Source organism: Cupriavidus sp. Agwp_2 (assembly GCF_040784895.1).
Classification (GTDB): domain Bacteria; phylum Pseudomonadota; class Gammaproteobacteria; order Burkholderiales; family Burkholderiaceae; genus Cupriavidus.
The window spans coordinates 401,988-458,486 of record NZ_CP088084.1 but is presented as its reverse complement, the minus strand read 5'-3'; the positions used below and the strand labels follow the sequence as shown (position 1 = coordinate 458,486).

General features: G+C 64.8%; 53 protein-coding genes and 2 pseudogenes (2 of these 55 running past the window's edge). 16 read left to right on the top strand and 39 right to left on the bottom strand.

Annotated elements, in window-relative coordinates:
* The 3 genes from LPA45_RS19860 to LPA45_RS19850 form a co-directional block, all read left to right on the top strand.
* On the top strand, nucleotides 1-692 hold the 3' portion of the coding sequence (locus tag LPA45_RS19860) for a substrate binding domain-containing protein (RefSeq protein WP_367395099.1). Its footprint begins 7 nt before the window's first position; only the last 692 of its 699 coding nucleotides appear in the window; the start codon falls outside the window, past its left edge; it ends in the stop codon at nucleotides 690-692.
* Between the two features lie 229 nt (nucleotides 693-921).
* Nucleotides 922-1,314, top strand: a complete 393-nt coding sequence (locus tag LPA45_RS19855; RefSeq protein WP_116324086.1) for a hypothetical protein — start codon at nucleotides 922-924, stop codon at nucleotides 1,312-1,314.
* A gap of 270 nt (nucleotides 1,315-1,584) precedes the next feature.
* Nucleotides 1,585-2,637: an IS630 family transposase gene (locus tag LPA45_RS19850; RefSeq protein WP_116324014.1), complete on the top strand. Its 1,053-nt coding sequence runs from the start codon at nucleotides 1,585-1,587 to the stop codon at nucleotides 2,635-2,637.
* Between the two features lie 188 nt (nucleotides 2,638-2,825).
* Here the strand turns inward: LPA45_RS19850 and LPA45_RS19845 are convergent, their stop codons facing one another.
* From LPA45_RS19845 to LPA45_RS19795, 11 genes and pseudogenes are all read right to left on the bottom strand, one after another.
* A complete protein-coding gene (locus LPA45_RS19845) occupies nucleotides 2,826-3,032 on the bottom strand; it encodes a hypothetical protein (RefSeq protein WP_062797544.1) in 207 nt (68 codons plus the stop codon).
* A complete protein-coding gene (gene istB / locus LPA45_RS19840) occupies nucleotides 3,029-3,796 on the bottom strand; it encodes an IS21-like element helper ATPase IstB (RefSeq protein WP_062797542.1) in 768 nt (255 codons plus the stop codon). The genes LPA45_RS19845 and istB overlap by 4 nt, the downstream gene beginning before the upstream one ends.
* Nucleotides 3,783-4,298 carry a hypothetical protein gene (locus LPA45_RS19835; protein WP_367395098.1) on the bottom strand — a complete coding sequence of 172 codons (516 nt, stop codon included), beginning with the start codon at nucleotides 4,296-4,298 and terminating at the stop codon, nucleotides 3,783-3,785. The genes istB and LPA45_RS19835 overlap by 14 nt, the downstream gene beginning before the upstream one ends.
* Before the next feature lie 409 nt (nucleotides 4,299-4,707).
* A complete protein-coding gene (locus LPA45_RS19830; protein ID WP_367395097.1) occupies nucleotides 4,708-5,070 on the bottom strand; it encodes a hypothetical protein in 363 nt (120 codons plus the stop codon).
* Nucleotides 5,067-6,950 (bottom strand): integrase, encoded by a 1,884-nt coding sequence (locus tag LPA45_RS19825; RefSeq protein WP_367395096.1) that lies wholly within the window; start codon nucleotides 6,948-6,950, stop codon nucleotides 5,067-5,069. Before LPA45_RS19825 ends, LPA45_RS19830 begins: the two co-directional genes overlap by 4 nt.
* The gene (locus LPA45_RS19820; RefSeq protein WP_367395095.1) at nucleotides 6,947-8,827 is read right to left on the bottom strand and encodes an integrase; all 1,881 of its coding nucleotides are present in this window, start codon (nucleotides 8,825-8,827) and stop codon (nucleotides 6,947-6,949) included. The genes LPA45_RS19825 and LPA45_RS19820 overlap by 4 nt, the downstream gene beginning before the upstream one ends.
* Nucleotides 8,824-10,272 carry a site-specific integrase gene (locus LPA45_RS19815; protein ID WP_367395094.1) on the bottom strand — a complete coding sequence of 483 codons (1,449 nt, stop codon included), beginning with the start codon at nucleotides 10,270-10,272 and terminating at the stop codon, nucleotides 8,824-8,826. Before LPA45_RS19815 ends, LPA45_RS19820 begins: the two co-directional genes overlap by 4 nt.
* A gap of 83 nt (nucleotides 10,273-10,355) precedes the next feature.
* A pseudogene (gene istA, locus LPA45_RS19810) lies at nucleotides 10,356-11,330 on the bottom strand (IS21 family transposase); the annotation flags it as partial.
* A 765-nt stretch (nucleotides 11,331-12,095) separates the two neighbouring features.
* Nucleotides 12,096-13,097 (bottom strand): hypothetical protein, encoded by a 1,002-nt coding sequence (locus LPA45_RS19805; RefSeq protein WP_147316357.1) that lies wholly within the window; start codon nucleotides 13,095-13,097, stop codon nucleotides 12,096-12,098.
* A gap of 100 nt (nucleotides 13,098-13,197) precedes the next feature.
* Nucleotides 13,198-13,485: an H-NS family nucleoid-associated regulatory protein gene (locus LPA45_RS19800; protein ID WP_082818915.1), complete on the bottom strand. Its 288-nt coding sequence runs from the start codon at nucleotides 13,483-13,485 to the stop codon at nucleotides 13,198-13,200.
* A gap of 417 nt (nucleotides 13,486-13,902) precedes the next feature.
* On the bottom strand, nucleotides 13,903-14,103 hold the full coding sequence (locus tag LPA45_RS19795; RefSeq protein WP_062799349.1) for a hypothetical protein: 201 nt from the start codon (nucleotides 14,101-14,103) through the stop codon (nucleotides 13,903-13,905).
* A 632-nt stretch (nucleotides 14,104-14,735) separates the two neighbouring features.
* Here LPA45_RS19795 and LPA45_RS19790 point away from each other — a divergent pair.
* Nucleotides 14,736-14,816, top strand: a pseudogene (locus LPA45_RS19790) (H-NS family nucleoid-associated regulatory protein); the annotation flags it as partial.
* A gap of 27 nt (nucleotides 14,817-14,843) precedes the next feature.
* On the opposite strand, the gene LPA45_RS19785 reads toward LPA45_RS19790, so the two are convergent.
* From LPA45_RS19785 to LPA45_RS19765, 5 genes are all read right to left on the bottom strand, one after another.
* A complete protein-coding gene (locus LPA45_RS19785) occupies nucleotides 14,844-15,902 on the bottom strand; it encodes a DMT family transporter (RefSeq protein WP_062799347.1) in 1,059 nt (352 codons plus the stop codon).
* Between the two features lie 188 nt (nucleotides 15,903-16,090).
* Nucleotides 16,091-16,408: a hypothetical protein gene (locus LPA45_RS19780; RefSeq protein ID WP_062799346.1), complete on the bottom strand. Its 318-nt coding sequence runs from the start codon at nucleotides 16,406-16,408 to the stop codon at nucleotides 16,091-16,093.
* Nucleotides 16,409-16,511: 103 nt separating this feature from the next.
* Nucleotides 16,512-16,808, bottom strand: coding sequence for a hypothetical protein (locus LPA45_RS19775; protein WP_062799344.1), 297 nt, complete (start codon nucleotides 16,806-16,808; stop codon nucleotides 16,512-16,514).
* A 525-nt stretch (nucleotides 16,809-17,333) separates the two neighbouring features.
* On the bottom strand, nucleotides 17,334-18,146 hold the full coding sequence (locus LPA45_RS19770) for a GntR family transcriptional regulator (protein WP_376790670.1): 813 nt from the start codon (nucleotides 18,144-18,146) through the stop codon (nucleotides 17,334-17,336).
* Between the two features lie 109 nt (nucleotides 18,147-18,255).
* Nucleotides 18,256-19,299, bottom strand: coding sequence for an AraC family transcriptional regulator (locus tag LPA45_RS19765; protein WP_116321692.1), 1,044 nt, complete (start codon nucleotides 19,297-19,299; stop codon nucleotides 18,256-18,258).
* Nucleotides 19,300-19,422: 123 nt separating this feature from the next.
* Here LPA45_RS19765 and LPA45_RS19760 point away from each other — a divergent pair, with 123 nt between their 5' ends.
* Nucleotides 19,423-20,334 (top strand): TauD/TfdA family dioxygenase, encoded by a 912-nt coding sequence (locus tag LPA45_RS19760; RefSeq protein ID WP_116321693.1) that lies wholly within the window; start codon nucleotides 19,423-19,425, stop codon nucleotides 20,332-20,334.
* 9 nt (nucleotides 20,335-20,343) lie between these two features.
* A complete protein-coding gene (locus LPA45_RS19755) occupies nucleotides 20,344-20,934 on the top strand; it encodes an alpha/beta hydrolase (RefSeq protein WP_317924765.1) in 591 nt (196 codons plus the stop codon).
* Nucleotides 20,935-20,941: 7 nt separating this feature from the next.
* Here the strand turns inward: LPA45_RS19755 and LPA45_RS19750 are convergent, their stop codons facing one another.
* The 6 genes from LPA45_RS19750 to LPA45_RS19725 form a co-directional block, all read right to left on the bottom strand.
* Nucleotides 20,942-21,076 (bottom strand): hypothetical protein, encoded by a 135-nt coding sequence (locus LPA45_RS19750; RefSeq protein ID WP_367395092.1) that lies wholly within the window; start codon nucleotides 21,074-21,076, stop codon nucleotides 20,942-20,944.
* Between the two features lie 97 nt (nucleotides 21,077-21,173).
* Complete coding sequence (locus LPA45_RS19745) at nucleotides 21,174-22,166, bottom strand: tripartite tricarboxylate transporter substrate binding protein (RefSeq protein ID WP_116321695.1); 993 nt, start codon at nucleotides 22,164-22,166, stop codon at nucleotides 21,174-21,176.
* A gap of 269 nt (nucleotides 22,167-22,435) precedes the next feature.
* A complete protein-coding gene (locus tag LPA45_RS19740) occupies nucleotides 22,436-23,023 on the bottom strand; it encodes a hypothetical protein (protein ID WP_317924768.1) in 588 nt (195 codons plus the stop codon).
* A gap of 60 nt (nucleotides 23,024-23,083) precedes the next feature.
* On the bottom strand, nucleotides 23,084-23,419 hold the full coding sequence (locus LPA45_RS19735; RefSeq protein WP_116321697.1) for a hypothetical protein: 336 nt from the start codon (nucleotides 23,417-23,419) through the stop codon (nucleotides 23,084-23,086).
* Nucleotides 23,420-23,548: 129 nt separating this feature from the next.
* Entirely contained in the window at nucleotides 23,549-23,692 is a 144-nt protein-coding gene (locus LPA45_RS19730) for a hypothetical protein (protein ID WP_233528257.1), read from the bottom strand.
* A gap of 153 nt (nucleotides 23,693-23,845) precedes the next feature.
* Nucleotides 23,846-25,888 (bottom strand): transcriptional regulator, encoded by a 2,043-nt coding sequence (locus tag LPA45_RS19725; protein WP_317924772.1) that lies wholly within the window; start codon nucleotides 25,886-25,888, stop codon nucleotides 23,846-23,848.
* Between the two features lie 96 nt (nucleotides 25,889-25,984).
* Here LPA45_RS19725 and LPA45_RS19720 point away from each other — a divergent pair, with 96 nt between their 5' ends.
* Both LPA45_RS19720 and LPA45_RS19715 read left to right on the top strand, forming a co-directional pair.
* A complete protein-coding gene (locus LPA45_RS19720) occupies nucleotides 25,985-27,256 on the top strand; it encodes an MFS transporter (protein WP_317924773.1) in 1,272 nt (423 codons plus the stop codon).
* Between the two features lie 10 nt (nucleotides 27,257-27,266).
* Nucleotides 27,267-28,097, top strand: coding sequence for an alpha/beta fold hydrolase (locus LPA45_RS19715; RefSeq protein WP_317924774.1), 831 nt, complete (start codon nucleotides 27,267-27,269; stop codon nucleotides 28,095-28,097).
* Here the strand turns inward: LPA45_RS19715 and LPA45_RS19710 are convergent, their stop codons facing one another.
* From LPA45_RS19710 to LPA45_RS19680, 7 genes are all read right to left on the bottom strand, one after another.
* Nucleotides 28,098-28,982: a GntR family transcriptional regulator gene (locus LPA45_RS19710; RefSeq protein WP_317924775.1), complete on the bottom strand. Its 885-nt coding sequence runs from the start codon at nucleotides 28,980-28,982 to the stop codon at nucleotides 28,098-28,100.
* A 152-nt stretch (nucleotides 28,983-29,134) separates the two neighbouring features.
* Complete coding sequence (locus tag LPA45_RS19705) at nucleotides 29,135-29,722, bottom strand: hypothetical protein (RefSeq protein WP_116321702.1); 588 nt, start codon at nucleotides 29,720-29,722, stop codon at nucleotides 29,135-29,137.
* 156 nt (nucleotides 29,723-29,878) lie between these two features.
* A complete protein-coding gene (locus LPA45_RS19700; protein WP_317924811.1) occupies nucleotides 29,879-30,877 on the bottom strand; it encodes a tripartite tricarboxylate transporter substrate binding protein in 999 nt (332 codons plus the stop codon).
* 275 nt (nucleotides 30,878-31,152) lie between these two features.
* A complete protein-coding gene (locus LPA45_RS19695) occupies nucleotides 31,153-32,130 on the bottom strand; it encodes a tripartite tricarboxylate transporter substrate binding protein (RefSeq protein WP_116321703.1) in 978 nt (325 codons plus the stop codon).
* 128 nt (nucleotides 32,131-32,258) lie between these two features.
* The gene (locus LPA45_RS19690; RefSeq protein ID WP_317924777.1) at nucleotides 32,259-33,506 is read right to left on the bottom strand and encodes a CaiB/BaiF CoA-transferase family protein; all 1,248 of its coding nucleotides are present in this window, start codon (nucleotides 33,504-33,506) and stop codon (nucleotides 32,259-32,261) included.
* Nucleotides 33,507-33,794: 288 nt separating this feature from the next.
* A complete protein-coding gene (locus LPA45_RS19685; RefSeq protein ID WP_116321705.1) occupies nucleotides 33,795-35,456 on the bottom strand; it encodes a cation acetate symporter in 1,662 nt (553 codons plus the stop codon).
* Nucleotides 35,453-35,758, bottom strand: a complete 306-nt coding sequence (locus LPA45_RS19680) for a DUF485 domain-containing protein (RefSeq protein WP_116321706.1) — start codon at nucleotides 35,756-35,758, stop codon at nucleotides 35,453-35,455. Before LPA45_RS19680 ends, LPA45_RS19685 begins: the two co-directional genes overlap by 4 nt.
* Before the next feature lie 404 nt (nucleotides 35,759-36,162).
* On the opposite strand from LPA45_RS19680, the gene LPA45_RS19675 reads away from it, so the two are divergent.
* Nucleotides 36,163-36,549 carry a hypothetical protein gene (locus LPA45_RS19675; protein WP_317924779.1) on the top strand — a complete coding sequence of 129 codons (387 nt, stop codon included), beginning with the start codon at nucleotides 36,163-36,165 and terminating at the stop codon, nucleotides 36,547-36,549.
* Nucleotides 36,550-36,667: 118 nt separating this feature from the next.
* Here the strand turns inward: LPA45_RS19675 and LPA45_RS19670 are convergent, their stop codons facing one another.
* The 8 genes from LPA45_RS19670 to LPA45_RS19635 form a co-directional block, all read right to left on the bottom strand.
* Nucleotides 36,668-38,614, bottom strand: coding sequence for a response regulator (locus LPA45_RS19670; RefSeq protein WP_367395091.1), 1,947 nt, complete (start codon nucleotides 38,612-38,614; stop codon nucleotides 36,668-36,670).
* A 50-nt stretch (nucleotides 38,615-38,664) separates the two neighbouring features.
* A complete protein-coding gene (locus tag LPA45_RS19665; protein WP_317924783.1) occupies nucleotides 38,665-39,576 on the bottom strand; it encodes a sensor histidine kinase KdpD in 912 nt (303 codons plus the stop codon).
* A 2-nt stretch (nucleotides 39,577-39,578) separates the two neighbouring features.
* Nucleotides 39,579-40,631, bottom strand: a complete 1,053-nt coding sequence (locus tag LPA45_RS19660; RefSeq protein ID WP_317924785.1) for a SpoIIE family protein phosphatase — start codon at nucleotides 40,629-40,631, stop codon at nucleotides 39,579-39,581.
* Nucleotides 40,606-41,019, bottom strand: a complete 414-nt coding sequence (locus LPA45_RS19655; protein WP_317924787.1) for an anti-sigma regulatory factor — start codon at nucleotides 41,017-41,019, stop codon at nucleotides 40,606-40,608. The genes LPA45_RS19660 and LPA45_RS19655 overlap by 26 nt, the downstream gene beginning before the upstream one ends.
* On the bottom strand, nucleotides 41,016-41,384 hold the full coding sequence (locus tag LPA45_RS19650; protein WP_317924788.1) for an STAS domain-containing protein: 369 nt from the start codon (nucleotides 41,382-41,384) through the stop codon (nucleotides 41,016-41,018). Before LPA45_RS19650 ends, LPA45_RS19655 begins: the two co-directional genes overlap by 4 nt.
* A gap of 15 nt (nucleotides 41,385-41,399) precedes the next feature.
* Entirely contained in the window at nucleotides 41,400-42,251 is an 852-nt protein-coding gene (locus LPA45_RS19645) for an STAS domain-containing protein (protein ID WP_317924790.1), read from the bottom strand.
* A gap of 182 nt (nucleotides 42,252-42,433) precedes the next feature.
* The gene (locus LPA45_RS19640) at nucleotides 42,434-44,515 is read right to left on the bottom strand and encodes a 3-hydroxyacyl-CoA dehydrogenase NAD-binding domain-containing protein (RefSeq protein WP_317924791.1); all 2,082 of its coding nucleotides are present in this window, start codon (nucleotides 44,513-44,515) and stop codon (nucleotides 42,434-42,436) included.
* Between the two features lie 73 nt (nucleotides 44,516-44,588).
* On the bottom strand, nucleotides 44,589-45,941 hold the full coding sequence (locus tag LPA45_RS19635; protein WP_317924793.1) for an MFS transporter: 1,353 nt from the start codon (nucleotides 45,939-45,941) through the stop codon (nucleotides 44,589-44,591).
* 533 nt (nucleotides 45,942-46,474) lie between these two features.
* Between LPA45_RS19635 and LPA45_RS19630 the strand changes: the two genes are divergently transcribed.
* The 7 genes from LPA45_RS19630 (at nucleotide 46,475) to LPA45_RS19600 (ending at nucleotide 54,910) form a co-directional block, all read left to right on the top strand.
* The gene (locus tag LPA45_RS19630; protein WP_317924794.1) at nucleotides 46,475-47,659 is read left to right on the top strand and encodes an acyl-CoA dehydrogenase family protein; all 1,185 of its coding nucleotides are present in this window, start codon (nucleotides 46,475-46,477) and stop codon (nucleotides 47,657-47,659) included.
* A 69-nt stretch (nucleotides 47,660-47,728) separates the two neighbouring features.
* Nucleotides 47,729-48,868: an acyl-CoA dehydrogenase family protein gene (locus tag LPA45_RS19625; protein ID WP_317924795.1), complete on the top strand. Its 1,140-nt coding sequence runs from the start codon at nucleotides 47,729-47,731 to the stop codon at nucleotides 48,866-48,868.
* Nucleotides 48,869-49,099: 231 nt separating this feature from the next.
* Nucleotides 49,100-50,056, top strand: coding sequence for an ABC transporter permease (locus LPA45_RS19620; RefSeq protein ID WP_116321723.1), 957 nt, complete (start codon nucleotides 49,100-49,102; stop codon nucleotides 50,054-50,056).
* Nucleotides 50,056-50,994 carry an ABC transporter permease gene (locus tag LPA45_RS19615; protein ID WP_317924796.1) on the top strand — a complete coding sequence of 313 codons (939 nt, stop codon included), beginning with the start codon at nucleotides 50,056-50,058 and terminating at the stop codon, nucleotides 50,992-50,994. Before LPA45_RS19620 ends, LPA45_RS19615 begins: the two co-directional genes overlap by 1 nt.
* A 141-nt stretch (nucleotides 50,995-51,135) precedes the next feature.
* Nucleotides 51,136-52,791, top strand: coding sequence for an ABC transporter substrate-binding protein (locus LPA45_RS19610; RefSeq protein ID WP_317924812.1), 1,656 nt, complete (start codon nucleotides 51,136-51,138; stop codon nucleotides 52,789-52,791).
* Between the two features lie 54 nt (nucleotides 52,792-52,845).
* On the top strand, nucleotides 52,846-53,823 hold the full coding sequence (locus LPA45_RS19605; protein ID WP_317924798.1) for an ABC transporter ATP-binding protein: 978 nt from the start codon (nucleotides 52,846-52,848) through the stop codon (nucleotides 53,821-53,823).
* Entirely contained in the window at nucleotides 53,810-54,910 is a 1,101-nt protein-coding gene (locus LPA45_RS19600) for an ABC transporter ATP-binding protein (protein WP_367395090.1), read from the top strand. The genes LPA45_RS19605 and LPA45_RS19600 overlap by 14 nt, the downstream gene beginning before the upstream one ends.
* A gap of 48 nt (nucleotides 54,911-54,958) precedes the next feature.
* On the opposite strand, the gene LPA45_RS19595 is transcribed toward LPA45_RS19600, so the two are convergent.
* Nucleotides 54,959-56,203 carry a TetR/AcrR family transcriptional regulator gene (locus tag LPA45_RS19595; RefSeq protein ID WP_116321727.1) on the bottom strand — a complete coding sequence of 415 codons (1,245 nt, stop codon included), beginning with the start codon at nucleotides 56,201-56,203 and terminating at the stop codon, nucleotides 54,959-54,961.
* A 142-nt stretch (nucleotides 56,204-56,345) separates the two neighbouring features.
* A protein-coding gene (locus LPA45_RS19590) for a GntR family transcriptional regulator (RefSeq protein ID WP_317924801.1) crosses the window boundary here: on the bottom strand, nucleotides 56,346-56,499 show its end. The gene runs 614 nt beyond the window's last position; 154 of the gene's 768 nt are visible here — the last part of the coding sequence; the start codon falls outside the window, past its right edge — the gene reads right to left on this strand; it ends in the stop codon at nucleotides 56,346-56,348.

The following is a 56,499-nucleotide window of genomic DNA, read 5'->3' as shown; positions in this document are numbered from 1 at the left end:
AGGTAAGCCTTAGCCCCACGGTGGGTCCGGCCTATATCCTGCCCTTGCTGCCGGAGTTCCTGCGGCGCTATCCGCGTGTGCGGCCGGAATGGCATTTCGAGAGCCGGCAGGTCGATCTCGTGCATGAGGGATATGACCTGGCGATCGGCGGCGGCTTTGAACTGTCCGCCGGAATTGTCGCGCGCGCCCTGGCGCCGGCTCATATCGTCGCGGTCGCGTCTCCCGACTATCTGCGCAACGCTGGGGCGCTGCCTGACCATCCCGATGAACTGGGGAGCCTGCGAGGCGTTGTAATGCGAAGCATTGCGACAGGCCGTATTCGGAAATGGACCATGCAAGGCCCGAACGGCGCGCAGGCTACGGCGGCGGTGAACGAGGACATTGTGATGAACGATCCCGCATCCATGCGCGAAGCCACGAGGGTCGGGCTGGGCGTGGCGATGCTTGCGGTGCCGGACGTCCTGACGGACCTTGCGGAAGGCCGGCTGGTCCGCCTGCTTCCGGAATGGCACGCCGACGCGGGAATGATCTCGCTCTACTACGCATCCCGACGGCTATTACCAGGGAAGACACGTGCGTTTGTGGACTTCGTGATCGAGCATTTCCGGCGGTTCGGCTACGCCGAAAAATTCGACGCCACAACGAACCATGTGGCCCGCGAAAGCAAAAGAATGCGACAGCAACGCAAATGAGCGGTATGGACTATCGGTAATGAGGCCAGTGTCGTGGTGAAACCATGGCAGCCCGGGATGCCAATTCCGGCCTCCAAGTGGGTTGATGCACACATAGGTACCGTTGGAAGGTAGGCACCTGGACATTGCCTGTCTTATGGGTCTGGCTCTGCAGATTGGCCGTATAAGCACTTGAGCACCAGGCGTTGAAGTGCCGGTGCTTGTTGTCCGTTAGGGAGGCTCTGCAAATATGAAACTCCGTCCCACAGAACGCCAGTACCTCCTGGAGCAACACGCCAAAGCGGTTGACCGTATGGTCAGGTGCCTGAATGACGCTGAACTCCAGAAGGCCGACGAGGAGGTAGTCTCGGCTTGGGCAGAGTATTCCGACGACAATTGCGCAACGTGGCTTGCACTTCCGGATGACGATGCGACCTTGCGCACCATTCTTCTGAGGTACTTGGTGCGTCAGGAACAAGAAGCGGCTTCTGAGCGCGTTACCGCTATTGCTGCTGCAGACGGGAGCGGGGATCTCATGATTTCGTTGTCTGCAGAGCTAGTCGAGTCCCTTGACTGGAGGGAAGGAGATCAGCTATCGATTGAGATCGCCGACGGCGACACGTTGGTGCTCCAACGCCTATAGCACAGCAGGCGTTCGAGCCACCAGCGCTCAAAACATCCGCGACGGCTTAACTTCCGCCACCGAAACGGCCCCAGCAAGGTCGCTGGGGGTTGCAACTTCAGCGTCCGCTTGTGCTCACTATTTAGTCGTTGAGTCGGGAAACGCCCTCAATGAGGTTGGGGTGCCAAGCGATGCCTTGAAGCAACGTGTGGTTCGTTCGCACCCAATGTTCGGAATCGCACTAGTCCACTGCGTCTTTGAAATAGCACCCCTTCCATCTATGATGGATGCATGGGAAAGATGAACTTGGACGAGCTCGAACGAGAGCAATTGTTGGCAGCCACGCGCAGCCAGACGGTGCGTGTGGGGGATGTGCGTCGGGCCAGGTTGATCCTGATGCTCGAAGACGGGGAATCGCGCGAGGCGATCATGCAGCGGCTCGGTTGCGATTCGCGCTTTATCGCGCGTTGGTCGCGTCGGTTTCTGGCCGAGCGGCTGGCGGGCCTGTATGCACGCCATCCCGGCAGAGCCCCCGCGCGCGCGCCGGAGAAGCTTGAGGCGCGTGTGTTGAACACCACGCTCAAGCGCAAGCCAGCCGACGGCTCCACGCATTGGAGTAGTTACAAGCTGGCCGCAGAGTTGGGCAACGTGTCGGTCTCGACCGTGCAACGTATCTGGCGCAAACATGGTCTGCGCCCCCATCGAATGGCGCAGCACATGATCTCCAACGATCCGGACTTCGAGACCAAGGCTGCCGACGTCATTGGCTTGTACCTGAACCCGCCGGCGCATGCGGTGGTGTTCTGCGTGGATGAGAAGACCGCGATCCAGGCATTGGACCGCAAAGACCGCATGTTGCCGCTGTCTCCTGGGCGTGCCGAAAGCCATGGATTCGAGTACAAGCGCAACGGCACCTTGAGCCTGTTTGCCGCGTTAAACACGGCCACCGGAGAAGTGCTAGGCAAGACTGCGGCGCGCCACACCAGCGAGCAGTTCGTGGCGTTTCTGACCGATATCGTGGCCCATCAGCCCGAGGGTCAGGAAATCCATGTGATCTGTGACAACGTGAGCAGCCACAAGACGTCGCGCGTCCAGGAATTCCTGCGGGCCTATCGGCACGTGCACATGCACTTCACGCCCACCTATTCGTCGTGGCTGAACCAGGTGGAGAATTGGTTCTCCCGTATCCAGCGTGACGTAATTAGTCGCGGCATCTTTACTTCCGTGAAGGACCTGGACCGGAAGCTGATGCGCTATATCCGTCAGCACAACGAGAATCCGGCACCCATCAAGTGGAAGTACAACGACCCAACTCGGCGAATTCGCCCGGTGCCATTTAACTGACGCAGTGTACTAGGCAGTGGTGAAAGTCAGGGGCGGCCGTCGGCCCCAGCGAACCGGGCGTTCGCGCGGCGCGGGGGTTGTTGACGGCGGTGTAAAAGCGACAGTAAATGGCGGCGTATGGTTGGGTCAGAAGGTCAACAGCAAGGGGCCGCATGCGGCCCCTTGCTGTTTGGGTTGGATGGTGCAGGCTAGAACGGATCGTCGAGGCTTTTCTCGGGGGGCGAGCGCTGCTCACGCAGCAGGTCATGCAGTGCGAGCTGGTAGTGCGCGCAGATTCGCTCGCGTAGATCGTCGATGAGTTCGACGACGGCGAGGGCCTGTTCTGGGGACCAGTTGTCTGGGATCAGGAAGTCCAGCCCGTTGGTGATTCCTGAAGGCAGGTGCAGATGCGTCATGATGGCTTTTTCTCCGCCCGGGCCACGCTGCGTTTCTTTGCTCGCTGATCGGCCCGCTCACGCGCTTCCTTGACGCGATACGACTCGCCCTCGATCGCGATGACTTCGGCACGATGCACCAGTCGGTCAACCAGCGAGACGACGCAGGCGGCGTTCGGGAACACCTCCGACCATTCGGCGAATGGTCTGTTTGTTGTAACCACCGTACTGGTGGCGCCATATCGGCGACTGATGAGCTCGAACAGCAGATCGGCATGTCGGTTCGAGTACGACAGGTAGCCGACCTCGTCGATGACCAGAACGTCCGGCGAGGCATAGCGGTGCAGGCGTCGACGCAAGGCCGAATCGCTGTCGAGGGCGGCCAGCTCGCCGAGCATCTGGCCGGCGGTGGTGAACAGCGCTGTGTGCCCTTGGACGAGCGCCTGATAGGCCAGATTCAGCGCCAGGGTCGATTTGCCGACGCCGTTCGGGCCGATCAGCACGACGTTGGCCGAGTCCTTGACGAACTCCAGCGACATCAATTCTTCGACGGCGGCCCGGTCGCAGCGCGTCGGCCAGGCCCAGTCGAAGTCGCACAAGGGCTTGAAGTTGCCCAGTCGGGCATCCCGGATGCGTCGCTCCAGCGAGCGGCGCGAGCGCTCCTCTTCTTCCCATTGCAGCAGCGGCGCCACCCAGCCGGCGTCGGCGACCTCCGGCCAGTGTGCCAGTAGCCCATGCAGGCGCAAGGCGTTCGCACGGCTTTGCAGGTTCTCAGGCGTGTTCATTGGCATCTCCCGTGAGCTGATCGTAGATGTCGAGGCGGTGGGGTATCACCAGCTTGTCCTTGTGCCGGACGTGTTCAGGTAGATGGATACCCACGGGCGGCGGTGCCTGGCGCGCCTCGCGCCGGCGCTCCAGCGCCAGGCGCACCGGATTCTGGTGAGGCGCCGCATCGCTGGCGAGGATTTCCTCGATCGCCGCTTGCAATTCAGCGGCGCCATAGCGGTCGAGCAGCCGCAGCAGGTGGGTGGTGATGTTGCCCAGATTGCCGCCCCGTTCCGCTGCGCGCTGCAGCAGCGCCTGGCTGGCCGGCGCCGCCCGAGCCAGATGGTCAAGTCCGCGATGGTGGCGGGCTTCGCGTTTGCGTTCGACCAAGGCATTGATGTGCGCGGCAATCTCTATCTGCGCGCCGCGATCGTAACTGCGCTCATGAGTGGCGAGCAGTTCCGTGCCATCGAGGATGCGTACCTGCCGGGGACTGGCCCGCACCGTGAGCGTGCGTCGCACATGCGTATGCGGGATCGTGTTATGCGCAAGAGAAAAACAATGGACATCAGCAGGAGCCTTGAAAAGGCTGGTATCAGCAGTCTACGGCGTGTCCATCAGATCAGCTGAAAAAGTGGACAGTACGACCATCGGGGTGTCCATCTTCCGCCGCAAGTTTCGCATGGTCGGAAGCCCAATACAGCCGGGCGTCCGACCATGCTGGAGCGTGTCAAACCATCGCGTGTCAAGGGTTCACTTCGCCGGGCTTCGCCCGCCCTTGACCCGTTCAGAGGTGTCACGGAACCATGATTGGATTTGATGCGTCACCACGCGGGGTGGGCCGTACCGGGAACCTTCCCGAACATCAGGTCGACGCAGGCGAAGCAGCGCAGGGCAGGCGCCCGTTTCGAGCGGGGACGCCCGCACCAATCTAGCGTGGCTGCAGGGGCAGGACGCTACCGCCACGCAGCGCGACCAGTTCCTTGCGCAGGCTGAACACCTGACGCAGCAGTGCGAGTTCACGAGCCAGCGATTCGTCAAGCTGTCCCTGCAGATCCTTCGCGTCGCCCTTCGCGCGGTTCAGACGCTCGGTCAGTTCGAGCTTCGGGCGCCCGGCCTCTGCGTTGGCCGCGTCGATCGCTGCGATCAGTTCGGTGAACTGCGGGCGCGACTTTTTGATGCTGCCCTTCTTGCGGCCCGCCTCGATCGCCACGGTGTCGTTGTTGATCCGCGCACCCTTGCGCTTCTTCAGCCGCTCAAGGGCGGCGTAGTAGTCGGTCATGGCGTCGCTCATGCTGCCTCCGGTTTGATCAGTTTCTCCTGCGCGTCAAGCAGTCGTTGCAGCGTCTGTGCCTCGATACGGTATTCGACGCTCGTCTCATCGACGGCGTACAGCTTCTCGACCGTAACCTGCTGCGCCTTGATCACGCGCCGAAGCTTCGATGGCACGACCACGAGGTTACGGCAGTCCGATTCAAGGCAATCCAGACGCATCCAGTCGAGCGGCATCGACTTGCACTGCTCGACACTGGCGCAGCCGCCCAGCACCGTCTCGCGGTACGCCAGCTCGCCCTTCACGAACATCCTCATCGTCTGCTCGCGCGAGTAGACCGACACAGGCGACGCCTGCACGGCACGGCTCTGTGTCCATGCTGCGTGCCCGCCGAACAGTCGCTCGTCAGAGAACAGCACCTGCTCGGCGTACGCAAGGTACTCGGACAGGCCCTGTGCCCCGGCCCATTCCTTCGCGAAGTGAGTCTTGTCGGTGTCGATGAAGCCCTTAGCAAATGCCGAGCCACGAGCGTAGTACATGCTCATCTCCTGCGTGACGTGCTGCAGCTGACGCTTGAGGGTCGGCAGCGTCACGAGTCCGCTCCGATGGGCATAGAGGGCCAGGGTACGGCGAAGCTGATGGCGCGTGAACGGCCACTGCTGCCCGACCGCGTACTTCGGCTCGTCTTCCCACGCGCGGTGCATGTCGACACGCTTTAGTTCAGCGATGTCCTCGACCGTGATCGTCGGGAAGACGCGCTCACGAAAGGCTTCGATATCGTTATGCACGGTACTCGCCGCCCGGTTTGCTACGTACCCCAAACGCAGCCCCATCCGGCAGAACAGCAGGTGCGAGCCGTCCGTCGATTCGGCGTAGCCCTGCGCGCCGTGCGCACGGTGTGCCTCGCCCGACAGCCGTTGCGCGAGCCTGACGGCACGAGCAGCGATCGGGCTGGTCACCCAGCATGCGCGCCTGGGACGACCGCCCGATAGCTTGGTCGTGATGCCCTCGATCGTGTAGTGCGTCACGCCATCCAGACGGGTCTCGCTCAGGCAGTCGTACGGCAGGTTCTCTGCTTCTGCCGCACGCATGCCGGTGAATGACAGGATGACAAGCTGGCATAGCGCGCCGATCGCCGCTACAAGAAACGGTACAACGTAAGGGGAGTCCTTGCACCCGAAGTGCAAAGCAGTCCTTGCCAGTTCCACAGAGACGCCCGGCCTCTCAGCAGAGTACCTGCGTGCGAGGTAGTCCGACAGCATGTCAGCGACGCCCTCTGCGATGCTGAGGTCATGCTCACAGGCCGACAGGAAGTGCTGGTAGATCCGCGTCGGGATGACAGGGTGTTGCGAGTATCCAGCACGTTGTGCGAAGCGTTCGAGTAGAGGCTTGTGCAGTTTGGCCAGCGGTACGCGCAGCCCTGTGGTCGCGACGCCCAGACGGTGAAGCTTTACCAGAATCGAATGAAGAATCTGGGCCTTCGTCTCCATCCCGGTTTGCGCCGCATAGTCCAGAACAACAGCGACAGTGGACAGGCCCTCGTAGAGCGTAAGCTGACGTGCGGCGGCAAAGAACGTGAACGCCCTCAGGTGATTTGAACGAGCGTGAAGCGTACCGGACGCCGGTACCGTATCAGTCGCTTCGTGCATCTGAAAGTACATCACCTGCTTCCACTGACGCGTAGTTGCCTCTGAAAGGGTGCGACTCGCGCCGTCAGGCAGGTGCCCCCTGAAATGAACGTGGGTGCGACGCAGTCCGATCGTATATGCCTGGATGTCCCAGGCGTCGTCACCAAACAGCGAAACAGCGTTCCCGGCCTTGTCGCGCGTGACCACCGTATCGTCTTCGACCCGATACCAGTCGGGGCACTCAGCGATCGGCGCGATCAGCGTGTTGTTCATGCCACCCCCAATTCGTAGAGCTGGTCGAGCTTGGCCGACCAGAAAGCGTCAAGATTGCCTTTGATATCAACGTCCTGCTCGATCTGATCGACCAGCGCGGCGTCGCGCTTACGCAGTTCATCCAGCAGGAAGTCAACGCGCCGCAGCACGGCGCCGAACGAGCTGTCGTACTGCTCGATCGAGTCAGCACGCCCGCTCACGAGCCTGACGCAGTGACGGCAGCTCAGCAGCTTGCGGATGTCGGTGGCGTCGGCGTGCACGCGGTACTGGTTGCAGAAGAGACATCCTTCGGTCGAACGGCAGTCAGGCTGTACGCTGATCAGGTCCGCGATCGGTGCAGGCTTGTGGAACTCGATGCAGACGCCCACCGCGCTCCTGATGCTGCCCGCCGGGTCGTTGCCGGGCTTGAGCACGGTCTTCTCGACCGAAGCGAGGAACGCGCCCATCTCAGCCTTGTGCGCGGCATCCGTGCCGTTCGAGTACGAGCGCAGCGCCGTGTCCAGCGAGTGCCCCATCAGCCTGGCTGCGATGACGGGGCCGTGGTTGCTCACCGCCCAATCCTGTTTCGCCGCACGCCATTGACGCGCGCTGATGCGAGGCAGCACGATCCCGAATGTGTCGAGTCGACGGTGAAGCTGAACCAGAAACTGGGGTGAGAGACACACTAGCTGTCGTCTCTGTGCAGAACACCCGACGACCATAAACAACGCGTCGCAGTCTGCGTCCTGCACCAGATACTCGCGCAATGCCAGATACGCCTTGAGCTTCGGCATGAAGCCCAGCGAGACGGTGAATGTAACGTCCCTCCCGCCTGCACGATACTTGACCTCACGAAACTTCTGACGTGCAACCGACGCATCCTGCAGGCTCGCGGCAAGCTCCGGGCTCCACTTCATGGCCAGCAGTTGTGCGGGGTTGACGCCCGTTTCGGCCAGAAACAGCGCGGCAAAGCAAAGGACCGCCATCGAAGCGTGTGAGCGACGGATCGGTGACTGTGCGTCCTTGTTCGCCGCCGCGAGATGTTTAGCCGAAAACCAGGCGACATCCCGTGAACGCTTAAGAGGATCTTTAGAGCCAGCCTTAGCCATGCGCGTTATGAGTTCTTCCCGGGTGCGCGGCTCCCCCGTTTCCAGATTCCAGCCAGCCGGGCCGTGAGAGGTGTCGCCTTCACGATGGTGATGTCTGTGCGGAACAAGGCAAAGACTCTCGCCTCGCGCCGTGCTCACTCGCCACGGGTACGGCTTGAAGTCGAGCACCAGCGTGCTGATATCGCTGAAGAGCGCGTCAGCCCAAGCTAGCAGGGCGGCCTGTGCCTCGGCATCAGGGACAGCGGTAGGCACAGAAGCATCCAGTTGACGGCGTAGCGCCCTCTCATCGGCGCAGAAGTCATCGTTTCGGAATAACTCACGTAGCATCGACAACAGATAACGCTGATTGGTGCCGACGGAATTGCGCTTCAGGTTGCCCAGCGAGACCTGTTCGCGCTTCTCACGGAAGTAACGATGAACCGCCTCCGCCGTAGCCTTCTCGTCACAGAGCACCTGATGCAAGCCCTGCCTGTCGGCCCAGTTGACGAACTCAAGCACGACGCGCAAATACATGGCGATCGTCTCCGGGCGCCTCGTGCCAGGGGCCATACGCCCGGAAAGCTGGGTCACCAGCAGACGCACGACCCTGGCGCGTTCGCTGCAGAAGCTTGTTTGGTCGAAAGTGCGTCGTGTGCGCTGCCGGCTTGACGTGTCACGCGCCAGATAGCAGATCTGGCCGATATCGGAACGTCTGCTCATGCCTTCCCACCTGAGCAGCACGCGCTCGGGATGCAGAAGCAGCGTGCCCTCCGCGAGCGGCATGTGTACTTCCTCGTACTGTCGGCTCATGGTGCCACCGTAGTGTCGAGGGTGCGGGTGACCAGCGTCGACAGGTGCGCACCCCAGCCATCCTGCACTGCGTCGAACAGCTTGCGATTCTCGCGGTAAGCGAGGTAGCGCTCGGTCGTAGACGGTTGTACGTGCCACATCAACTGCCGCAACTGATCGAGCGCCCGCGTGTACTTCGTCTCATTCGCTGTCATCGAGTCGACCATGTTCAGCCCGAAAGTGGCACGCAGGTCGTGGAAGCTGAACTCGTACCTGGGGTTGTCGAGCCGCACGCGCATCATGGGCAAGAGTTCGTCCCTGATGAACTGGCGCACGGCCTGCCCGGTCTTGACGTGGCGACGCACCTGCGGGCCAGTGCTGACCGGGTCGCGCGACCCGCGGTCCTCGTAGAGTGACGCACCGCGATGGCTTAGAAAAAGCGGCCGGTCGGGGTGATCGCCGCCGTCTTCCAGTTGACGACGCTTGCGCGCGCGATCGCTGTGCACGTAGATGTACAGCCGTTCGTAGAAAACGCGCGGCAGGTGCAACACGCCCTTGACACCGCCCTTCGTGTCGATGCCGGTACCCGGCCCGCAGGCGAGACGGATGTCGTCACCGTGAAACTCGCCCGGCTTGCGCATTACGTGTTTCGCGCGCACGGTCAGTACAGTCTGGATGCGAGCGCCCGTCAACAGCGCGAACAGATGAATGAGCGTCATCTCGGTGTTGTCGAGAGCGGCTAACGATTCAAGTAGCACCGACTGCTCGGAAGATGGGAGCGGGCGCAAGCGACCGCCGTCCTGAATGTGATCGTCCCACGGGTCTTCGGCGCGCCGACCACTTATCGCCAGGTCGGTGGTCTTGACCTCGATCGCGCTGCTGAAGCCTTTCTGGTCCCTGAACTCGATGAAACGGCCAGATTCGACCCACGGCGCGTTCGCGGGCTTGAAGCCTGCCTCGCTCATGAGCCAGCGATAGAAGCGCACTACGGCGCCCATACGACGCCTGGCGACGCCCGGAGACAGTTCGGCTGCCTGCACGGCCAGCCTGATCGAGGCGCTGTAGCGGTAGGTTGGACGTTGCCGCTTGTTCGCGGGGAACGTCAGCCAGTCGACGCCCTCGTCATCCAGATAGCGACGGAATGCCACCAGGTCGTCTGAGATGCTGGCGAACGTCAGCATGTTGGGCGACGACTTCGACTCCATCATATCGATGAGCCAGAGGTTCGCCTCAGCCCACGGCGCACCATCAGCGAGTCGAACAACAGGAAAGAGAGGGAAGGTGCCTGCGATCCACTGCGCGCGGGCGTCGCGTCGCCTGCCGGTGTCGGGGTCCGCGAGCGGGACCGTGTGATAGATGGTGCCGCCCTCGGGGGTGGTGATACTGACCGGCGTCGCGCCGGGTGTGTCGCGGTCAACGACCTCGGTCAGCGGCAGTTGCCGGATGGTCGTTCGTCTTGCCGTCATCGTGCAGATCCTCTGCTGTGTTTGTGCGGGTGTCCGCTTTAACACAGCCTGCGAGTATCATGAAATCGTTCCTGGCTTGCGCATATCGTGTAGTCATTCAGATCGAAGCGCACATACGGTGTCTTGCCGACCTTGACAGCCAGTTGCAGTTCGCATGGATAGGGATTCTCCGGCAAGGCGAGCAGGCTGGGCTGCTCGCGGGAGAACGCCTCGCGTACGCTGATCGTCGGTTCTTCCCGGCAGGGACGATCGGCCGCAAGTCCCGCACACCAATGGGCGGCTTGGGCGTTGAGCTCATCGAGGTCGGTCACGGTGCGTCCGGCGAAGAAGCTCTCGCGTACATAGCGGATGGCGCGCTCGACGCGCCCCTTCTCGTTGCCACGGGCGACGGCAACCGGCCGGGGCTCGTAGCGGTGATGCGCCGCGAACGCGAGCAGTGTCGGATGGAAACGGATCGCATCGCCCTGGCGTTCCAGCACGGCACTCTTCAGGTTGTCGTAGAGCAGGACCCTGGGAAGGCCGGACCAGGCTTCGAAGGCACCGGCATGGCCGGCCAGGAAGCTGTCCATGCGTGCATCAAGGTAGAAGCGCAGATAGATCTGCCGCGACCATGACAGCACCATCACGAAGGCCATCAGCGGCCGGCGTGCGCGGCCGATCTGCAGATGGCCGAAGTGACCCCAATCGACTTGCCCTTGTTCGCCCGGCAAGGTACGCAGACGCAGATAGGCTTCCGGCTGTGGGCGCGGCCGGTGCAGCGCGATCATGTGCCGGAAGTGGTGCTGGCTCCCGCGGTAGCCGCGTTCGGTCACCATCGCATACAGGCGGCTGGCCGTGAGCGACGGGAACTTCTTCAACGTCTCATGGATGAATGGCAGGTAGGCGTCGATCTGCGACGGCCGCTGCACGCTGCCAATCCTGGGCAGGCCGGCCTGCGCCAGCACACGCTGGACGGTGTCGCGGTGCACATGCAACTGGCGCGCGATGGTGCCGGCGCGCCATTTCTCGACGTGGTAGTAACGCAGGATCTGGGCTTCAAGTTCTACTCCAATGGTCATGGGTCGTGTCCTGTGCGGTCAGTCGTACGAACATCACGGAAGACCCGACGACGCAGTGGTCCGAGGCGGACAAAGCCCGAATATGTGCAACGGCAGAAGTGGCAATGCTCAGGCACCGGTGTTGAGGCGCCAGCGGGCGCCGGTGCTCTGGCCGGCGTCGTCAAGGTCAGCGGCAGTAGAGCATCGGCGGCCTGCGCGGCGGAACCCTGATGCGTCACTTTCTTTTGGCGACAGCGGTAGCGGCGCATCCGCTCCGCGTGCGCCAAGCGGCCGCGGCGGCTGCGTTGATAGCGCTGAGCGGCCTCGCGCAGGCTGGCGCGACGCGCTGCTTGCGAGCAGCCGCCATTGCAGTAGATCTGACCGCGGTCGCAGCGGCGGCAAACAACGACCTGCGCCCGGCAATGGGCGCACACAAAGAGGCGGCCCGTGGCCGGCATCGGCGATCCCCCAGTCATGCCGAAACGGCCTCGACGGGATGGACGAGCCGTGCCATACTGGCTCGGCACGCGCGCCCTTGGCACGAGTGGGGCACGACATCGGGATGAACTTGGCGGTTTGGACCGGTGTCGTGCCTGTTTCTTTTCGGCGGTAAAGCCAACCTTTTTACCGCATCCCCACTGCGACGTCACCACCTTGCGGAATGCCCATCACCGGGCGCGTCTGCACTCGCCCTACGGGCTCGCTCCGACGCGCCCGGTGGCCACCTTCAATATCGAATCAGAAGACCTCGAGACAATCCTGCAATGCAGGAGTTGCTCCGCATCTTTAAGCCGCGCCGCCGTTTAGTGCCGGTTTTAGACAGCCATTCACAGGGGTGGCCATGGGGCTTCCAAATCCCAATCTCGCGAACCCCAAACGTTGATGATCCAGATGGAAGGCGATGTGGGCATTGCGTGCTTCGCTGGGATGGGCGAATGGCAGATACTGATATGCGTGGCCACCGGATTGAAATTCCAGGATTCCGCCAGCTAACTGCTCGGTGATGGCCATGATTCCCCCCGGCCGGTGGACCCGCGTGCGTTGTCTCAACAGTCGCCAGGGCGAGTCTCCCCAGGACATGATCGTTACGTCGTCAGGGTGGTAATGCGGGCGCGTACCGGCCAGTAACGCCTCGAAGCCGTTCAGACAGCCAGCGTAGCCCGCTTTCACAGGGCCAGTGACGCGTTCATCGGGCGCGCGGTAGTCCGGGTAGATGTTGACGAACAGGAGCGTGCCCAGTTTCCCGGACAATAGGGGCTCGGTCACGGCGGCGAAATAGCGCCTTGCGACGGACTCGTCGTTGTCTGGCAAGAGATGCAGGCCATCCTGCCGCATGGGCCAGTTCAGCCTGTGTGGCTTACCCTCACGCTTGGGCACGATCGGATACCAGTCGTGGCCCACGATGATCACCAGGCGGCGCACCGGGGCTTTGCCGTAAGTGCGATGCAGAGCGTGGTCCGTCCAGGGACTGATGCCGAAGCTAAAGCCAAGGTCGTGCTGCCTGCAGAGCGCTACCATGCGGGCGGCCAGCGCCGGCGCCGATATGGCGCGGCCGTTCTGCACCTCGGTATCGAGTTTCTCCACGGTTGTACTGAAGGACTCGTACTTTTCGAGCGTTGCCCGATGGAAATCCGACGTTAGGTATGACCATGGACGCGTCCGCGCGGTATCCCAGTAGCTCGCTAACTCCGGGGTAATGCGAGGAAAGATCTCACGGTAAGCCTCGATGATTCGCTGCGCACCTGTACGGTCGTAATGCATCGCTCTCGAAGAAGTATCGACTGGCATGGAGTTCTGGGAACTGTTCTTGGCTTTCTATGCAAGGTGAAGCAAGCGGTGCGCTGGTCCGCAAAGTCATGCCGACAATCACAGCCGCGATAAGCGCATCCTATGGCTTTACACGAAAATGCTCGATCGACTGGCCAGCGTTCACGGCGCGCTGCAGCCAGTCCGGCAGATCGCCGTGACCATCCCACGCGTGGCCATAAGCGTCTCGGAAGCAAATCGGACGGGCGGAGGCATTGGCGAGCGACGCTCCTTCAGAAAAGCAGCCTGCGTTCTGCAGGTCGGCCAGATGCAGGCCATATCTGGCCATTTGCGTCTTGATCCATAGGATCGTCTCGGCGCGCTCGCGCAACAGTTGGGTGTCGGAATCCTGGAGAAGGGCAGGAGGCATGCTGGCGAAAGAGCTAGGGTCGAAGCATCAGGAAAGAAAGGACGTTCGGAAGGCACCCGCCGGACAGGGCAGGGCATCGGGGCCAGACGCAAGAGTATTCTAACTGGTGCGCCACGCCCCAGGTCTACGCCTGACCTCGCCCGCAGCTAATGCCTGCGAAGCGACTGCCTAACGCATTCCCGCATTAGCGGCAATCAATCCGATAGAGACGGGTCAACCCACTTTTGTCGGAAATCACTGCCACATATCATGAATTGATAGTCCGTCCGCGCGAAAGATGGCGTGCGCGGCCCAAGCGAGGAGGTAGGCCATTGGACGGGAATTGAGGATGAGCAACGGCGTCAGACTACCGCCGTCCAGAGGGCCCAGACGTACGTGGGGGTTGGGTTGCCGGGGCGCGGCGGTAAAACCAAGCCCTTATCGAATGCTGCGGACGGCTTCGAGCATCGAGTGTCCTTGGCTGGTCAGGCGAGGATAAGCACTGCCACTATCATGCCCGTGTTCCATCGTGACCAGCTTGTGGGCTAGCAAGCCGTCCAATTGATCAGGTTCGAGATCATCGATATCGTGCGCATCGCCAAGCAAGAGTAGCGCAGCGATTTCGTGCGAACTTAGCATGGTGGCCTCCTTTGCCGGGGTCGGAAAATGGAACCTACGATAGCTGGTCCGTGGATCGAACTCCACGAAGGATGAGGGGAATGGAAATGGACTCGCCGGTGTCAGGGACACGCAGGACGCGCACACCGAGGGGCCACCTTAAACTGATTTTTTGCCGGAAGCAAGTTAAGACTGTGCTGCATCGCAGCGCGGCTTTCGCACCAGTGGTCGCCAGCCTGCCGAGCGATTCCGCTCGAAGCTATGGCCACGCCGCGGCTGTGAGGGACTTTTCGCAAACTTGATGGAAGAGCTGATGCTGTCCTGCACACAGACCTCACCGTCCAAGATGCCTCCCGAGGGTAGGGCAAATCCGAGAGTGGACTTCGTTCGACAATGTGGCTCGCACGACATCAAAGGATAGTCAGCGGCAGCCAGCTTTGACGGGCCCGCCAGCGAGCCAGCCAAGGGATGCCTCCGGCTTCCACCATAGTGGATCCTAATGACCCGAAAAAGTCAGCGCAGCATCTTCTCTCACTTATTATCGGTCATTGCTTCACGTTGATCCTCCTGGCCCAATTTTCCTTGAATTCAAGTGGCATTACATTGAGGCTTTCCTATTGGATTGAGCGCCCCTGATGATCGTGTCAAAAGAAAAGACTTGGTCCGGCCGTGGTCGCCAACCGGCATGGCTTGGCAAGAACCCCAAAAGGTTCCTGATCGCAGAAGAAGCCTAGGTAAGAACGGTATTCATCTCGGCCACTTCAGTGCGAATGTCTGTGATGAATATCCGGATAGTGAGGATGCTTGTGAACTATCGGGGCATGCCTGTGGGCATGCGTGTGCGGCTCCAACCCGTCCCACGGAAAATCATGCTCATGCTGGTGATGTTCGTCGTGGCGGTGGGCATGGGTGTGTTCCATCGCCTCGTGGATATGCTCATGCTCGTGCCGTTCCCGCAGATGCAGCCACACGCCTAACGCCATCAGCGCTGCAGCAAGCCAAAACAGGACACTGGGTATCTCCGGCCATAACGCGAAAGAGATCGCCACGCCAAACAGTGGTGCCACCGAGAAGTAAGCCCCCGTCCTGGCGGTACCAAGGTGGCGAAGCGCGATCACAAACAGCGCCAAGCTCACACCATAGCCAACGAATCCGATCAGCAGCGCCGATGCCAGCGGTAGTCCGGCCGACAGCTTGGCGCCGGCTGCCAGTGCGAATCCGGTATTGCATGCACCTGCCACCAAGCCCTTCAGGCACGCGATCAGGACGGCGTCATTCGATGACACCTTGCGGGTAAGGTTGTTGTCGATTGCCCAGCATCCGCAGGCTGCGACGATAAGCAGCGCACCCGGGGACAAGGCGGCGGCCTCTGGTTGCCAGGACAGCAGGACGCCTCCGGCAACGATGGCGATCATGCCGAGCACGATTTGCCGGTCGGCATTCTCTTTGAACACAATCCAGGCGATAAGCGCGGTGAAGACGCCTTCGACGTTCAACAGGAGCGAGGCAGAGGCGGCGTTCGTGACGACAAGGCCGGTCATCAGAAGCGCCGGACCAGCAACGCCGCCAGCCAGGATCGCTCCCAACAGCCATGGAATCTCGTGACGTGGGATTGGCGGTTGCGATGGCGGCTGGTTAGCAGGCTTCCGAGCAAGCCGTCTTAGAAGCAGGTATCCACCTAGACCCAAACCGCTCCCCAGATACAACAGGCCCGCTAGCAACAGTGGCGAGACAGAACCCGTCAGGGTTTTGGCCAGCGGCGTACTTGCTCCGAACAGTAGTGCAGCAGCGAGCGCGGGGGCGGCAGAACGAATGGACATGTCAGACAGTGCGATGGCAACAGTTATGTTTCAACAAACGCTGCAAGAAATTTCGCCTCCCGCCGGCAGGTGGCCCAGCAGGATCATTGAACATAACGGTTGTGCGATTTTTGCATTGCATAACCATGCAGGGCGGGCGGTTTAGGCAGCGCTTGGCCCGGCGACTCCGCAAACGTCCTCATGAAGGACTACTCGGGCCCGCGGACGATTTCTCCCCACGAATCTAAAGAGGTCGCGGTTGTTCGCTTCACCGGGGCGAGGACTTGCAGCGCGATGCTAACGAGTTGGACCGGCCTGATGAGTTCGCGGTCCACATCGTGAATTTTGGCTTCCGTGGTATAGATGGCTTGCTGGTCTCCTGCAGTTCGCCACGCTTCCTTCAAGACGGCGTTGTAATGCCCGGTACTTTGCGTACCGCTACCGTCATTGCTGATATCGACAGCAGCAAGCAGCGTAGCTGCTTCCTCATCGCCGTCTGGCAGCAGTTCAATGCGTACCCGCAACATAGTGGTTCCTTGCCTGATTGGTTCACCGGATGGGCACCTTAATGCGACGCGCCTTCCGTATCAAAGACGGAGGGCGACCGAAAAGGGGGGCACGAAGGCGTTGCTACTGGGCTTGCTCCATGTCGATAAGCTTGGCTCGAAGTGTTTCGACGAGCCAGCAGAGGAAACTTTCCCATCCTTCCCGGGTAATGGCTAAACCCTTGCCACCCTCGACCAGAACGCAAGTTGAGAGATCTCTGTCGGTAAGATCAGGCTGCAGAAGCAGCCAACGAGCAAGGATGCTCTCCAACTCGTACGGGACGTCATGCAGGTAGAGGTAGGAGCCGACTTCAGTCTCGACGTAAGGAAGCCCGGCCGGCAGCCAGGCCGACAAGAGCCGCATCTTCTGTTGCAGTGACATAGCAGTTCTGGCTAAGACAGCCCGTTCCGTTCCCATCTGTGATGGTAAAGCGGTTTTCAGTGGGCGAGTCAGAATGTTGGCCGAAGTGACCTTAGAGGGAGCCACGCACGGCTGCCAGAGCGCTGCCACCTGAACGTGAGCCAGAGCGCTGACACCCGAACGTGAGATGGCCGGGTCGAAACCGTCCAGGACCTCTCAGCCGAAGATTTCTTCCCGAGCGGGAAGTTTTGCGTGCTTGTAGAGACTGTGCCGCTTGGATCTTCCCGAACGGGAAGAAAATCCGCGCCCGAACCCAAGTCAGGCAGCTAAACCGCGACGTAAAGCCGTACGGAAAAGATAAAAAGTGCCTCATAGATCAATGCATGACACTTTTACGTCGAGTTACCGGACAACTTTACGTTAGAGGATTATTTCAACTTTGCCAAAACCGGACATTACAACTTTGCCGCTACATTTTTGTTTCGCATAATCTATCTTATGTTAAATGCAAGGCAAACCAAAGAGATGCGCCATGGTCCCCGGAACTCAGAAACCCTGGACCGCCACTGCCTCGCGGCGGACCCCACCCTTGTCCTTGTGAACGCCGGATGATGACAAGGCTCGGATGGCAGCTTCGCGGGAATTTGCGATGCGCTTGTGCGCGGTCTGCAGGACCGCATCGATGTCTCGCCTGGTGACAGCACGCTGCAGCGCACGCCAGGTCTTCAAGGAATTTTCCAGCGAGCCCGGATGGCATTCGAGCCCCAGCCGGACATAGCGCAGGACCCGCAGCGAGATGGAGTTCAGCAGTTCCCCGACCAGCCGGTTGCTCGTCAGGTCTGCCATGGCCATGTTCGCGATGAAGGTCACGCTGATATAGGCGTCTACCGATTCTTCGACGGCCTTGCTGAACTGCGGCATGAACTTTTCGAACCAGGCGTCCAGCGCGTCCGCGCGCTCTTCCACCAGTTGCCTGAGCAGGATTTCAAACAGCGCATCCCGCACGACGTAGATATCGCGCAGATCCTGGGCGTTGGGCTCGGTGACAATGGCGCCGCGCCGCGCGCGAAACTCCACCAGGCGCTCCCGCTCCAGGATGCGCAAGGCCTCGCGGACAGGAGCGCGGCTGACTTCCAGCACCTCGCAAATGTCATTTTCAAGCAGGCGTTGGCCGGCGTGGATTACGTCGAGCGTGATCAGGCCCGCCAGCCGCACTGCAATCTGATCAGCGACCGATGCCGACCAGTCGCGCCCATGCATCAGCGCCTGCTCAACTGCCAGCATGACCGGATTCTGCGGCGTTTGCGGCGCAAGCAGCGACTGCAGGTCTGGCGTGTTGGTAGTCTTGAGTCGAGCCATGCGCGGCGCATCCTTCCGATATACGTTGTTCAGTTTTTGTCGACAATATTAAACCGCGCAACCGGCTGGAGGCAACCAGGACCCGTGCCTGGCATGGCTTCGTGAAGCGTTATGCGTTGTCCACCGGCAGAGGTGCGGCCTGCCGGCGCACGGCACCGCGTGCCGCCCTGCTTTCCTTGGGGCTGCAGCCGAATTGCACGTGATACCAGCGCGAGAATCCACTTGGCGCGGAGAAGCCGAGCAGGGTCGCCACTTCGGTCAAGGGACGATCGCTTTCGATGACATGGCGCGCGGCGAGTTCGATGCGGACGTCGTTGACGATCGAAGAAAAGCTCTGCCCTTCATCCGCAAGCCGGCGTTGGACCGTTCGGCACACCACGCCCAGATGGTCCGCCACCTGTTCGATGGTGCAGCGCCCGCCGGGCAGCAGCAACAGGATGATGCGCCGCACGTCTTCGAGCATTGTCACCTGCCGGCAAATGGCGGAAGCGTCTACCAACTGTTGCGCATAGCGCGCCATGGCAGGATCGGCGGAGGAATTGCGGGCATCGAGATCGGCCTTGGGGCAGATGATGCAGTTGAATTCATGGTCGAACTCTACGCAAGGCCCGAAAAACCGCTGGTGCGTACTGAGGTCGCGTGGCGCGGGATGTTCAAAGCAGACGCGCCGCGGCACCCAGTCGGGGTTGAGCAGTTGGCGTATCAACCGCACGATGACCCCGAGTGCGAGTTCCACCCGTTGGCGTGTGGGCTGGTGTGCATTGCCGGCGATAACCGCCTCGCGAATGATCACCAGTCCGTCGCATTCCTCGACCGCCAGCGAGAGCGCACTGTTGAGCAAGGCTTGATAGCGCATCAGGATGCGCAGCGAATCGCGCAGGGTCGCCTGGTCGCGGATCAGCAGTCCTACCGGCCCGAGATTGGACAACAGGCGCGACTCGGCCATGCATAGCCCGAAGCTCTCGTTTCCTGACAGGGTTGCGGAGGCGTGCAGCAGTCGTCCGACACGCTCCACCGGAATCATGAGGTCCGGATCGCGCAGAACGCTAGGACTCAAGCCGGCGTCAAGGAGCATTCGCACCGGGTCCAGTCCGGCAGCCAGGGCGACCTCGCTGTAGTTGGTGAGGGCCGCGGCGCGGACCAGTGACGACATTGCAGGGGCGAGTAAAACAGTGACATGGAATGATAAAAGCCTGTCATGTACTGTCAAGCGGGAGAAACCCGTGGCGTCCAAACTCCAAGGCGATCGACCAGCTCGACGAAGGAGACAACGCTCATGATCCAACGCCTCGAAGCGGCACCCGCAGTGGTCCGCGCCACCTCGCTTGGGAATTCCATCCGGGTCGAGCCAATCACTTGCACGATCGGCGCCGAACTCGGCAACGTCCACCTTGGCGCGGCTGCCGAGGACGACCAGCAGATGGCGGAGATCCGGGCACTGTTACTCAAGCATCGCGTGTTGTTCTTCCGCGACCAGGACATCACGCGCGCAGAGCATGTGGCCTTTGCGCGCCGCTTCGGCGAACTGGAGGACCATCCGGTGGTAGGCAGCCATCCCGACTACCCGGGACTGGTCCAGATCTACAAGACCCCGGACAGTCCTCCCGAACGCAATGAGAATTCCTGGCATACCGATGCCACCTGGCGCGACCAGCCGCCACTGGGCTGCGTGCTGCGCTGTATCGAATGCCCGCCCGTGGGCGGCGACACGATGTGGGTCAACATGGTCGAGGCATACAACCAGTTGCCCGAGGATATCAAGGCAAAGATCGCCCCATTGCGTGCGCGGCACAGCATCGAGGCGAGCTTCGGCGCCGCGATGCCGATTGAAAAGCGTCTTGCGCTGAAGGCCCGGTACCCGGACGCCGAGCACCCCGTTGTGCGCATCCATCCCGAAACCGGGGAGAAAGTGCTGTTCGTCAATGGAAGCTTTACGACGCATTTCACCAACTTCAATGTGCCGGCGAACGTGCGCTTCGGGCTGGATAAGGCGCCAGGTGCAAGCCACCTGCTCAACTATCTGGTCAGCCAGGCCAGCATCCCCGAATACCAGGTGCGATTTCGTTGGAAGAGAAACAGCGTCGCGTTCTGGGACAACCGTTCAACCCAGCACTATGCAGTGATGGACTATCCCCCGTGCCACCGAAAGATGGAGCGAGCCGCCATCGTTGGTGACCAACCTTACTGAAAGATCGACATGACCGCTACGAAACCAACCGTTCTTATCGTCCCTGGCCTGCGTGACCACGTGCCGGAACACTGGCAGACGCTGCTGGCCGCAAAGCTGCCTCGCGTCGTCAGCGTCGCCCCGCTTGAGCAGGACAAGCTGAGCTGCGCAGCCCGGGTCGAGGCAATCGACCGCGCCCTGGCCACCATCGACGGGCCGGTCATCATCGTCGCGCACAGCGCGGGCGCGATGATGGTCGCCCATTGGGCTGCGCGAGGCGCCACACGCGAGATTCTCGGCGCATTGCTGGCAGCGCCCGCGGACCTCGAGACGCCCATGCCGGCAGGCTATCCGACGACCGAGACACTGGGCGCCCATGGCTGGCTGCCGATTCCTCGCGGCCCGTTGCCGTTTCCCAGCATTGTTGCGGCAAGCAGCAACGATCCCCTGACGCGCCTGGATCGCGCCCGCGAGCTGGCGCAGTCGTGGGGAAGCCGCCTTGTCGAGCTTGGCGAGGTCGGGCATCTGAACCCTGCCTCGGGCTATGGCGAGTGGCCGCAGGCCGAAGCGTTCATTCGCGAGCTTTCGCAAGCGAATATCCCGGCGACGGCCCGCGGATAATCTGAGATCAGTCCGGCTGGAAATTGATGGATTTCAGTAGCGCGGACTGTTGTTGATAGGCCTGCTTCAAGTCCGCCATCATGTCTTCCGTGGTGGCGGCACTCCCCTGCTCCATGCCCATGTCCCTGACGCGATTCTGCACCGCTGGCTGCCTGAAATAAGCCAGCTTCAGCCCGAGGCCGGGCAGGCGGATGGCGCCGGCAGGAAACTGCGTGACTAAGCGAGGGGTGCGGGGCTTCTTATTCTTCGACCCGGATGGCTGCGTCGCTGGCGATCTTCGTCCAGACCCGCAGGTCGTTCTGGACGATCTCGCCCAGCTGCGCGGAGGACTTTACCGGCGCCGGCTCGAAGTTGAGCTTGTTCATCAAGGCCGCGATCTCGGGCGATCCCTGCACCTTGTTGACCTCGTCGGACAGGCGCTTCACGATGGCCGGACTGGTCCCTGCCGGCGCGAACATGCCGAACCATCCCACCGTGCCGAACTTGTAGCCCTGCTCGCTCATCGTCTTGACGTTGGCAAGCTGGGGCGAGCGCACGTTGCCCACGATCGCAATGCCACGTACCTTGCCGGATCGCAGGAACGGAACCGCCACGCTGGGATCGGTCCAGCCGATCTTCAGCACCCCCGAGGAAAGCTCGGTGAGCAGTTGGGTGGTAGTCCGGTAGGCAACGTGCTCCGTCTTCATGCCGGTCTGCTTCTTCAGCCACTCCATCGTCAGGTGCGCGGACGAACCCGTGCCCCAGCTGCCGTAGCTTATCTTGTCCGGATGCGCCTTCACGTACTCGATCAGTCCAGGCAAGTCGTTCACCGGCAGATCCGGGCTGACCAGCAGCAACACGCCACCCACCGCAGTCTGCGCGATCGGCACGAGGCTCTTCCTGGACTCCGGGGAAATAGACTTGATGACTGCCGGCGCAACCACCATGTTGGATGCCGTCGTGTAGAGGATCGTGTAGCCATCCGGTGCCGCCTTGAGGGCGGCATTGGTGCCGATCACCCCACTGCCACCCGGCCGGTTCTCCACCACCACAGGCTGCTTCAGCGATTCCGAAAGGCGTTGCGCCATGACGCGCGCCAGCGCATCGGTTCCGGATCCGGGAGATGACGGCACGATCATCTGGATCGGGCGCACAGGCCAGTTTTCCTGCGCCTGAACCGGACGTACCGCGCACAAGCCGACGATGGCCTCCGCGCATAGCGTGAGGGCAAGCCGCTTTCTGAGTAATGACATCGTTGTCTGTCCCCATCTTTTCTAGTCATTCGCCCGGTGCGCAGTTGTGCTGCCCGCCTCACCAGGCCACTGCGGCAGCGGCGAGGATCCTGACGACTCAGGCGATCGTGCGATTGATCATAGCAGTCGCATTTTTTATTGTCGACATAAATTATTTGAGCTGATGAGACGACCGGATTCAATTCGAGCCAGGCCCGAAATGGATCGCAACAGGTGGGCATTGCCGGGGTCCGCCAAGGCGGTGGCGGACCCCCGGATGGACTGCTCCGCTACTTGCCTGTAGCTGGCTGTACGGACACTGCGATGGCCTCGGTATAGACCGCCTCGACCCTGTCACCCTTCTTGATGCCTTTGAGCCGCTCCGGATCCTCAACCACCAGATCCACGGTGCGACCCTTTGGTCCCTTCAGCGTGACGGTCTTGGCGCTGGTGTTGACCGCGACGACGTCGGCAGTGACGGTCACTTCGCGGCCGACCGTACCGCCCGGCTTCGCACCCGGCGCGGCACGGTCCGAGATCTCGCGCTCATTCATCGCAAGGGGTCCGGTGCCCTTCTTGAGGCTCATGGTCAGGGCCTCCCTGTACTCGATCGTGACGGTGTCGCCTACCTTGAGCTGCTCGAAGTTCCTGGCCTCCGGGCCTACGACGAGATCCACGACCTTGCCGTCGCCGGATTTCAGCGAGACCGTTCGCGTCGGCGCATCGATCTTGACGATCTTGGCGGTCATTTTCGCCGTGCCGGTGGCAGTCGCCTGGCCTGCCGATTGCGTGACATCCACGCGCGTTTCAGGCTGTGCCCAGGCGGAAGCGGTAGCCACCATCATCACTGCTGCAGCCAGTACTGTTGTTCCTTTCATGCTGTATCCCCTTTTGCTCTGCCTTGCGCTGCGCGGCCATGACACCAGCCGCGCTTCCCTTCAGCGTCCCATGCGGCGGTCATAGCTGCGTGAAACGCGATCGAGCAGGCCGCCATCGCGCGGGCTGGCGGAATTGAACTCCACCCGCACGCTGCCGTCGCCTTGCTGGCGGACACTGGCCGTCACGGTATCGCTGTCTTTCCTGCCGACGACAGTGCCTGCCATCGCGTCCTGACTGGTGATGACCAGGCCCTGGTCCCGCATGGCATCCGCGGCCGCATAGAACGAACGGTCGTAGCTGGCAGGTGCGCCCGCAGGGGGTGGGTAGCCGTAGTAGGTGCAGCCCACCAGCGTCAGGGTGGCAGCGGCTATCAGGGCGATTCGCTTGAGCTTCATGGTGACACCCTCCATTTCCAGTGATGTACGCGGTCAAGGTCCGGTGTGCTACGCCATCAGGAGCGCCTCGAAGGATGCGTCACAGGCTTCATCGTGTGTGATGCCGGTCAGCATGTTTGTCTGCCCCCGTCAGCGCGGCGGCTGTGCGCCCGGCGCGTCGAAGCCGATCGTCATCGCGCCGCTTTCGATCTGTTGCAGGCGCAGCAATTGGCGGGCCGGCAGCGTCTGTGCTGCCAGCCGCGCGCTGGCGCCCTGTCCGAAAAGGTCATACAAAACCATAGCACACGGAAGGTCTTTGCCTAAGTGAGCCGCATGAAACCCTGCTGAAGGCGCTTGCGCCCGTCGTGGCTGCGATCATAGGTCGCTTGACTACCGCGCCCAAGGGGCCGGCACTGCACATGTTGCAACGCAGTTTTTTGGTGTCGCTCACCGGAACCCGATGCGCCGCGCCCCTTCCCGGAACAGCGCCTCGCCATCCGCATCGAACGGGAATGTCAGCAGGAATTCGTCAAGCGTATAGCGCGGGGCGATCCGGTAGATCGCCGCAGCCTGGGAACGCGCCTGCTCCAGCGAGTTGGCCAGCGCCAGCGTGCAGGCGGCAATCGCGTGGATATGCGGGAACACGTTGGGGCGCGCGGCGGCCTTGACGGCCCAGCCGGCGGCTTCCTCGAACTGCCCGAGTCGGACCAGCGCCATCGCCCGCGTCGCCAGCATGCCGAACAGCATCGGGTCGAACGGACTCAGCTGGCGCGACAGGTCCGACGCATCGATTGCCGCCTGCGGGTCGCCGGAAATCGAGCGGACGAACGACAAGTTGTAATGCCCCAGCGCAAAGTTGGGGCTCAGGTCGATGGATTGCTCCAGCTCGCCGACGGACTCTTCGGGATTGCCCCGCAGCCACAGCGCGCGACCCATCGCCCAGTGGACCGCGGGGTCGCGGTCATCCGCCATCATGCCCTGCACCGCGGCTTCGTAGGCTTTGTCGATCTCCGGTCCGCGCTTCTCCCAGTTCTGGAACGCGTCCTGGAAATGCGTGAAAGACAGGCCGGCGTAGGCGCGCGAAAAGGTAGGGTCAAGCCGCAGTGCCGTCTGGAAGAAATGCCGGGCCATCTCGTTGTCGGCCCGGCGATACCGGTACATATGCCAAAGGCCGCAGTGGTACGCCTCCCACGCATCGAGCGAACCCGGTGGTTTCAGGATGGCGCGGTTTCGCTCCAGGGTCTCGATCTCGCTGGCGATGGAGGCCACGATGCGGTTGCCGACCTCTTCCAGCACGAGGAAGGCGTCGTCCAGCTTGTGGTGGAAGGTGTCAGCCCAGACGATCCGGGCGCTGCGTGTCTCGGCCAGTTCGACGGTCACCGTCAGGCGCCCTTCCCGCATGCTGACGGTGCCGCCGACGACGTAGTCGACATTCAGAGTCCGGCCGGCTTCTTCCGCGCCGACATGCCGCTCATGCAGCGCGAACACGGTCCCCTGCGCGATGACAAACAGGCTGCGCAGCTTGGCCAGGCGCGTGATGATGTCGTGCGCCAGTGCATCGGCTGCGCCGCCGTGCGCGAGCGCCGCGGTGGAAGGATCGATGAACGGCATCACCGCAATGGAGCCGTGCCGGGAAATTGCCGGTGAGGCGTCGGTGGCCGCAGGCGCGCTGGTGGCCTCGACCACTTCGAGCACTTCGACGACCGAGGTGCGGCCGCCTGCCCCGCCTGCCGCACTGCCCGCCGAACCGGCCATGGCCGAGCGCCAGGCATTGCGGATCGGCCGGCTGTCCAGCCCTTCGGCCTCGAACAGCCTGGTGGTGGCGGCGACATGCTCTTCCCCTTCGCGTATGCGACCCTGCCGGGCGAGCGCGGCGAGGATAGACGCGTGCACCTGCTGGTCGAATGGCGCCAGCTCGCGCCACTTGTCGAGGTAGCCAAACGTCTCTTCGTCGGCAGCGTCCTGCACGAGCTGCTCCAGCAGCGCGGTCTGGCAGGCCCGGAAACGCCGCCGTTGCGCGGTGAGCCACGCGCTGAACGCCGGGCAGCGCGCAATGTCGAGGCCTTCCAGGAAATCCCCTTCGAACAGCTTCGCCAGGCCGTGCTGCCGCTCTGGCGACAGCGACGTGACGCCTGCCTCCATGGCCTGCGCCACCCCCAGCGCATCCACAAACCCGTCAGTCAGGTCCAGCCAGATCGTCTCGCCGCTGGTGCGCAGCCGCTGCCGCGCGTCGGAATCGACGAGCTTGCGGATCCGGCTCAGGCACCAGCGCAATTCGCCACGTGGATCGTTGGGCACATCCCACAGCAGTTCGCAGAGCTGGCTGCGCAGCACCGGCCGCGGCGCAAGCGCCAGGTACGCGAGCAGCGCGCGGACTTTCCTCGATGCCGGCAGCGAAAGCGCAACGCCATGCCGCCGGACGCGGAACGGCCCAAGCAACCGGATCTGCACCGGCGGGATGCCGGTTCCGGGCGGCAGGTTCGATTCCACGGGAATTTCCACGCCGGCTACCACGCCACCTACCACGCGCGCGGCCAAAGATCGGGACTGGAACGACCTGGAACAGACCGGAAAGGAGACTGGATCATGGACACCACCTTGCATGTGCGCAGCCGCAGTCATCTGACCATCGCGCTAGCGGCCGGAGCGGTCTTCGCGCTGGGGCTGGGCCTGCGCCAGTCGCTGCCGCTCTTCATCAGCTTACTCAACTCTCATACCGGCGTTGGCTATGCCACCGTCAGCCTGGCCTTCGGCCTCTCGCAGCTGATGTGGGGCATGGCGCAGCCGGTGGCGGGCGCGATCGCGGACCGCTGGGGGCCGCGGCCGGTGATGATTGCCGGCGCCACGGTGTTTTCCATCGCGGTCGCGGCCACGCCGGTCGCGGATAGCGCCATCACGCTGATGCTGCTGATTGGCGTGGCCGCCGCTGCCGGGGCTGGCGCGATCGGTCCGGCCATGCTGATGTCGGCAGCGAACCGGCTGATTCCCGAGGCACACCGGGCCCTGGCGAGCGGCATCATCAACGCGGGCGGCTCGGTGGGCCAGTTCACGATCCTGCCGCTGACGCAGTTGCTGATTGGCACCGCGGGCTGGCAGCCGGCCCTGGTGCTGCTCGGTGCGGCGGGGCTGGCCGCGATCCCGGCGATCCGGGTCATTACCCGCGCGGCGCCGGCGCACGCCAACGCCCATGCAGGCGCTGCGGGCGGTGGCACGGTGGGCTCGGCCACGGTGGGCTCGGCAACGGTGGGCTCGGCATTACGCGGCGCACTGCAAGATCCCGGCTTCTTGCTGCTCAACGCGGGCTTCTTCGCTTGTGGCTTCCACGTTGCATTCATCTCGACGCACCTGCCTGGCGTGGTCGCGCTTTGCGGAATGCCCGCCACGGTCAGTGCCTGGTCGCTGTCGCTGATCGGTCTGTGCAACATCCTGGGGAGCCTGTTTATCGGCAAGGCCATCCAGACCGTGCCGATGAAATATGCGCTGGCCGTCCTCTATTTCGCACGGGCACTGCTGATCATGGCGTTCGTCGTGGCGCCGAAGACGCCGTTGACCTTCGCCCTGTTCGGTGCCGGACTCGGTTTCACCTACCTGTCGACCGTCCCGCCGACCATCGGCCTGGTCGCCAAACTGTGCGGCGCGCGTTACCTGGCCACGCTGTTCGGCGTCGTCATGCTGTCGCACCAGCTTGGTGGATTTCTCGGCGCCTGGCTTGGTGGCAAGGCGTTCGAGGTGACCGGCAGCTACGACTGGATGTGGCAGGCCGACATCGCGCTTTGCCTGCTTGCCGCCTTGCTGCACCTGCCAATCCGCGAGGCACGCCCCCTGCCCCTCGCTGCGGGACAGGCCCAACCCACCTGAGGAGACTGCCATGCGTTCATTTCACTCGACATCCTTCGCTGCGCCGGCGCAGCCTTTCTTCCGCGAGGCGGGCACCGGACCCGGCGTCGTCTGCTTCCATGCGAATGCGAGCACCTCCGGTCAATGGCGTGCGCTGATGGAGCACCTCGCACCGAGGTTCCACGTACTGGCGCCCGATTCCTATGACGCCGGCCAGGGTCCGCGCTGGCCGTCGGACCGGGTGATTTCGCTGCGCGATGAGGTGGCGCTGATCGAGCCGGTGCTCGGCAAGGCTGGCGCATCGCTGGCAATGGTGGGGCATTCGTATGGCGCTGCGCTGGCACTGGTCGCCGCGCTGGCGCAACCCGGCCGCGTGGGTGCCCTGGCGCTTTACGAGCCAACGCTGTTTTCGCTGATCGATGCGCAGCAGTCCGCGCCGAATGACGCCGATGGCATTCGCCATACCGTCGCCGATGCGGCTGCCGCGCTCGATGCAGGCAACGAGGACGCGGCTGCCGAGCACTTTATCGACTACTGGATGGGAACGGGAGCGTGGCGGCAGACACCCGGACAGCGCAAGCCGCCAATCGCCGCATCGGTGAAGAATGTCCGCCGGTGGGCGCATGCGCTGTTCACGGAGCCCACGCCGCTGCAGGCATTCCGATCCCTCGACGTACCGGTGCTCTATCTGCTCGGCAAGCGCTCGCCGCCGTCGGCGCATGCAGTGGCGCGGCTGCTGACGGCCGCGTTGCCGCACGTGGAAGTGGTGGAGTTCGCGCAACTCGGGCATATGGGCCCATTGACGCATCCGGAGGTGGTCAATCCGGTGATCGGCGAATTCCTTGCGCGCCACCTGCGATGATTACAAGGCGAGCGTAAACGGCAGCAGCAGCGCATTCACCAACAGCAAGCTGAAGACGATGGCGATGGCCGCCGGGACACCGCGGCGCCAACCATGCGCTGCGCCAGCCGCTCGCCGCGTCCACAGAAAACCCGCCCCCATGCCCAGCACGGCCAGCCCGGAAAGCACGCTCTCCGCGGTCAGCGCGGCCGGGTAGGACCTGGCGGGGCTGCTGTTGAAGGTTTCGATGTACGGCAAAGATTCCGCTCCAGGGTCTGTCGGCGTTGGCGCAGTGGCGGCAACCGGCTGTGTGAGGGCCACCGGTGCTTGCTCGGGTTCCTGGACGGCTTGCGGCGCAGGCAATGCGCTCGCCGGCGTCCCGTCCGGTACGGCGGCCAGCGCGGGGCTCGGCTGCGCGGGGCTCGGCAGCGCGGCTGCCGGCGCCTGGATGTTGGGGGTAGTCGGGATTTTGGCCGTGGGCGGCGTAGACGTAGAGGCAGGCGCCCCACTTTTCATCGAGTCCCGTTCCCGCCAGAACCTGGCAAAAAGGCCTTCCAGGCAGCGTGCCGACTCGCAGGCATCGCGCCGGGCACGCCAGGCGGTAATGTCGGCATTATCGATTCTGCCCTTGCGCAACATACGCTGCTGCTCGGCGTAGATGCGCTCGTAGCGCTCGGACAACCTGGAAGAATTGCAGATCAGCGCATGGCGAGCGCGTGGCCCGGGCTCGTCAGTTGCCAGCGTGCATCGCACCCCGGAACCATCCGGATTGTTGCAGCGGACCGTGGATTCGCCCGCAGGCGAGTTGCAGGCGATGTCTGAGGCCCATGCACCGCCGGCGGCGCAGAGGCACGCTGCAGCACCCGCGCAAACCATCGTGGCCAGGCGCCCTGTGATCCTCTTCATGATGATGCCCCATCGTCAAGCGGCCCAAGGCTTTCAAGCTAGTCGCTAGCTGGCGGGTCATGCAAGTGCCGGATTTTGCAGGCCTGCGCCAGCGCACATGGCGCCAGGCAGGCCGGCAGGAATGCGCGCTGTCGTGCTCTCGCGGCAACCCGTCAGCGGGCGGCCTTCGGCGTCATGGAAACGGCGAACGCCTCGGTGTAAACCGCCTGAACCTGTTCGCCGCGCCGGATCGCCTTGAGCTGCTGCGGATCGCTGACATGCACGTCGACCGTCTTGCCCTTCGGGCCCTTGATCGTCACCATGCCGGTCTTGCGGTTGACGTTCACGACATCGGCAGTCACTGTCACCTCCCGCCCGATGCTGCCCCCGGGCTTGGCACCAGCCGGTGCGCGATCGATGGTCTCGCGCTCGATGGACGAGCGAATGCCGGTCTGCCGGGTCATGCTGACGGACAGCGCCTGCTTGTATTCGACGGTCATCACGTCGCCAATGCGTACCTGGTTGAAATTTCGAACATCGTCACCGACCTGCAGGTCGGTGACCTTGCCTTGCTTGTTCTTGAGGGACACCGTGCGCGTGGCGGTGTCGATGGCCACCACGGTCGCGGTGGTCTTGACAGTCTCGGTCGCCATCATCGCCCCGACGCCGGACGCGACAACCACGCTGGATTCTGGCTGTGCCAGCGCTGCAGCACTGGCCGCGGCCAGCGCGCATGCCAGGAGTAGTCTGTCGAAACGCATGCTCGGCTCCTTTGCTCGGAGAAACGTTTTGGACTCCTGTTGGTTTAGCTCATCCACGCCAAAGTACAAGCCGCGGGGCAGCCTGGCGCATGACCGGCCTTGCGCCGGCCGCGCTGAACCCGCTGGCCGTTCCCGCGAAGCGGGAAGCGCAACCAGTCAGAAACGGATATCCAGCTGCCTCACCACGGCCCTCTCGCGCTCGTACTGCTCCGCCGCGAATTTCGCGTAGGCCTCGCTACTGAGGTGGACCTGCTCCAGGTCGATCGCCTCGAGCGAGCGCAGGTAGGCGGGATCCTGCGACGCCTTGTAGAACGCGTCGTGCAGCGCCTTGACCACCGCCGGATCCATGCCCTTGGGGCCGACGATGCCGACCAGCGAACTGGCCGTGATGTCGTAGCCGCGTTCCTTCAGCGTCGGCACATCCTTGAAGCGCGGGAAGCGCGCGTCGCCGACGATGGCCAGCGGCCGCACCTTGCCGGCAACGGCATACTGGCCCCACCCGGGATCGAGCACGGCATCGATGTCGCCGCCCAGCAGGGCCATCATTTCCTCGGAACCGCCCTTGTATGGCACAAAGGTGAATTTCGCGCCGGTGGCCTTGCCAAGCTTTTCCATGGAGATATGGCCGGAACTGCCGATGCCGACAGCGCCATAGGTGACCTTGCCCGGGTTCGCCTTGGCGTGGGCCAGGAATTCCTCCAGCGTCTTCCAGGGTGCATCGGCCCGGACCACCAGCCCGTAGCGGTAGTTGGTCAGGCCGATGATGTAGGTGAAGTCCTTGAGCGGGTCGTATGGCGTCTTCTGCAGGTGCGGCATGCGGAAGATGTTCGACGCCACCATCGACAGCGTGTAGCCGTTCGGCGCTGCTGTCTGGGACATCACCTGCGCGGCAAGCGTGGCGCCGGCACCTGGCTTGTTGATCGGCACGACGCGCTGGTTCAGTTCCTTGCCGGCCGCCGCCACCAGCGTGCGCAGCGAGCCGTCAGTGGGACCGCCCGGCGGGAACGGTATCCAGAATTCGATCGGCTTGGCGGGAAAGTCCGCTGCCGCCAGCGTGGCGGGTGCATGGGCGGCCAGTCCGGCCAATGCTGCCAATGCCAGTACGCCGTGCCGGGCGACCGATCGCAGGCTCCTGCGCGTTCCACGGATGTTCATGCTCACGTTTCGTCTCCTGTCTGTCGTTTTGATATGCCGCGCCGGGGTATCCACGGTGCGGTCGGTTTTATGACAAGACGTTAGTGAGTTGCGCCGACAAGACCAATTGCGGATTCGGTCAATCGCATTGGCAGGAATGTCGGCAGGAATGTCGGGAGGTATGCTGGGCCCACGCAGTGGATGGCGCCAGGTAAAGACATGACGGCCGGAGGGACCGGCCGCCGAGGAGGGAATTCGCCGGACGCATCATGGCGGCGCGCCCGGATTGCAGAGACTTATTCGACCGCGATGCCCTTGTCGCGGATGACCTTGCCCCACTTGGCATAGTCCTGGCGGATGCGCTGGCCCATCTGCGCCGGTGCCTGGTAGCTGGCAATGGCGCCTGCCTTCAGCAGCTTGTCCTGCACGTCCTTGTCGGCTAGGATCTTGCCGACTTCGCCGGAGATGCGGTCGACCACGTCCTTGGGCGTGCCCGGGGGCGCCAGCAGGCCGCCCCACGACACCGCTTCATAGCCCTTGAAGCCCTGCTCCGCAATGGTCTTGACGTCGGGCAGCATGGCGACGCGCTGCGGCGAGCCGACGGCGATGGCGCGCAGCTTGCCGGCCTGGATATGCGGCAGCGCCGCGACCAGGTCGGCGTACATGATGGGCACTTGCCCGCCGATGGTGTCGCTGATCGCCGGCACGCCGCCCTTGTAGGGCACGTGCTGCATCTCGAAGCCACCCATCTGCTTGAGCAGTTCCATGCTCAGGTGGCCGAAGCTGCCGGCGCCGGAGCTGGTGTAGTTGAGCTTGCCCGGCTGCGCCTTGGCCTGCGCGATCAGCTTGGGCAGGTCGGTCACGTTGGGCAGCAGCGTCGGGTTGACCACCACCACGATGGGCAGGTCATAGACCGTGGCCACCGGCGTGAAATCCTTGGTGGTGTCGTATCCCGCCTTCTTGTACAGGAACGGTGCCAGCAGCGTCGGTGTGGCCAGCATCATCAGCGTGTAGCCGTCCGGCGCGCTCTTGGCGACCTGGGCGGCGGCGATGGAGCCCGACGCACCGGCGCGGTTTTCCACCACCACCGGCTGCTTGAGGGCTTCGCCCAGCTTCTGGCCGACGATGCGCGATGCGGTATCCGTGGGCCCGCCCGGCGGGAACGGCACGACCAGCTTGATGGGCTTGGCTGGCCACGATTGGGCGAAGGCGCCGCTGACCAGCAGCGGTGCGGCGGCCAGCGCCAGGATCGCGCGGCGGCGGGAGTGAACCATACGGGTAATGTCTCGAATACGCACTTTCTTGTTCCAGTTGAATCAGCGCAAGGCAATCCAGCCCCCTTGCCGGGCGCGCTGCGCGTGCGCCATGGGTATGCCATGGGCACGACGCGCGGCGCGAATGCTCAGGCGGACGCGGGTGCGTCCGGCAGCGTCAGCACGCCGCTGGCCTGCAGGGCCTGCAGCTGGTCATCGCTCATCTGCAGCAGGTTTTGCAGCACGGCGCGCGTGCCTTCGCCCAGCGTGGGCGGCGCGCTGCGGATCGGCAGGCGCTGGCCATCCAGCCGGTAAGGCGGCGCGAAGACATGGGTGGTGCCTGCAACGGGATGCGGCATCTCGCGCAGCAGGCCGCCCTGGCGGGTGCGTTCGCTGGTCAATGCCTCGTGCAGCCCGGCCACCTTGCCGCACGGAATGCCGCAGGCGCTCATGCGTTCGAGCAGCAGGTCGCGCGCAAAGCTGCGGATCAGGCCCGTGATCAGCGGGGTCAGCGTCTCGCGGTTCCTGGCGCGCTCGACATTGGTGGCGTAGCGCGGATCTTCGACGATGTCCGGGCGCTCGATCACCTGGCGGCAGAACTTGTCGAACTGGCTGTTGTTGCCCACCGCGATGATCAGCGGGCCATCGGCGGCGTCGAACATGCCGTAGGGCACGATCGACGGGTGGGCATTGCCGTAGCGGGCCGGATCGCGGCCCAGCAGCATGGCGTCCAGGCCGTAGTAGCCGGTGACCATCAGGCCGCAGTCGTACAGCGCCATTTCGATCAGCTGGCCCTTGCCCTTGCGCTCGCGGCGGAACAGTGCCGCCAGCACGGCCTGCGCGGCGTACATGCCGGTCATCAGGTCCACCACGGCCACGCCAAACTTCAGCGGCGGCGTGTCGGCTTCGCCATTGAGCGCCATCAGCCCGGCCTCGCCCTGGATCACCAGGTCATAGCCGGGGCGCTTGGCCTCGGGGCCGCTGCTGTTGTAGCCGGAAACCGCGCAGTAGATCAGCTCGGGCTTGATGGCCTTGAGCTGTTCGTAGCCCAGGCCCAGCTTCTCGGCACCGCCGGTCTTGAAGTTGTGGATGACCACGTCGAACTGCGGCAGCAGGTCGTAGACGATCTGCACGCCTTCCTTGCTCTGCAGGTCCAGCGTGATCGACCGCTTGTTGCGGTTCATGCTGTTGAAGTACGTGGTCTCGGTCTTGCCGATGCGCATGCCCCAGTCGCGCGTGTCGTCGCCGCGTCCGGGGTGCTCGACCTTGACGACTTCGGCGCCGAAGTCAGCCAGCACCTGGCCGCACAGCGGGCCGGCGAACACACGCGACAGATCGAGTACGCGCACGCCCTCAAGCGGGAAGTCGTTGCCTTGGGATGATTCGGGCGTCTGCAATTCTTGTCTCCTTGGGCTGTTTCGGGGTACGAGCCGTCTCTGGGAAATCGTAGCCCATGCCGGGCTGGCGCCACGCGCGGCAGGCGTGGCTGTGGTGTGGTGCGGTCAGCCCAACATTCTTGCTTGGATAAATAGCCTATACAATCCCAATCGACATTGACAAAATGTTCAAAAATATTTGACAAAGCCCTGCGCGGGGCCCAAAAGCATGGCGCCCGGGCATCCGACTGTAGCCGAATGCCCGGGCGCCACGCTGGCTTCACATTTGCCGTGGGGTGCTTGCCTGCCTCAGTGGCTGGCGCCCTCCACCGCGCCGATGCCGGTCTCGGAACGCAGCTCCTGCGCTTCGAAGCCAGCCCTGTCCACGCGAGCCCGCGCCGACTTGTCCGTCACCGAGAAGAACCAGATCCCCAGGAACCCGGCCGTCATCGAGAACAGCGCCGGCGACGTGTAGGGGAACGGCGCGCTGCTGAAGTGGAACACATCCACCCACACCGCCTGGGACAGGATGGTCAGCACCACCGCCGACAACAGCCCGATGAAGCCGCCGACCGTGGCGCCGCGCGTGGTGCAGCCCTTCCACAGCACCGACATGAACAGCACCGGGAAGTTGGCCGATGCCGCCACGGCAAACGCCAGCGACACCATGAAAGCGATGTTCTGCTTCTCGAACACGATGCCGAGCACCACCGCGACCAGGCCGAGGATGATCGTGGTGATGCGCGAGACGCGCAGCTCCACCGAACTCGTTGCCTGGCCCTTCTTGAAGACCGTGGCATAGAGATCGTGCGACACGGCCGAGGCACCGGCAAGCGTCAGGCCCGCGACCACCGCGAGGATGGTGGCAAAGGCCACGGCCGAGATAAAGCCGAGGAACACATTGCCGCCCACCGCGCTGGCCAGGTGCACCGCCGCCATGTTGATGCCGCCCAGCAGCTTGCCGCTGCCGTCCTGGAAGCTGGCGTTGGTGCCCACCAGCACGATCGCGCCGAAGCCGATGATAAAGGTCAGGATGTAGAAGTACCCGATCCACGTGGTCGCCCAGAACACCGACTTGCGCGCTTCCTTGGCATTGGGCACGGTGAAGAAGCGCATCAGCACGTGCGGCAGGCCGGCGGTGCCGAACATCAGCGCAATGCCGAACGAGATCGCGGAGACCGGGTCCTTGATGAAGTTGCCGGGGCTCATGATCGAGTCCTGCTTGGCATGGACCTCCACCGCCTTGGCAAACAGCGCCTCGGGGCTGAAGTGATACTGTGCCAGCACCATGAACGCCATGAACGAGGCCCCGCCAAGCAGCAGGCACGCCTTGATGATCTGCACCCAGGTGGTCGCCGTCATGCCGCCGAACAGCACGTACACCATCATCAGCGCGCCGACGATGACCACGGCGACCCAGTATTCCAGCCCGAACAGCAGCTTGATCAGCTGGCCCGCGCCGACCATCTGCGCGATCAGGTAGAACGCCACCACCACCAGCGTGCCCGATGCCGCGAACGCGCGCACCGGCGCCTGCTTGAAGCGGTAGGCGGCGACGTCGGCAAAGGTGAAGCGGCCCAGGTTGCGCAGCCGCTCCGCCATCAGGAACGTAATGACGGGCCAGCCCACCAGGAAGCCGATCGAATAGATCAGGCCGTCATAGCCGTTGGCGTACACCGCCGCGGAAATGCCCAGGAACGACGCCGCCGACATGAAGTCGCCGGCGATCGCCAGGCCGTTCTGGAAGCCGGTGATGCCACCGCCGCCCGTGTAGAACGCCGCGGCGGACTTGGTTTTGGATGCCGCCCACTTGGTGATGTACAGCGTGCCGAGAACGAACACCATGAACATGCCGATGGCAGTCCAGTTGGTCGGCTGGCGCACGGCCTGCCCCATGTCGCCACCGGCGGCGAACACGCCGGCCGACAGCAGCAGCGCCGCGGCTGCGAGAATTGCGTGGCGTGCGTTCATGCGACCTCCCGCTTGATACGTTCGGTCAGCTCGTCGTAGGTGCGGTTGGCATGCTGCACGTACAGTCCGGTGATGACCACCGTGAAGACGATCACGAACAGCCCGATCGGCATGCCCCACGTCATCACGCCCTCGCCCACCTTCCTGGCTAGCAGTTCCTTGTCGAAGGCGATCAGCAGCACGTAGCCGTAGTAGATCACCAGCATCGCTGCGGTCAGCAGCCAGCCGAGGCGCGAGCGCCTGCGCACCAGCTGCAGATAATTGGGATTGGTCTTCAGTCGCCTGACCAGATCTTCATGCATTCCTGTCTCCTGCCATCTATGCGTGGTCTTGCCCGCTGGGTTTGGCCCGCTGGGTTTGGCCCGATGCACCCGCGGCGGGACGCCGCGAGTCCGTGCTGCATAAGTTAATGGCCGCCCCTTACCTGCTACTTACACGCGGCAGAAATCGGCCCCGGGTAAACGCTGAGTCGAGGCGTGGGACAGGATGCGCCCTGGCGGTGTCGGTTGTTGGTTTGCATGGGCGACGCATGCGCCGCAAGTCTGATCGGGCCCAACACTGTTGCGGCCGGACGCCTTGCAAAACGCGCGTGGCGGGGCGTCGGCTGCATTTGCTTTCGCACTGCATCCGGTGGCACGGCTTCTGCGTAAGTACAAGCGGACGCCCCGGCGTTCTGCCTCTCCTTACCGCAAATCGGAGTACCGCCATGATTCGACAGTTCGCCCACACGCTCTTTGCCACCGCCGCGATCGCCGTGGCCTGCACCGCCACCATCGCCCATGCCGCCGCGCCGCGCGACAGCGGGCATGCCGGCGACAAGTACGGCTATTCCTTCCGGGGCGACATGGGCAATGTGTCTGGCGACGGAGCACGCGCGGCCCGCTTCGACGTTTTCACCGAGGGCGCCAGCGCCGGGGCACCGCCCGCCAATGCGCAGTCCCTCTCGGGCCTGGATCGCAGCGGCGTATCGGCCGACCCGGCGCGCAAGTTCGATGTGTATTCCGACGGAGCGCTGGCGGGCATGGACCGCAGCGGTGTTTCGGCCGATCCGGCACGTAAGTTCGACGTCTATACCGACGGTGCGCTGGCGTAAGATCGCCAGGCCGAACCAGCACGGTGAAGGCCGACGACAGGTTCTGGCGGGAAGCGATCAGGGCGTCGAACATCAGCCTTGAGTGAGTTGCATGCCGCGCCTGCGGTGCGAGCGCAGCCTACCCGTACTTGCCGCCGGGCAGCGCCATCTCGATCGCGCTGATCAGTTCCTGCAAGCGCAGCGGCTTTGCGCAGACCGCATCGAAGCCGGATTCTATCGCCAGCCGCCGGTCTTGCTGGCGCGTGAAGGCGGTCAGGGCGATGGCCGGCACGCGGGCGCGGGATGCGACCACCTCCTGCGCGCGCACTTCGCGGACCAGTTCATTGCCGTCCCGCCCGGGCAAGCCGATATCGCTGATGATCAGGTCCGGCATGGCGTTGGCCAGCTGGGCCAGCGCGTCGTCGCCGTCGCGGGCGGTGCGGACATGGGCGCCGAAGCCGGCCAGGATGGTGCTCAGGGCCGCCGCCGCATCGCTGTCGTCTTCCACCAGCACGATATCCAGGCCGTCCAGCCGCGTCGGTGTCTCCGGTGCACCATGGCTGGCGCCGCCAGTGGCTTCGTCATCGTCCGGCTCGGCGGTGGGCGCCAGTAGCGGAATGGTGATCTCGAACGTGGCGCCGCGGCCTGTTCCTTCGCTGCAGGCCTGGACGGTGCCACCGTGCATCTCGGCAATGCGCTTGACGATGGCCAGCCCGAGGCCCAGGCCGCCATGCCCGCGCCGGTTCGCGCCTTCGCTCTGGGTGAAGCGGTCGAACAGGAACGGCAGGAACTCCGGATCGATGCCACGGCCGGCGTCGACCACGGACAAGCTCAACGTGTCCGCATCGGACTTCGCGCTCACGCGGACGGTGGCGCCTTCAGGCGAGGACTTGATCGCGTTGGAGATGAGGTTCCACAGGATCTGCTGGAAGCGTGCCGGATCGATCCATGCGGCCGGCACCAGGTCAGGCGCAATGTCCGCCTCCAGCGACAGCTGCTTCTCGCCTGCCATCAGCTGCATGCTGTCGAGTGCGGCGCGGATGACGGCGGCCGGGTTGGCCATCTCGCGCTCCAGCTTCATCTTGCCGACGTTGAGCAGCGACACGTCGACCAGGTCGGCCACCAGCCGCTGCTGGATGGCGACATTGCGTTCGACCGCGGCCAGCCCGCGGCGCCCTTCCTCGTTGCTCACGTGGCGGCCCAGCACGTGGGTCCAGACCGAGATCACATTGAGCGGGTTGCGCAGTTCGTGCGACAGGATGGCGATGAACTCGTCCTTCATGCGGTTCAGGCGTTCGACGCCGGCACGCGCTGCCTGTTCGCGTTCGATCAGCTGCTCCTGCTGGTGTTCGAGGCGGATCCGTTCGGTCGCGTCCGTCACGACCGCGACCCGGTCGCCCGATGGCGTGGCGGAGGAAATGCTCCAGTCGAGGTGGACCGGCGCGCCCTCCGCGTCAAGCAGCGGGAACGATCCCTGCCATCCCTGGTGCGCGGCAACCGTGGCCTCGGCCGCGCGCGGGGCGAATTCCGGGGGCGCCAGCGCGGTCACGGGCTGCCCGACCAGGTCCGTGGCCGGCCGCCGCAGCAGTGTCAGCATGGCGGGATTGACGTCAACCAGTTGCCCGTTCGCATCCAGCACGCAGATGCCGCTGGCGGCCTGCTGGTAGATCGCGCGCAGGCGCGCCTCGCTCTCGCGCAACGAGCGCTCCGCCGCGCTGGCGCGCGCCAGCGCCGAGACCGTGGCAATCAGCACCTCCGGCTCGGCGGGATGGACCAGGTACGCCGTGGCCCCGGCATTGAGCCCGCGCGCCTTGTCGTAGTCCTGGACGTAGGTGGCGGACAGGTGGACCACCGGCAGCGTCGCGGTATCGGGGTCGGCGCGCAACCGCTCGCACACCTGGATCCCGTCGATATCGGGCAGGTTGATATCGAGCACGACGACCGAAATGCCGGGGGTCATCGCCAGGCGCAGCGCGTCCAGCCCGCATTCGGCCTCGGTGATGCGGAACCCGGCGCCATTGAGCACGCGCACGGTCGAATAGCGGGTCACCGGGTTGTCGTCGACGACCAGTATGTGGGGCGGCAAGGGCAACGATAAGGGCTGCGCTGTCCGAGGTGTGGATTGGGGATCCATGGTCATGCCTTCGCCTCGCCCGCCTCCGCCGGCGGTGCAGGATAGGTGAGCGGCAGCGTGACGTAGAAACGGGAGCCTACATCGACCTCACTCTCGAAGCCGACCCGCCCGCCCAGCAGTTCGGCCAGCCGCTTGCTGAGCGCCAGCCCCAGTCCCGAGCCGCGCAGGCGGCGCTGCAGCGGGGAATCGATCTGCACGAAATCCTGGAACACCGCGCCATGCATCGCCGCGGGAATGCCGATACCGGTGTCCTTGACCGAGAACATGACCTCGTCCTCGCCGACCCGCGTTGCCGAAACACGGACTTCTCCGCGCGGCGTGAATTTGAGCGAGTTGGAGATGAAGTTGCGCAGGATCTGCGACAACTTGCGGTCGTCGCTGTAGAGGGTCGGCACCTCATGCGGTTCTTCGAAGATCAGCGACACCTCGGGGTTCGTCAGCACCGGCTTGAACATGCCGCGCAGCGTATCGAACAGCGCGACCATGTCGAACCAGGCCGGCGACACGTCCACCCTGCCCGCTTCGAGCTTGGCCAGGTCGAGCAGGTCGTTGACCATGTCGGCGAACTCGACAGCGGTCTCGCGCACGAACAATACCTGCCGCTCCTGCTCGGTGGTGAGCGGGCCGTCCACGCGATCGATCAGCAGGCGGGTGATGCTCTGGATCGCGACGATGGGTGTGCGGAACTCATGACTCATGTAGGCCAGGAACCGGCTTTTCAGCTCCGTTGCCTGGCGCAGCTGCTCCGCCTGCATGTCCAGCTCCGCATACAGCGCCACCACGCCGCGGTTGGTTTCCTCCAGTTCGGCGCGCAGGCCGTCGCATTCGCGGATCCTGGCTTCCAGCGCCTCGCGCAGTTCGTCCGGGCTCAGCGGGGTGCCGGGCGGCAGGCGGGAGTAGTCGCGGCTGGCCATGCTCAACCCTCGGCGCGGCGAATCACGAGCACGGTCGCATCGTCCCGGCCCCGGCTGAACTTCCACACGATAAACGCCGCGATCAGTGTGGGATCGTGCCGCAACAGGCTGGCATCGTCCAGTTGCCAGCGCGATTGCACGCCATCAGAGAACAGGATGACCAGGGCATGGGCCGGCCATTCCATCACTTGCTCCTGGACGGTGTGCACCTGGATGCCGGCGGTGCCGTGCTGCGGCAGCAGCGTGCGATCCGCGGTGCCGGTGATCACGCGGCCCATCACATTGCCGGCGCCGGCGAAGTGGATCTGGTTGGCCCGCAGGTCCAGCCGCGCCGCGCTGACGGCCGCGCCGCGGGTGGTGCGCAGTGCCGCGTGGGCGCGTTCGAGGATCTGGGACGGGCTGCTGTCGGGTTTTTCGGCAAAGGCCGTCAGCGCCGCCTGGGCTGCGTCCGCGGCCAGTGGGCCATGGCCGAGGCCGTCGGCCAGCATCACATCGGCGCCGCCGTCGTGCTGCGCCACGCCCCAGCCGTCGCCGCTGACCTGTTCGCCGGGTGCCGCCAGGCATACCGCTCCGACCAGGCAGCCGTGCACCGGCGCCTCGCGTACCGGCCGCCCGCCAGGTTCCCGGTCCCGGTAGAACCGCGCCAGGATGACGCTGCCCTGGCCGAAGCGGCTGACGATATCGAAGTCGTCGGCCATGCGCTGCACCGCGCCCAGCCCCTGCCCGGCACTGCCCGCGCTGGAATAGCCATCGCGCAGGCAGGCTTGCAGGTCGCGCATGCCGGGGCCGTTGTCCACCGAGATCAGCTCGATCAGCATGCCATCGCCGACCGCGCGCCCGCCAATGAACAGCCGGCCGCCGACGGCATGGCGCACCAGGTTGTTGCAGAGTTCATTTGCCACCACGGCGATGCGGCCAGCCAGCACGCTGTCGAAAGCCAGCCGCGCGCACAGGTCGGCCGCGAGCCGGCGGGCCTGGCCGACCCGGCTGGCGTCGTCCATGGGCACGACGGTGGCGGGACCCTGGCCGCTACTTCCACCGAGTGACACTGACACAGGTTCCCTCCCCGACTTGGGTACGGATGGAGAAATCGTTGACCAGCCGGCGGCTTCCGGACAGGCCCATGCCCAGGCCATGGCCAGTGGTCCAGCCATCGGTCAGCGCCAGGGCAACGTCCGGGATGCCCGGGCCCTTGTCCTCGAAATGCAGCCGCAATCCCCGGCGCGCACCCTCGTCGATGAATTCCCAGCGCATTTCGCCGCCCCGGCCGTGCACCACCGCATTGCGGGCCAGTTCACTGGCCGCCGTAATCATCTTAGTCTGCTCGACCAGCGAAAACTGCAGGTGGGCGGTCAGGGAACGCACGAGCGAGCGTGCCTGCACGACATCGCGCTCGTCGCGCAGGGGGATCGATCCGGCGGCGTCAAGCGCGGATTGCGTCACCTGTGATCACTCCGCTGCGCCTGGTCCAGCAGTGCCATGCCGCGCTCGACGTTCAGTGCGGTCTTGACGCCCGTCAGCGGCAAGCCAAGCTCGACCAGCGTGATCGCCACGGCCGGGCGGATGCCGACCACGACCGTGTCCGAGCCCAGGATGCGCGCGATATCGGAAATGCCGACCAGCATGCGGCCGATAAAGGAATCGACGATTTCCAGCGCCGAGACGTCGATCAGCACGCCGCGCGCCGTGTTCCGCTCGATGCTGCCCGCCAGGTCTTCCTGGAGCCGCAACGCCGTCTGGTCCTCCATGTCGATCTGGATCGTGACCAGCAGGTAGGGCCCCATCCGCAGGATCGGAATGCGCTCCATGCCCGGTACCCCGGATCAGGCAGGATGACGGGACACCGTGTGCCCCGTCATCCGCATGGCGGCAGCCAGCGCGTCGGCCAGCGATGCCTTGGTCACGATGCCCTGCAGGTCGATGCCCAGATGCACGATGGTCTGCGCGATCTGCGGACGGATCCCGCTGATAATGCTTTCCGCACCCATCAGGCGGATCGCCGTCACTGTCTTCATCAGGTGCTGGGCCACCAGCGTGTCGACCGTCGGCACGCCGGTAATGTCGATGATGGCCAGTGCCGAGCCGGTCTCGACGATGCGCTGCAGCAAGGTCTCCAGGACCATTTGCGCACGGTTGCTGTCGAGCGTGCCGATCAGCGGGACCGCCAGCACCCCGTCCCACAGCTTGATGACCGGCGTCGACAGTTCGAGCAGTTCCACCTGCTGGCGCCGGATGATGTCTTCGCGGGTGCGCTGGTAGGTGGACATGGTCCACTGGGCCATGCGGTCGATGATGGCGGACGCGGCCCAGATCACGTCGATCTGTGTTTCCAGGTTGCTGCGGTCGCGCTGCAGCGCCCCGAAGATCGGCCGTTTGAGCGACAGCACGAAGCCGCTGGTAATGTCCGCGGTTTCGCCTTGCGCGGCGCGCGAACCCGACAAGTGGGCGAGCGCCTCGCGCAGTTCGGCAAACGGCGGCTGGTCGAACGCGCCCGCATCGCCATCAGCGTGCAAGGCGGCCTGCAGGCCTTGCAGGATGGCGCGCTGCTCGGAGGCAAGACCGCCGGTGATGCCCCGGCCGCCGGACAAGGCCTGGTATTCCGTGGCCCAGCTTTCGATCAATTTGTCCGGCTCGGCTTGCAACAGGTCGGCAAGGCGTTGGTTTTCTGGACGCATGTGAATGGCGGAGGTTGTAAGCAATGCACAGGGAACAAACAACGCAAGTGTTTGTGCATTCTAGGAGAGATTGATAGCTCACCCCACGTTACAACGCGCCCTGCGGAACAAAGACGGGCGCCGCGATGTGCGCTGCGCTGCACGGTGGTGGCACCCGTCCAGGCCGGCCGTACCTCCGATATCTACTTCAGATCTGCAAAGCGCATGCCGCGCGCCGCCAGGTCTGCCAGCAACGGCGCGGGCCGGAACGCCTCGCCGAGCATTTCCTCGTACTGCCGCAGCGTCCGCACCACCTTGTCCAGCCCGATGGTATCGGCATAGAACATCGGGCCGCCCCGGTACACCGGCCAGCCGTAGCCGTTGTTCCAGATCACGTCAATATCGGACGACCGCAGCGCCTTGCCCTCCTGCAGGATCTTCGCGCCTTCGTTGATCATCGGATAGACGCAGCGCTCCAGGATTTCCTGGTCGGATACCGCGCGGCGGTTCCGGCCCTGGCGCATGGCAAAGTCGCGGATGACCTGCTCCACCACTGGCGACGGCCGCGCGTTGCGCTGCGCGTCGTAGTCGTAATAGCCCGCGCCGGTCTTCTGGCCGCGCCGGTCCATCTCGCAGAGGATCTCGCGCAGCGTCGAGCCGGTGGAACGCTCGCGCACCCAGCCCAGGTCGAGCCCGGCCAGGTCGCTCATCGCGAACGGGCCCATCGGGAAGCCGAAGTCATACAGCACGCGGTCGATGTCCCAGGGCAGCGCGCCCTCCAGCGCCAGCTTTTGCGCTTCGCGCTGCCGCTGCGCCAGCATCCGGTTGCCGACGAAGCCGGGGCAGACGCCGACCAGCGCCGCGACCTTGCCGATCTTGCGGGCCAGTTCCATCGAGGTCCGTACCACCGGCTTTGCGGTCTTCTCGCCGCGCACCACTTCCAGCAGCTTCATCACATTGGCCGGCGAGAAGAAATGCAGACCGATCACGGCCTCGGGGCGCGACGTGGCTGCGGCGATCTCGTCCACATCCAGCGCCGAGGTGTTGGTAGCCAGGATGGCGCCCGGCCTGACGATGCGGTCGAGCCGGCCGAACAGCTCCTTCTTGACTTCCATGTTCTCGAACACCGCCTCGATCACCAGGTCGGCATCGGCCAGTTGCTGCAGGTCCAGCGTGGGCGTCAGCAGCGCCATGCGCGCCTCGATATCGGCCGCGCTCAGGCGCCCCTTCTTCATGGTGCTGTCGTAGTTGGCGCGGATGGTGCGCAGCCCGCGGTCGAGTGCCTCCTGTGTGGTCTCGACGATGGTGACGGGCATGCCGGCGTTAAGGAAGTTCATCGCGATGCCGCCGCCCATGGTGCCGGCGCCGACGATGCCCACCCTGGCCAACGGAATCGCCGGCACGTCGACGCCGATGTCAGGCACGTTCCAGACCTGGCGCGAAGCGAAAAAGACGTAGCGCTGCGCCGCCGACTGCGTGCCCGCCATCAGCGCCTGGAACAGCTCGCGCTCGCGCCGCAGGCCTTCGTCAAAGGGCAGTTCAACCGCGGCCTCGATGCAGCGGATATTGGCCTCGGGCGCCTCGAAGCCGCGGAACCGGCGCGCGTTGGCCTTGCGGAAGGTGGCGAACAGCTCGCCATTGCCGCGCGCGGGGGCGATCTTCTCGTCAAGGTCGCGCACCTTGCGCAGCGGCCGCTTCCCGGCAACGAGCCGGCGCGCAAAGGCGATGGCATCGGCGCGCAGCGTGGCATCGTCGGCAAGCGCGTCGAGCAGGCCCGTTTCGGCCGCCTCGGGCGCCGGCACGTGGGTGCCGTAGGTGACCATCTCCAGCGCCTTTTCGACGCCGACCAGCCGGGGCAGCCGCTGCGTGCCACCGGCACCCGGCAGCAGCCCGAGGTGGACTTCGGGCAGGCCGCATTTCGCGCTGCGCGCGGCAATGCGGTAATGGCACACCAGCGCCACCTCCAGCCCGCCGCCGAGCGCGGTGCCGTGGATGGCGGCGACCACCGGCTTGGGGCTGTTCTCGATGGCAGCCTGCACGTCAGGCAGCCCCGGCGGCACGAACGGCTTGCCGAACTCGGTGATATCGGCGCCGGCAATGAAGGTCTTGCCGGCACAGGCCAGCACGATGCCCTGCACCGCCGGATCGGCGACGCAGCGCTCGATCCCCTGCAGGATGCCCGCGCGCACGGCGGCGGACAGCGCGTTGACGGGGGGCGAATCGACGGTCAGCACGGCGATATTGCCGTCCATGGCAAGACTGGTGACTGCGTTGATGGCGGTCATGCAAGCTCCTTGATTGTTCGGGGAAGCGTTCGGGGAAAGCGCTGGGTAAAAAAATCGGCTGTCCGGGTTTGCCTCAGTCACGCAGCCCGGCCACGTCATCGGTGCGGTCCGTTGCGCTGCGGCGCGAGCGCGGGTCGGCGATACGCAGCGCCAGCACGAAGGCGGCCAGCTTGACCGCGATGGCAACGACGAAGACCAGCGGAAAATGCACCGACTGCGCCAGCAGCCCGCCGATCACCGGCCCGACGGCCATCATGCCGAAGGTGGCCGTATCGGAAACCGCGAGCAGCATCGGCCGGTCCTTGCGTGCGCCGAACTCCATCACCAGGTTGTCCGCCGAAATAAAGAAGCCGCCGAAGCCCGCACCCAGGCCGCAGAAAGCCAGGAGGAAGCCCGGCAGCGTCACGCATGCCAGCAGCCACGCCGTGGCGGCGATCCAGGTGGCGATGCTGGCCAGGAACACCACGCGGTAGCCAAGGCGGTCGGCGACGCGGCCCCAGGCGAGGTTGCTGCCCGTCTGCGCCAGCAGGTAGGCGAGACTCAGGTACCCGAGCGTGGAGCCATCCAGCCCGAGCAGCCGGCCGGCGTAGATCGCGTAGAACGGCATCGCCATCATGCCCAGCGCCACCAGTGCCCGCGCCACGAAGAAGCGCACGAAATCCCGGTCGGCGGCCAGCAGCGCCGGCAACTCGCGCACGCGCCGGCCAAAGCCCGCGCGCACGCGCACGTCATGCAGCGCCGGCTCGCGCATGCCGGCCAGCGCCGAGATCCCGAGGCTCGTCAGCACGAAGGCCGCCAGGAACGTGGCGGCATAGCCATTGCCGAACACGTCGTTGCCGACCAGGTAGCGCCCGCCCATCCACGCCACCGCCGCCGCGGTCAGGCCACCGAAGAAATTGCGCAGCGCCGTCAGCCGACCGCGCCGCGCCAGCGGGATGATCTTGGAGGTCAGGTAGTTGAAGCTCACGTTCTGCACGCCGTTGAGCAGACCGAACAGCAGCAGGAACGCCGCCGCGGCCGCCAGCGCGCCGCGCCCGCTCAGCAGCAGCGCAGACAGCGCCAGCCCCAGGATCTGCCCGCGCACCAGCCAGCCCACCAGGTAGATCAGCGGCATCACGCGCTGGCGATGCTCGATCAGCGTCGCGCCCCAGATCGACGAAGCCGCCATGCCGGCATATTGGGCCGCGAGCACGAGGCCGACGGTGAGTTTGGAGCCGGACAACAGGTACAGGTAGGCGGGCACGAAGGTGGGCGCGGTCACCAGCCGGAAACCGGTCATGCCAAGCATGCCGTGGATCAGGAAAGCCTTCGCGTTGCGCGGCAAGTGGCGGTCGACATGGTCGCGGAAATGCTGTTCGGCCCGTTGCTGCTCCGCCTCCGCGGCCGCGCCCGGCAGCGCGCCGCTCATGCCGGCCTGCGTTGTCACGTTGTCTCCCGCTATCAGTCCGGCCCGGTGCGGTGCCGGATGTTTTTAGTATTGTTGGTATGGCTGCGAAGAATCGTAGCACAAGCATTCGTTTTTCGAGCGTGGGGATCGTTGGCGATTTCGAAATTCCGGCATCGGGGCGAAAAGCTGGCACCGACGGCGCTGAGGCAAGCCCGGCCAGGCAGGTGGGAATGCGGCACGAGCCCCACGATTCTGGCCATACATATCATGAAAATTCCGCATATTCACGCAAGTTTGCTGCACCGCATTAGCGCTGCGACGCCTTTGCCGTGGCGGCTTCCCGTCCCATCCTGGCCCTTCCCTCCAGCTCCGGATGGCGCCATCCTGCCGCGCGGTTTAGGTTTTGGAGTATTGACGATGCCAGAAGCGACTTGTATAAAAGTTCCTGCCGCTGCGCAGAGTCTGCTGTTTTTAGAAAAGTGAGACTGCTGACGCAGTGCCCCTGATCCCGCCGGCCGCCAGGCAACAGCGCAGGACAACGGGCTCCACAGGTGCACAACAAGGAGACGAGCTTGGACGCACTGGAAACGTTCCGGCAGCAGGCACACGCCTGGCTGGAGGCCAATTGCCCCCCTGAAATGCGCCTGCCGATGCAGGACGAGGAAGACATCTGCTGGGGCGGCCGCAACTTCCGCTATCAGTCAGAAGCGCAGCGGCTGTGGCTGCAGCGGATGGCCGGACAGGGCTGGACCGTACCGGAATGGCCACGCGAGTATGGCGGCGCCGGATTGAGCGCCGCCGAGGCCCGGGTGCTGCGCGCCGAGATGCAGCGGCTGAACTGCCGCGTGCCGCTGCAGAGCTTCGGCATCTCCATGCTCGGCCCCGCACTGCTGAAATATGGCACCGAGGCACAAAAGCAGGAACATCTCCCCAGGATTGCACGCGGCGAGATCCGCTGGTGCCAGGGCTATTCGGAACCCAATGCCGGCTCCGACCTGGCCGCGCTGCAGACGCGCGCCGACGAGCGCGATGACCATTTTGTGGTCAACGGCCAGAAGATCTGGACGTCGTATGCCGACAAGGCCGACTGGATCTTCTGCCTGGTGCGCACCGACTTCGCGGCGCAGAAGCATACCGGCATCAGCTTCCTGCTGTTCGACATGGCGTCGCCGGGTGTCTCGACCCGCCCCATCGTGCTGATCTCCGGCAAATCACCCTTCTGCGAGACCTTCTTCGACGACGTAAAGGTGCCGCGCCACCAGCTTGTCGGCGAGCTCAACGGCGGCTGGGCCATCGCCAAGTACCTGCTGACGCATGAGCGCGAGATGATCAGCGCGATCGGCAGCCGCGGCTTCCGCCAGCCGCTGGGGCGCCATGCCGCCAGGGTCATCGGCGTGGACGAGCGCCATCGGCTCGATGACCCGATGCTGCGCGCGCAGATCGCCCGCTTCGAAATAGACGAAGCCGCGTTCGCCGCCGCCGGCGAGCGCGCCCGTGACCTGGCCCGGCAAGGCGAAGGCATGGCCGCGTTCTCGTCCGTGCTGAAGTACTACGGCGCGGAACTGAACAAGCGGCGCTATGAGCTGCTGATGTCGGTCGGCGGCACCGATGCCCTCGAATGGGAAGGCCCGCGCAGCCAGGAAGGCGCGCTGGCCAGGGCATGGCTGCGCACCAAGGCGAACTCGATCGAGGGCGGCACCAGCGAGGTCCAGCTCAATATCGTCGCCAAGCGCCTGCTCGGTCTGCCCGGCGCCTGAGTTGCTGCCTGAGTTGCCGCCTGAGTTGCTGCGCAATCCTCCAAGACCCCACCTCTGCCAAACGCCGCCATGCCCATCGTATTGACCGACACGCAGGAGATGCTGCGCGACAGCGCCATGACGTTCCTGCAGGAGAACGCCCCGATCTCCGCGCTGCGCACGCTGCGCGACACCCGCGACCCCGTCGGCTTCTCGCGCGAGCTGTGGCAGCGCTGCGCCGCGCTGGGCTTTGCCGGGGTGATGATCGACGAGGCCTACGGTGGCAGTGGCCTCGGCGCGGTCGAGGCCGGCGTGATCGCGGAAGCGATCGGCACCACGCTGGCGCCGCTGCCCTTCCTGTCCACCGCCGTGCTTGGCGCTGCGCTGGTCGGCCTGTACGGCAGCGACAGCCAGCGCAGCGCGTTGCTGCCGGAGATCGCCGCGGGCCGGCACCTGATGGCGCTGGCGCTGGACGAAGCCGCCCGGCACCGGCCAGAGCGCATCGCCACGCAGGCGCGGCGCGACGCCGACGGCTATGTAATCGATGGCACCAAGATCTTCGTGGTCGATGGCCATGTGGCCGATACGCTGGTGGTCGCGGCACGCACGGGTGCAGCCGGCGCGAGCGACGGCATTTCGCTGTTCCTGGTACCGCGCGACCACGCTGGCGTACAGGTAGAGCGCTGCGTGCTGGCTGACGCCACCAACGCCGCGCGCATCACCTTCGACGCCGCCAGGGTGCCGGCCGATGCGCTGCTTGGCAGCGTGGGTGCCGGGGCGCAAATGCTGGAGCGCGTGCTCGACATCGCCCGCGCGGTGCTGTCGTCCGAACTGCTCGGCATCGCCGATGCCAGCTTCGCGCGCACGCTGGCCTACCTGAAGGAACGCAAGCAGTTCGGCAAGGCCATCGGTGAGTTCCAGGCACTGCAGCACCGCGCCGCGCATCTCTTCGCCGAGATCGAGCTCGCGCGCGCTGCCGTGCTGCGCTGCCAGCAGCGGCTCGACGAAGGCCGCGCTGACGGCCCCGAGCCGCTGGTCTGCGTGGCCAAGGCCAAGGCCGGCGATACCGCCACGCTGGCGGTGCAGGAAGGCGTGCAGATGCACGGCGGCATCGGCATGACCGACGAATTCGAGATCGGCTTCTTCATGAAGCGCGCCCGCACCGCGCACGAATGGCTGGGCGACGCCAACTGGCAGCTCGACCGCTGGGCCACATTGCGCGGCTACTGAGCGGCGGGATCTGAGCCACTGACACAGGCGGCCCCACGGCGGGGCCCTGCAGGACATCACGCAACACCGAGGCGGCAACGGGCGCCCCGGCCGCGGCGTCACGGGCCCGCGCCGGCCCGACCGCCAGCAAGGAGGCAGCATGTCGGCAAGTCCCTGGACACCCGCATTCCCGCCAACGAAGGCATCTGCCGGCGCCACGCCGCAACGCCGGCACACGCACGGAGGCCGGCCATGAGCGCCTATCTACTGCGCCGCCTGCTGGCGCTGCTGCCGACGCTGGTCTTCGCCAGCATCATCGTGTTTGCCATCGTGCGGCTGGTGCCAGGCGACGTGGTCGACCTGATGCTGAGCCAGAACGACATCAGCGCCGATACCCGCACCCGCGAAGACCTGGTCCGCACGCTCGGGCTGGACCGCCCGATGTGGGAGCAGTACCTGCACTGGGTCGGCAATATCGTGCTGCATGGCGACCTGGGCCAGTCGCTGTGGCAAGGCGAGCCGGTGCTGAAGATGGTGATGGCGCGCATCCCCGCTACCTTCTCGCTGGGCGTGCTGGCCCTGGGCGTGGCACTGACGGTGGCGCTGCCGATCGGCGTGCTGTCCGCGATCCGGCAGGACACCGCGGCGGACTATGTGGCGCGTTCCTTTTCTATCCTGATGCTGGCGGTGCCAAGCTTCTGGCTCGGCACGATGGTGATGGTATTCCCTTCGGTCTGGTGGGGCTGGTCGCCGGAAGTGCGCTACGTCCCCTTCCTGGAAGACCCGGTGCAGCATGTCAGGCAGATGCTGGTGCCGGCCGTCGTGCTGGGCATGGCGCTGTCGGCCATCACCATGCGCATGACGCGGACCATGATGCTGGAGGTGCTGCGCCAGGACTACATCCGCACGGCCTGGGCCAAGGGACTGAACGAGCCGCTGGTGATCCTGCGGCATGCGCTGCGCAATGCGCTGATCCCGGTGGTGACGCTGATCGGCCTTCAGGCGCCGCTGCTGATCGGCGGCGCCGTGGTGATCGAGCAGATCTTCGTCGTGCCGGGCATGGGGCTGCTGCTGCTCGATGCCGTGCACCAGCGCGACTATCCGCTGATCACGGGCGTCTTCCTCGTGGTCGGCGTCGCGGTGATGCTGATCAACCTGCTCGTCGACCTGAGCTACGGCCTGTTCGACCCCAAAGTGAGGCACCGCTGATGGCACCCCCGACCGTCGATCCGCAAGCCGCTTCCGCCACCCTGCCTGCCACGCTGCCCGGTGCCCTGCCCCGCGCCGCCCGGCAACGGCAGCCCCGCTTTGCCCTGCTGCGCCGGCTGTTCCGCGACAAGCCGCTGGGCGCCGCCGGCGCGGTGATCTGCGCGGTGTTCCTGTTCTGCGGCGTGTTCGCAGACCTGCTGGCGCCGTATGGCATGAACGAGATCAACATGATGGCGCGGCTGCAGCCGCCCTCGTGGGCGCATCCGTTCGGCACCGACAACCTTGGCCGCGACATGTTCTCGCGCTGCCTGTATGGGGCCCGGCTGTCGGTGGTGATCGGACTGTCGGCGGCGACGCTGGCCACGGCGATTTCCCTGCTGCTGGGCATCCTGACCGGCTACCTCGGCGGCAAGTTCGACCTGTTCGTGCAGCGTATGGTCGATGCCTGGATGAGCTTTCCCGACCTGGTGATCCTGATCGTGGTGGTGTCGGTGCTGGGCCCGGGCAGCTGGCAGATTGTCTGCACGCTCGGCCTGCTGCTGGGCATCGGCGGCTCGCGCATCGTGCGCAGCGCGGTGGTGTCGGTGCGCGAGAACATGTACGTGCATGCGGCGCAGTCGATGGGCGCGTCGACCAGCCGCATCCTGTGGCGCCATATCCTGCCCAATGTGCTGCCGCCGGTGATCGTGCTGTTCACCACGCGAGTGGGCACCGCGATCCTGGCGGAGTCGGGGCTGTCCTTCCTCGGCCTCGGCGTGCCGCCGCCGGCCCCGACCTGGGGTGGGATGCTCTCGGGCGATGGCCGCACCTTCATGTTCCAGGGCCCGTGGCTGGCACTGGCGCCGGGCGTCTGCCTGACGGTCGTGGTCTATGCAATCAACGTGTATGGCGATGCATTGCGCGACCTGCTCGACCCGCGCATGCGGGGCAGCCGCTGAGAACAGCAAATTGACGAGCGGCCGGCATAACGAGCCGGCACATCATGATCCCCAAAGGAGCAGACGATGGTGCGCAGCGTGAAGACGGACGGCGGAATGGCGAGGCGGGCTTCCCTGGCGGTGGCGATGGCGGCGACGGCAATGGCCGCGGCCTTGGCCTGCGGCACGGCGGCCGCGCAGGCGGAAGCGCCGAAATATGGCGGCACCATCGAAGTCGGCTCGGTCTACCCCACCATCTCCGCATTGTCGTGGGACCTGGGCGACTGGAACTGGAAGCAGAACTACGACACCGGCCAGGTCTATGAGCAGCTCTTCGCCGCCGACCTGTCCAAGTCCCGGCGCAACGGTGGCAAGTACGCGTTCCAGGCCGACGCCTGGCTGCCCGAAGATGCCATCCGTGGCGAACTCGCCGAGAGCTGGAAATGGACCGACCCGCTCACGCTCGAAGTCAAGCTGCGCAAGAACGTGCGCTTCCCGGCCAAGCCGGGCGTGATGGAAGAGCGCGAACTGACCGCCGAGGACGTCGTGTTCAGCTACAGCCGCCAGAGCGCCAGCGCCAAGAAGATCCCCACCTACTTCGACCACCTGAGCAAGGTCGAAGCCGTGGACAAGCATACGGTGGTGTTCCGCTTCAAGGAGTTCAATGCGGAATGGGACTACCGCTTTGGCTGGGGCTATTACTCCGGCATCATGCCCAGGGAGGTCGCCACCGCCGGCGCCGCGAACTGGAAGAACGTCACCGGCTCCGGCCCGTTCACGCTGAGCCAGTTCGTGCAGGGCAATTCCAGCACGTATGCGAAGAACGCGCAGTACTGGGACACCGAGAAGATCGGCGGCAAGGACTACAAGCTGCCCTTTGCCGACAAGGTGGTGCTGCGCACCGTCAAGGACGAGGCCACCCGCAACACCATGCTGCGCACCGGCAAGCTCGACGTGCTGGAAATGGTGCGCTGGACCGCCGTCGATGAACTGAAGAAGAGCGCGCCGCAGCTCAAGTGGTCCCGCTGGCTGTCCTACACCGGGCAATACCTGGCGCTGCGCGTCGACGCCAAGCCGTTCAACGATATCCGCGTGCGCCGCGCGCTGAACATGGCGGTGAACAAGCAGGAAATCGTCAAGCAGTACTACGGCGGCAATGCCGAGCTGTTCGCCTATCCGCAGCACCCCGACTACACCGGCTATTTCGAGCCGCTCAGTGCCATGCCGGAATCGGTCAAGGAGTTGTTCACCTACAACCCGGAAAAAGCGAAGAAGCTGCTGGCCGAGGCCGGCTATCCGAAGGGCTTCAAGTTCAAGGTGCAGGTCTGCGCCTGCGCCCAGGACCATATGGAAATGCTGCCGCTGATCGCCGCGTACCTGGAGCAGGTCGGCGTGCGCATCGAGATCCAGCCGATGGAGTACGGCGCCTTCCTGTCGGCAATGACCACCAAGACCAATGCGCCGGGCTACATGATGAGCAACGGCCATACCAACCCGACCACGACGATCCGCAAGAGCTTTGTCGCGGGACAGGTGTGGAACGCCTCGCAGTGGAACGACCCCAGGTTCGATGCCCGCGTCAACCAGGCCTTCCAGATGCGCGACCTGGGCAAGCGTCAGGAAGCGCTGCGTGGAATGACCCGCGACATCCTGGCAGAAGCCCCTTATATCTGGCTGCCCACGCCCTACCTGTTCACCGCGTGGTGGCCGTGGGTCAAGAACTACGACGGCGAGCTGCGCGCCGGCGCCGTGCGTAACGGGCCCATCTATGCACGGGCCTGGATCGACCAGGAGATGAAGAAGAAGCTCGGGTTCTGACCTGCGCAACGTCAACCCGCACCGTCAACCCGCACCGTCCAACGGAATGCAACCATGACAGAGCCAATCCTGCAGGTGAAGAACCTGACCACGCGCTTCCACACCGACCGCGGCGTGGTCACCGCGGTGGACCGCGTCTCGTTCGACGTGGCCGCGGGCGAGACGCTGGCGATCGTCGGCGAGTCGGGTTCGGGCAAGAGCGTGACCGCGCTGTCGATCCTCGGCCTGATCCCGCAGCCGCCCGGCGTCATCGAGTCCGGCGAGATCCGCTTCGAAGGACAGGACCTGCTAAGGCTCAGGCCGGCGGCGATGCGCGCCATCCGCGGCAACCGCATCGCGATGGTGTTCCAGGAACCCATGTCGTCGATGAACCCGGCGCTGACCGTGGGCAAGCAGATCGCCGAGCCGATCCGCGTGCACCAGGGCCGCGCCTGGCGCGATGCCTATGAAGAGGCCGCGGAACTGCTGGCGCAGGTGCAGATCCCGGAGCCGCGCAGCCGCGTGCATGCCTATCCGCATCAGTTTTCCGGCGGCATGCGCCAGCGCGCGATGATCGCGATGGCGCTGGCCTGCAAGCCGAAGCTGATCATCGCCGACGAACCGACCACCGCGCTCGATGTCACCGTGCAGGCGCAGATCCTGGACCTGCTGAAGGGGCTGGCGCAGCAGGCCGGCACGGCGCTGATCCTGATCACGCACGACCTTGGCGTGGTGGCGCGCTATGCCGACCGCGTCGCGGTGATGTACGGCGGGCGGCTGGTGGAGACAGCGTCGGCGGACGAGCTGTACCGCCATCCCGCGCATCCCTACACGCGCGGCCTGATGGCCTGCGTGCCGCGCCTGGACGGCGACACCAGCCAGCCGCTGGTGCCAATCGATGGCCAGCCGCCCGATTTGACCGCGCTCGGCCCGGGTTGCGCCTTCCTGCCGCGTTGCCGGCTGGCGCAGGAGCAGTGCCGGCAGGCGCCGCCAGAACTGCGCGCAGTTTCCGACCACCACCTCAAGGCCTGCTTCCTCCATGACGCCCATTGACACGCCCCTGGCGCGCAGCGTCGCGCCGCCGGAACGCCCGCATGGCAGCACAAGCGCCGAGGCGCCGGCCAATTGCCAACCGGGCCAACCGGGCCAGACGTTCCAGCCCGGCAACGTGATCCTGAAGGTCGAAGACCTGAAGGTCCATTTTCCCGTGGCGCGCGGCGTGCTGCTCAAGCGCCAGGTCGCCTCGGTCAAGGCCGTCGACGGCGTCTCGTTCACGCTGCGCCGGGGCGAGACGCTGGGACTGGTGGGCGAAAGCGGCTGCGGCAAGTCCACCACCGGGCTGGCCATCATGAAGATGCTGCCTGCCAGCGCGGGACGGATCGCCTTCGACGGCGAGGACCTGGCCGGTTTCAGCCGCGCGCGCGAAAAACACTTCCGCCGCAGCGTGCAGATGGTCTACCAGGATCCGTTCGCGTCGCTGAACCCGCGCATGAAGGTGCGCGACATCATCGCCGAACCGCTGCAGGTACACGGCCTGGCCGGCGATCGTGCCGCGCTGCAGGCGCGCGTGGCCGAGCTGCTCGACATGGTCGGCCTGCTGCCCTACATGGCCGACCGCTATCCGCACGAGTTCTCGGGCGGCCAGCGCCAGCGCATCGGCATCGCGCGCGCGCTGGCGCTGAAACCGAGCCTGATCGTCTGCGACGAACCGGTGTCGGCGCTGGACGTATCGATCCAGGCGCAGGTGGTCAATGTGTTCATGGCGCTGCAGCGCAGCCTGGGCCTGTCCTACCTGTTCATCGCCCATGACCTGGCGGTGGTGCGCCATATCAGCGACCGCATCGCGGTCATGTACCTGGGCCGTATCGTCGAGATCGCCAGCCGTCACCAGCTCTACGCCGAGCCGCGCCACCCGTACACGCGCGCGCTGCTGTCCGCCGTGCCGGTGGCCGACGTGCGCGCCGAACGCCAGCGGCAGCGCATCGTGCTGCAGGGCGAAGTCCCCAGTCCGATGCATCCGCCTTCAGGCTGCCGCTTCCATACACGCTGCCCTTCGGCGATGCCCCACTGCCGCAGCGCCGATCCGGTGCTGCGCGACCAGGGCGACGGGCAGATGGTGGCCTGCCACCTGTACGGCTGAAAGGCAGCGCGCGGCAAACCCGGCGCGACGGCGCCGGATCAGCTCGGTTCAGCGCAGCAGGCCCATCATCATGGGGCGCACGAACAGCTCGGCGGCATTGTCCGAGGTGGCATCGCGGACCCAGCGGCGCAGTTCGACCGCGGCGTTGATCATGCCGTGCACCTGCAGCGCGGCGATCGACTGGTCCAGCGGCCGGATCGAGCCGTCCTGCATGCCCTGCACCAGCAGGCGGACAAAGCGCGTGGACAGCCGCGCCATGTCCTGCATCTTGGCGACGCGCATCTCTTCCGGCAGCGCGCCATAGATGGTCAGCCGCAGCAGCGGCCCCTGGCTGGAGAACTGGTAATGCACCAGCGCGCGCGACACCGCGCACAGCTTGTCCCAGCCGGTGCCGGGCATCTCGTCGACCAGCGTCTGGGTATCGCGGATCACCGCCGACATGCGGTCAAAGCAGGCGGAAATCAGGTCGTCCTTGTTCTCGTTGTGGTGGTAGAACGCGCCCTTGGTCAGGTTCAGCCGGGCCGAGATGCGATCCGCCGAGGCGCCGCGGTAGCCCTGCTCGTTCAGCAGTTCGGTGGCGGCGCGCAGGAACGCCTGCTGCGTCGTTTCCGGCTGGCCCAGTGTCGGCAGCAGCGCGGCAATATCCAGTTCCGGCTGCCACGCGGTGCCCGGCGCGGCGATGCCGTTGAGCACGATGTCCGCCAGCGTCTGCGCGACCTTGGGGTAGTCCGCCGGCTCGTAGCGTTCGATCCAGCTCATCGCGCCGCTGGTCAGCGACAGCAGCAGGTGGGCCCGCGCGCTCAGCGCGCTGCGGTGTGCCGGGTCCTGTGCCGGGTCGGCGGGCGTGGCATCGCGCAGCAGCCCGCGGATCTGCCGGAACATGTCGTTGTAGGCGGAGAACGCCACGTCGGCATGGCTGGCCGGCAGCGCGCGGATCTCGCGGAAGCTCATCAGCTCCGGCCGCTCGCCTGCCGCGGTTCGCGCCAGCCGTGCGACAAACAACGCGATAAAGGCGGCAACGCGCTCGCCGGCGCTGCCGTGCTGCGACGCCGCGCCGGCCAGGCCGCGCATTTCCTCGATCGTGCGCATCAGGCAGGCCAGCACCAGGTCTTCTTTCTTGCGGAAGTAGTACGTGATGCTGTTGGTGTTCAGCCCCACCAGCTGGCCGACGTCAGAGAGGGTCGTGCCGCGCACCCCCTTGCGGTTGAAGAGCGCCGCGGCGGCATCGAGGATGCCCTCGCGCTTTTCGACATAACGGCGGGTCTGCCTGGCTTCCGACTGGTCCGTGAGCATGAGCGGTCCGGTTGCCCGAATCGGGCGAACCGGTTTTTCGAAGATACGTTGCTTTGGATTATAGGTTGGGGGTTTCTGCAGCGGATATCAGGATGATCCCCGCTTTTCCGCACATACCGTATTGTTGAAGCGCCCGGGACGACTACGACGCCGTCTTCGCCCTCGTCCTGGCCGTGCGCTGCACCGGCGCCAGCATGGCCGCGGCGGGCTCGATGCTGTCCGCATTGACCAGCACGCCCGCCGACACGATGTAGGCCGCCGCGCTCTCGATATCCCCGCGCAGCGCCGCGCAGGCC

Excerpts from the sequence above, each read along its gene's own strand:
- LPA45_RS19855 (WP_116324086.1), top strand. The coding sequence starts at position 922 with ATGAAACTCCGTCCCACAGAACGCCAGTACCTCCTGGAGCAACACGCC.
- LPA45_RS19850 (WP_116324014.1), top strand. The coding sequence starts at position 1,585 with ATGGGAAAGATGAACTTGGACGAGCTCGAACGAGAGCAATTGTTGGCA.
- LPA45_RS19845 (WP_062797544.1), bottom strand. The coding sequence starts at position 3,032 with ATGACGCATCTGCACCTGCCTTCAGGAATCACCAACGGGCTGGACTTC.
- istB (WP_062797542.1), bottom strand. The coding sequence starts at position 3,796 with ATGAACACGCCTGAGAACCTGCAAAGCCGTGCGAACGCCTTGCGCCTG.
- LPA45_RS19830 (WP_367395097.1), bottom strand. The coding sequence starts at position 5,070 with ATGAGCGACGCCATGACCGACTACTACGCCGCCCTTGAGCGGCTGAAG.
- LPA45_RS19825 (WP_367395096.1), bottom strand. The coding sequence starts at position 6,950 with ATGAACAACACGCTGATCGCGCCGATCGCTGAGTGCCCCGACTGGTAT.
- LPA45_RS19820 (WP_367395095.1), bottom strand. The coding sequence starts at position 8,827 with ATGAGCCGACAGTACGAGGAAGTACACATGCCGCTCGCGGAGGGCACG.
- LPA45_RS19815 (WP_367395094.1), bottom strand. The coding sequence starts at position 10,272 with ATGACGGCAAGACGAACGACCATCCGGCAACTGCCGCTGACCGAGGTC.
- LPA45_RS19805 (WP_147316357.1), bottom strand. The coding sequence starts at position 13,097 with ATGCCAGTCGATACTTCTTCGAGAGCGATGCATTACGACCGTACAGGT.
- LPA45_RS19800 (WP_082818915.1), bottom strand. The coding sequence starts at position 13,485 with ATGCCTCCTGCCCTTCTCCAGGATTCCGACACCCAACTGTTGCGCGAG.
- LPA45_RS19795 (WP_062799349.1), bottom strand. The coding sequence starts at position 14,103 with ATGCTAAGTTCGCACGAAATCGCTGCGCTACTCTTGCTTGGCGATGCG.
- LPA45_RS19785 (WP_062799347.1), bottom strand. The coding sequence starts at position 15,902 with ATGTCCATTCGTTCTGCCGCCCCCGCGCTCGCTGCTGCACTACTGTTC.
- LPA45_RS19780 (WP_062799346.1), bottom strand. The coding sequence starts at position 16,408 with ATGTTGCGGGTACGCATTGAACTGCTGCCAGACGGCGATGAGGAAGCA.
- LPA45_RS19775 (WP_062799344.1), bottom strand. The coding sequence starts at position 16,808 with ATGTCACTGCAACAGAAGATGCGGCTCTTGTCGGCCTGGCTGCCGGCC.
- LPA45_RS19770 (WP_376790670.1), bottom strand. The coding sequence starts at position 18,146 with ATGGCTCGACTCAAGACTACCAACACGCCAGACCTGCAGTCGCTGCTT.
- LPA45_RS19765 (WP_116321692.1), bottom strand. The coding sequence starts at position 19,299 with ATGTCGTCACTGGTCCGCGCCGCGGCCCTCACCAACTACAGCGAGGTC.
- LPA45_RS19760 (WP_116321693.1), top strand. The coding sequence starts at position 19,423 with ATGATCCAACGCCTCGAAGCGGCACCCGCAGTGGTCCGCGCCACCTCG.
- LPA45_RS19755 (WP_317924765.1), top strand. The coding sequence starts at position 20,344 with ATGACCGCTACGAAACCAACCGTTCTTATCGTCCCTGGCCTGCGTGAC.
- LPA45_RS19745 (WP_116321695.1), bottom strand. The coding sequence starts at position 22,166 with ATGTCATTACTCAGAAAGCGGCTTGCCCTCACGCTATGCGCGGAGGCC.
- LPA45_RS19740 (WP_317924768.1), bottom strand. The coding sequence starts at position 23,023 with ATGAAAGGAACAACAGTACTGGCTGCAGCAGTGATGATGGTGGCTACC.
- LPA45_RS19735 (WP_116321697.1), bottom strand. The coding sequence starts at position 23,419 with ATGAAGCTCAAGCGAATCGCCCTGATAGCCGCTGCCACCCTGACGCTG.
- LPA45_RS19720 (WP_317924773.1), top strand. The coding sequence starts at position 25,985 with ATGGACACCACCTTGCATGTGCGCAGCCGCAGTCATCTGACCATCGCG.
- LPA45_RS19715 (WP_317924774.1), top strand. The coding sequence starts at position 27,267 with ATGCGTTCATTTCACTCGACATCCTTCGCTGCGCCGGCGCAGCCTTTC.
- LPA45_RS19710 (WP_317924775.1), bottom strand. The coding sequence starts at position 28,982 with ATGAAGAGGATCACAGGGCGCCTGGCCACGATGGTTTGCGCGGGTGCT.
- LPA45_RS19705 (WP_116321702.1), bottom strand. The coding sequence starts at position 29,722 with ATGCGTTTCGACAGACTACTCCTGGCATGCGCGCTGGCCGCGGCCAGT.
- LPA45_RS19700 (WP_317924811.1), bottom strand. The coding sequence starts at position 30,877 with ATGAACATCCGTGGAACGCGCAGGAGCCTGCGATCGGTCGCCCGGCAC.
- LPA45_RS19695 (WP_116321703.1), bottom strand. The coding sequence starts at position 32,130 with ATGGTTCACTCCCGCCGCCGCGCGATCCTGGCGCTGGCCGCCGCACCG.
- LPA45_RS19685 (WP_116321705.1), bottom strand. The coding sequence starts at position 35,456 with ATGAACGCACGCCACGCAATTCTCGCAGCCGCGGCGCTGCTGCTGTCG.
- LPA45_RS19680 (WP_116321706.1), bottom strand. The coding sequence starts at position 35,758 with ATGCATGAAGATCTGGTCAGGCGACTGAAGACCAATCCCAATTATCTG.
- LPA45_RS19675 (WP_317924779.1), top strand. The coding sequence starts at position 36,163 with ATGATTCGACAGTTCGCCCACACGCTCTTTGCCACCGCCGCGATCGCC.
- LPA45_RS19665 (WP_317924783.1), bottom strand. The coding sequence starts at position 39,576 with ATGGCCAGCCGCGACTACTCCCGCCTGCCGCCCGGCACCCCGCTGAGC.
- LPA45_RS19650 (WP_317924788.1), bottom strand. The coding sequence starts at position 41,384 with ATGGAGCGCATTCCGATCCTGCGGATGGGGCCCTACCTGCTGGTCACG.
- LPA45_RS19645 (WP_317924790.1), bottom strand. The coding sequence starts at position 42,251 with ATGCGTCCAGAAAACCAACGCCTTGCCGACCTGTTGCAAGCCGAGCCG.
- LPA45_RS19640 (WP_317924791.1), bottom strand. The coding sequence starts at position 44,515 with ATGACCGCCATCAACGCAGTCACCAGTCTTGCCATGGACGGCAATATC.
- LPA45_RS19625 (WP_317924795.1), top strand. The coding sequence starts at position 47,729 with ATGCCCATCGTATTGACCGACACGCAGGAGATGCTGCGCGACAGCGCC.
- LPA45_RS19620 (WP_116321723.1), top strand. The coding sequence starts at position 49,100 with ATGAGCGCCTATCTACTGCGCCGCCTGCTGGCGCTGCTGCCGACGCTG.
- LPA45_RS19615 (WP_317924796.1), top strand. The coding sequence starts at position 50,056 with ATGGCACCCCCGACCGTCGATCCGCAAGCCGCTTCCGCCACCCTGCCT.
- LPA45_RS19610 (WP_317924812.1), top strand. The coding sequence starts at position 51,136 with ATGGCCGCGGCCTTGGCCTGCGGCACGGCGGCCGCGCAGGCGGAAGCG.
- LPA45_RS19605 (WP_317924798.1), top strand. The coding sequence starts at position 52,846 with ATGACAGAGCCAATCCTGCAGGTGAAGAACCTGACCACGCGCTTCCAC.
- LPA45_RS19600 (WP_367395090.1), top strand. The coding sequence starts at position 53,810 with ATGACGCCCATTGACACGCCCCTGGCGCGCAGCGTCGCGCCGCCGGAA.
- LPA45_RS19595 (WP_116321727.1), bottom strand. The coding sequence starts at position 56,203 with ATGCTCACGGACCAGTCGGAAGCCAGGCAGACCCGCCGTTATGTCGAA.